Annotated in this window: 54 protein-coding genes and 1 pseudogene (1 of these 55 running past the window's edge); 23 read left to right on the forward strand and 32 right to left on the reverse strand. The window is 59.5% G+C overall.

Going from position 1 to position 57,671, the window contains the following annotated elements; all coding sequences use genetic code 11:
• Both GBC55_RS09805 and GBC55_RS09810 read right to left on the reverse strand, forming a co-directional pair.
• A pseudogene (locus tag GBC55_RS09805) lies at positions 1–621 on the reverse strand (two-component sensor histidine kinase); the annotation flags it as partial.
• Positions 618–1,328, reverse strand: coding sequence for a response regulator transcription factor (locus GBC55_RS09810; RefSeq protein WP_162437372.1), 711 nt, complete (start codon positions 1,326–1,328; stop codon positions 618–620). The pseudogene GBC55_RS09805 and the gene GBC55_RS09810, both read right to left, overlap by 4 nt.
• A gap of 166 nt (positions 1,329–1,494) precedes the next feature.
• On the opposite strand from GBC55_RS09810, the gene GBC55_RS09815 reads away from it, so the two are divergent.
• From GBC55_RS09815 to GBC55_RS09835, 5 genes are all read left to right on the forward strand, one after another.
• The gene (locus tag GBC55_RS09815; RefSeq protein ID WP_162437371.1) at positions 1,495–2,286 is read left to right on the forward strand and encodes a VacJ family lipoprotein; all 792 of its coding nucleotides are present in this window, start codon (positions 1,495–1,497) and stop codon (positions 2,284–2,286) included.
• Positions 2,276–2,530 (forward strand): hypothetical protein, encoded by a 255-nt coding sequence (locus tag GBC55_RS09820; RefSeq protein WP_162437370.1) that lies wholly within the window; start codon positions 2,276–2,278, stop codon positions 2,528–2,530. Before GBC55_RS09815 ends, GBC55_RS09820 begins: the two co-directional genes overlap by 11 nt.
• 78 nt (positions 2,531–2,608) lie before the next feature.
• Positions 2,609–4,546 carry an alkaline phosphatase D family protein gene (locus GBC55_RS09825; protein WP_162437369.1) on the forward strand — a complete coding sequence of 646 codons (1,938 nt, stop codon included), beginning with the start codon at positions 2,609–2,611 and terminating at the stop codon, positions 4,544–4,546.
• An 18-nt stretch (positions 4,547–4,564) separates the two neighbouring features.
• On the forward strand, positions 4,565–4,987 hold the full coding sequence (locus tag GBC55_RS09830; protein WP_162437368.1) for a VOC family protein: 423 nt from the start codon (positions 4,565–4,567) through the stop codon (positions 4,985–4,987).
• A 119-nt stretch (positions 4,988–5,106) separates the two neighbouring features.
• Entirely contained in the window at positions 5,107–5,355 is a 249-nt protein-coding gene (locus tag GBC55_RS09835) for a type II toxin-antitoxin system prevent-host-death family antitoxin (protein ID WP_162437367.1), read from the forward strand.
• Positions 5,356–5,444: 89 nt separating this feature from the next.
• Here the strand turns inward: GBC55_RS09835 and GBC55_RS09840 are convergent, their stop codons facing one another.
• Complete coding sequence (locus GBC55_RS09840; RefSeq protein ID WP_162437366.1) at positions 5,445–6,626, reverse strand: aspartate aminotransferase family protein; 1,182 nt, start codon at positions 6,624–6,626, stop codon at positions 5,445–5,447.
• A 102-nt stretch (positions 6,627–6,728) separates the two neighbouring features.
• Here GBC55_RS09840 and GBC55_RS09845 point away from each other — a divergent pair, with 102 nt between their 5' ends.
• Both GBC55_RS09845 and GBC55_RS09850 read left to right on the forward strand, forming a co-directional pair.
• Positions 6,729–7,634: a LysR family transcriptional regulator gene (locus GBC55_RS09845; RefSeq protein ID WP_162437365.1), complete on the forward strand. Its 906-nt coding sequence runs from the start codon at positions 6,729–6,731 to the stop codon at positions 7,632–7,634.
• A 115-nt stretch (positions 7,635–7,749) separates the two neighbouring features.
• The gene (locus tag GBC55_RS09850) at positions 7,750–8,241 is read left to right on the forward strand and encodes a GNAT family N-acetyltransferase (protein WP_162437364.1); all 492 of its coding nucleotides are present in this window, start codon (positions 7,750–7,752) and stop codon (positions 8,239–8,241) included.
• A gap of 8 nt (positions 8,242–8,249) precedes the next feature.
• On the opposite strand, the gene msrA is transcribed toward GBC55_RS09850, so the two are convergent.
• Together msrA and msrB are read right to left on the reverse strand one after the other, a co-directional pair.
• Positions 8,250–8,954 (reverse strand): peptide-methionine (S)-S-oxide reductase MsrA, encoded by a 705-nt coding sequence (gene msrA / locus GBC55_RS09855; protein WP_162437363.1) that lies wholly within the window; start codon positions 8,952–8,954, stop codon positions 8,250–8,252.
• Positions 8,955–9,003: 49 nt separating this feature from the next.
• A complete protein-coding gene (gene msrB, locus GBC55_RS09860; RefSeq protein ID WP_162437362.1) occupies positions 9,004–9,522 on the reverse strand; it encodes a peptide-methionine (R)-S-oxide reductase MsrB in 519 nt (172 codons plus the stop codon).
• A 184-nt stretch (positions 9,523–9,706) separates the two neighbouring features.
• Here msrB and GBC55_RS09865 point away from each other — a divergent pair, with 184 nt between their 5' ends.
• Together GBC55_RS09865 and GBC55_RS09870 are read left to right on the forward strand one after the other, a co-directional pair.
• Positions 9,707–10,423, forward strand: coding sequence for a response regulator transcription factor (locus tag GBC55_RS09865; RefSeq protein ID WP_162437361.1), 717 nt, complete (start codon positions 9,707–9,709; stop codon positions 10,421–10,423).
• On the forward strand, positions 10,420–11,940 hold the full coding sequence (locus GBC55_RS09870) for a HAMP domain-containing sensor histidine kinase (protein ID WP_162437360.1): 1,521 nt from the start codon (positions 10,420–10,422) through the stop codon (positions 11,938–11,940). The genes GBC55_RS09865 and GBC55_RS09870 overlap by 4 nt, the downstream gene beginning before the upstream one ends.
• Positions 11,941–12,186: 246 nt before the next feature.
• On the opposite strand, the gene GBC55_RS09875 is transcribed toward GBC55_RS09870, so the two are convergent.
• The 4 genes from GBC55_RS09875 to GBC55_RS09890 form a co-directional block, all read right to left on the reverse strand.
• Entirely contained in the window at positions 12,187–12,942 is a 756-nt protein-coding gene (locus GBC55_RS09875) for a class II aldolase/adducin family protein (protein WP_162437359.1), read from the reverse strand.
• Positions 12,939–13,889 (reverse strand): GTP-binding protein, encoded by a 951-nt coding sequence (locus GBC55_RS09880; RefSeq protein ID WP_162437358.1) that lies wholly within the window; start codon positions 13,887–13,889, stop codon positions 12,939–12,941. The genes GBC55_RS09875 and GBC55_RS09880 overlap by 4 nt, the downstream gene beginning before the upstream one ends.
• A complete protein-coding gene (locus tag GBC55_RS09885) occupies positions 13,889–15,634 on the reverse strand; it encodes an amidohydrolase (RefSeq protein WP_162437357.1) in 1,746 nt (581 codons plus the stop codon). Before GBC55_RS09885 ends, GBC55_RS09880 begins: the two co-directional genes overlap by 1 nt.
• A gap of 97 nt (positions 15,635–15,731) precedes the next feature.
• Positions 15,732–17,336, reverse strand: coding sequence for a 5-guanidino-2-oxopentanoate decarboxylase (locus GBC55_RS09890; protein ID WP_162437356.1), 1,605 nt, complete (start codon positions 17,334–17,336; stop codon positions 15,732–15,734).
• A gap of 355 nt (positions 17,337–17,691) precedes the next feature.
• Between GBC55_RS09890 and GBC55_RS09895 the strand changes: the two genes are divergently transcribed.
• The 8 genes from GBC55_RS09895 (at position 17,692) to GBC55_RS09930 (ending at position 26,145) form a co-directional block, all read left to right on the forward strand.
• The gene (locus GBC55_RS09895; protein ID WP_162437355.1) at positions 17,692–18,597 is read left to right on the forward strand and encodes a LysR substrate-binding domain-containing protein; all 906 of its coding nucleotides are present in this window, start codon (positions 17,692–17,694) and stop codon (positions 18,595–18,597) included.
• A 309-nt stretch (positions 18,598–18,906) separates the two neighbouring features.
• On the forward strand, positions 18,907–19,998 hold the full coding sequence (locus tag GBC55_RS09900; protein ID WP_162437354.1) for an ABC transporter ATP-binding protein: 1,092 nt from the start codon (positions 18,907–18,909) through the stop codon (positions 19,996–19,998).
• A gap of 92 nt (positions 19,999–20,090) precedes the next feature.
• Entirely contained in the window at positions 20,091–21,203 is a 1,113-nt protein-coding gene (locus GBC55_RS09905; RefSeq protein WP_162437353.1) for an ABC transporter substrate-binding protein, read from the forward strand.
• Between the two features lie 10 nt (positions 21,204–21,213).
• The gene (locus tag GBC55_RS09910) at positions 21,214–22,086 is read left to right on the forward strand and encodes an ABC transporter permease (RefSeq protein ID WP_162437352.1); all 873 of its coding nucleotides are present in this window, start codon (positions 21,214–21,216) and stop codon (positions 22,084–22,086) included.
• Positions 22,087–22,093: 7 nt separating this feature from the next.
• Positions 22,094–22,921: an ABC transporter permease gene (locus tag GBC55_RS09915; protein ID WP_162437351.1), complete on the forward strand. Its 828-nt coding sequence runs from the start codon at positions 22,094–22,096 to the stop codon at positions 22,919–22,921.
• Between the two features lie 79 nt (positions 22,922–23,000).
• On the forward strand, positions 23,001–23,501 hold the full coding sequence (locus GBC55_RS09920) for a hypothetical protein (protein WP_162437350.1): 501 nt from the start codon (positions 23,001–23,003) through the stop codon (positions 23,499–23,501).
• A 135-nt stretch (positions 23,502–23,636) separates the two neighbouring features.
• Positions 23,637–24,341: a hypothetical protein gene (locus GBC55_RS09925; protein WP_162437349.1), complete on the forward strand. Its 705-nt coding sequence runs from the start codon at positions 23,637–23,639 to the stop codon at positions 24,339–24,341.
• Between the two features lie 382 nt (positions 24,342–24,723).
• Positions 24,724–26,145: a PLP-dependent aminotransferase family protein gene (locus GBC55_RS09930; protein ID WP_162437348.1), complete on the forward strand. Its 1,422-nt coding sequence runs from the start codon at positions 24,724–24,726 to the stop codon at positions 26,143–26,145.
• 188 nt (positions 26,146–26,333) lie between these two features.
• Here the strand turns inward: GBC55_RS09930 and GBC55_RS09935 are convergent, their stop codons facing one another.
• The 10 genes from GBC55_RS09935 to GBC55_RS09980 form a co-directional block, all read right to left on the reverse strand.
• Positions 26,334–27,143, reverse strand: a complete 810-nt coding sequence (locus GBC55_RS09935; protein ID WP_162437347.1) for an N-acyl homoserine lactonase family protein — start codon at positions 27,141–27,143, stop codon at positions 26,334–26,336.
• A gap of 14 nt (positions 27,144–27,157) precedes the next feature.
• Complete coding sequence (locus GBC55_RS09940) at positions 27,158–28,117, reverse strand: diiron oxygenase (protein ID WP_162437346.1); 960 nt, start codon at positions 28,115–28,117, stop codon at positions 27,158–27,160.
• 67 nt (positions 28,118–28,184) lie between these two features.
• Positions 28,185–28,943, reverse strand: coding sequence for a TauD/TfdA family dioxygenase (locus GBC55_RS09945; RefSeq protein WP_162437345.1), 759 nt, complete (start codon positions 28,941–28,943; stop codon positions 28,185–28,187).
• 21 nt (positions 28,944–28,964) lie between these two features.
• Positions 28,965–29,837 (reverse strand): branched-chain amino acid aminotransferase, encoded by an 873-nt coding sequence (locus GBC55_RS09950; RefSeq protein ID WP_162437344.1) that lies wholly within the window; start codon positions 29,835–29,837, stop codon positions 28,965–28,967.
• A 24-nt stretch (positions 29,838–29,861) separates the two neighbouring features.
• Complete coding sequence (locus tag GBC55_RS09955; protein ID WP_162437343.1) at positions 29,862–31,202, reverse strand: lysine 2,3-aminomutase; 1,341 nt, start codon at positions 31,200–31,202, stop codon at positions 29,862–29,864.
• Positions 31,203–31,232: 30 nt separating this feature from the next.
• Positions 31,233–31,877: a glutathione transferase gene (yfcF, locus tag GBC55_RS09960; RefSeq protein WP_162437342.1), complete on the reverse strand. Its 645-nt coding sequence runs from the start codon at positions 31,875–31,877 to the stop codon at positions 31,233–31,235.
• A gap of 173 nt (positions 31,878–32,050) precedes the next feature.
• A complete protein-coding gene (locus GBC55_RS09965; protein ID WP_162437341.1) occupies positions 32,051–32,536 on the reverse strand; it encodes a cupin domain-containing protein in 486 nt (161 codons plus the stop codon).
• 83 nt (positions 32,537–32,619) lie between these two features.
• Entirely contained in the window at positions 32,620–33,114 is a 495-nt protein-coding gene (locus GBC55_RS09970; protein WP_162437340.1) for a RidA family protein, read from the reverse strand.
• A 37-nt stretch (positions 33,115–33,151) separates the two neighbouring features.
• Complete coding sequence (locus tag GBC55_RS09975; protein WP_162437339.1) at positions 33,152–34,432, reverse strand: biotin carboxylase; 1,281 nt, start codon at positions 34,430–34,432, stop codon at positions 33,152–33,154.
• A gap of 42 nt (positions 34,433–34,474) precedes the next feature.
• Positions 34,475–35,575, reverse strand: a complete 1,101-nt coding sequence (locus GBC55_RS09980; RefSeq protein WP_162437338.1) for a hypothetical protein — start codon at positions 35,573–35,575, stop codon at positions 34,475–34,477.
• A gap of 149 nt (positions 35,576–35,724) precedes the next feature.
• Between GBC55_RS09980 and GBC55_RS09985 the strand changes: the two genes are divergently transcribed.
• Positions 35,725–37,134 (forward strand): PLP-dependent aminotransferase family protein, encoded by a 1,410-nt coding sequence (locus tag GBC55_RS09985; RefSeq protein WP_162437337.1) that lies wholly within the window; start codon positions 35,725–35,727, stop codon positions 37,132–37,134.
• A gap of 1 nt (position 37,135) precedes the next feature.
• Here the strand turns inward: GBC55_RS09985 and GBC55_RS09990 are convergent, their stop codons facing one another.
• The 13 genes from GBC55_RS09990 to GBC55_RS10050 form a co-directional block, all read right to left on the reverse strand.
• Entirely contained in the window at positions 37,136–38,284 is a 1,149-nt protein-coding gene (locus tag GBC55_RS09990) for a hypothetical protein (protein ID WP_162437336.1), read from the reverse strand.
• 271 nt (positions 38,285–38,555) lie between these two features.
• Positions 38,556–39,443, reverse strand: a complete 888-nt coding sequence (gene cyoE, locus GBC55_RS09995; RefSeq protein WP_162437335.1) for a heme o synthase — start codon at positions 39,441–39,443, stop codon at positions 38,556–38,558.
• A gap of 11 nt (positions 39,444–39,454) precedes the next feature.
• Positions 39,455–39,790: a cytochrome o ubiquinol oxidase subunit IV gene (gene cyoD, locus GBC55_RS10000; RefSeq protein ID WP_162437334.1), complete on the reverse strand. Its 336-nt coding sequence runs from the start codon at positions 39,788–39,790 to the stop codon at positions 39,455–39,457.
• Complete coding sequence (locus GBC55_RS10005) at positions 39,791–40,417, reverse strand: cytochrome o ubiquinol oxidase subunit III (RefSeq protein ID WP_045062707.1); 627 nt, start codon at positions 40,415–40,417, stop codon at positions 39,791–39,793.
• Between the two features lie 3 nt (positions 40,418–40,420).
• On the reverse strand, positions 40,421–42,451 hold the full coding sequence (cyoB, locus tag GBC55_RS10010; RefSeq protein ID WP_162437333.1) for a cytochrome o ubiquinol oxidase subunit I: 2,031 nt from the start codon (positions 42,449–42,451) through the stop codon (positions 40,421–40,423).
• A 3-nt stretch (positions 42,452–42,454) separates the two neighbouring features.
• Complete coding sequence (gene cyoA / locus GBC55_RS10015) at positions 42,455–43,399, reverse strand: ubiquinol oxidase subunit II (RefSeq protein WP_162437332.1); 945 nt, start codon at positions 43,397–43,399, stop codon at positions 42,455–42,457.
• 828 nt (positions 43,400–44,227) lie between these two features.
• Positions 44,228–44,737, reverse strand: coding sequence for a disulfide bond formation protein B (locus tag GBC55_RS10020; RefSeq protein WP_162437331.1), 510 nt, complete (start codon positions 44,735–44,737; stop codon positions 44,228–44,230).
• Between the two features lie 305 nt (positions 44,738–45,042).
• Complete coding sequence (locus GBC55_RS10025; RefSeq protein ID WP_162437330.1) at positions 45,043–45,819, reverse strand: ABC transporter substrate-binding protein; 777 nt, start codon at positions 45,817–45,819, stop codon at positions 45,043–45,045.
• Positions 45,820–46,130: 311 nt separating this feature from the next.
• Positions 46,131–46,583, reverse strand: coding sequence for a molybdopterin synthase catalytic subunit MoaE (gene moaE / locus GBC55_RS10030; protein ID WP_162437329.1), 453 nt, complete (start codon positions 46,581–46,583; stop codon positions 46,131–46,133).
• 2 nt (positions 46,584–46,585) lie between these two features.
• Positions 46,586–46,828 carry a molybdopterin converting factor subunit 1 gene (gene moaD / locus GBC55_RS10035; protein ID WP_162437328.1) on the reverse strand — a complete coding sequence of 81 codons (243 nt, stop codon included), beginning with the start codon at positions 46,826–46,828 and terminating at the stop codon, positions 46,586–46,588.
• On the reverse strand, positions 46,825–47,298 hold the full coding sequence (gene moaC / locus GBC55_RS10040; RefSeq protein ID WP_162437327.1) for a cyclic pyranopterin monophosphate synthase MoaC: 474 nt from the start codon (positions 47,296–47,298) through the stop codon (positions 46,825–46,827). Before moaC ends, moaD begins: the two co-directional genes overlap by 4 nt.
• A 233-nt stretch (positions 47,299–47,531) precedes the next feature.
• Positions 47,532–48,926 (reverse strand): PhoH family protein, encoded by a 1,395-nt coding sequence (locus GBC55_RS10045; protein WP_162437326.1) that lies wholly within the window; start codon positions 48,924–48,926, stop codon positions 47,532–47,534.
• Positions 48,927–49,264: 338 nt separating this feature from the next.
• Positions 49,265–50,389 carry a polysaccharide deacetylase family protein gene (locus GBC55_RS10050; protein ID WP_247266887.1) on the reverse strand — a complete coding sequence of 375 codons (1,125 nt, stop codon included), beginning with the start codon at positions 50,387–50,389 and terminating at the stop codon, positions 49,265–49,267.
• 255 nt (positions 50,390–50,644) lie between these two features.
• Here GBC55_RS10050 and yaaA point away from each other — a divergent pair, with 255 nt between their 5' ends.
• The 5 genes from yaaA to algK all read left to right on the forward strand — a co-directional run.
• Positions 50,645–51,424 carry a peroxide stress protein YaaA gene (yaaA, locus tag GBC55_RS10055; protein WP_162437325.1) on the forward strand — a complete coding sequence of 260 codons (780 nt, stop codon included), beginning with the start codon at positions 50,645–50,647 and terminating at the stop codon, positions 51,422–51,424.
• A gap of 814 nt (positions 51,425–52,238) precedes the next feature.
• Entirely contained in the window at positions 52,239–53,555 is a 1,317-nt protein-coding gene (locus GBC55_RS10060) for a nucleotide sugar dehydrogenase (protein ID WP_162437324.1), read from the forward strand.
• Between the two features lie 129 nt (positions 53,556–53,684).
• Complete coding sequence (alg8, locus tag GBC55_RS10065; RefSeq protein ID WP_178114292.1) at positions 53,685–55,169, forward strand: mannuronan synthase; 1,485 nt, start codon at positions 53,685–53,687, stop codon at positions 55,167–55,169.
• 37 nt (positions 55,170–55,206) lie between these two features.
• Positions 55,207–56,376 carry an alginate biosynthesis protein Alg44 gene (locus tag GBC55_RS10070; protein WP_162437322.1) on the forward strand — a complete coding sequence of 390 codons (1,170 nt, stop codon included), beginning with the start codon at positions 55,207–55,209 and terminating at the stop codon, positions 56,374–56,376.
• Positions 56,377–56,391: 15 nt separating this feature from the next.
• A protein-coding gene (algK, locus tag GBC55_RS10075; RefSeq protein WP_162437321.1) for an alginate biosynthesis TPR repeat lipoprotein AlgK crosses the window boundary here: on the forward strand, positions 56,392–57,671 show its 5' portion. 223 nt of this gene lie beyond the right edge of the window; only the first 1,280 of its 1,503 coding nucleotides appear in the window; the start codon lies at positions 56,392–56,394; the stop codon falls past the right edge of the window.

Genomic DNA, 57,671 nt, shown 5'->3' on the forward strand with positions numbered 1-57,671 from the left:
GAAGTCGACGCCAAAGCGCCGGGCGCCCTCGGCGAAGCGCTGCAAGGGTGTGGCGAGGCGGCGGGTGGCGATCAAGGCGACCAGCGCCGTGGAGATCAGCACCAGCAGGATGACGATCAGGTAACGCGGCGCTTCGTCGAGCCCCCAACTGCGTGAAGGCGCCGAGAACATCAGCCAGGTCGAATCCGACAGCTCGATCAGCAGCGCGTAATGCGCATTGGCCGGGTGCTCGGTCCAGTCAGACGGCTCATAGGCTTCGATGCGTCGATCAGGGGAGTTGAGCAATGGCCGCAAAATGCTCATGCCGATTTCAGAATCCGGGTCTTCCGGCGGCGGCAGATCGAGCTCGCGTCGATCGGGGTGCCAACTGGCGGTGAAGCCCTTTTCGCTGGCGGCTTGCGCCAATTGACTGCGCAACGGTGCCGGGGCGGAATCAATGACCCGGGTGATGGCGGCGGCCTTTTCCAGCAGGCCGATTTCGGTCAGCGGCGGGCGCGCCCAGACGCCGGCCAACTGAATGAACAGCCCGTTGAGCGCCAATGAAATGAGCATGGCCAGGATGATGGTCAAGGCGATCCAGCCCGCCACGGTGTCCCGGCGCAGTCGCCTCAGCCAGTTCATCGCCGCGTCACGCTGGGGGTGAACAGGTAACCGCCATTGCGCACGGTGCGAATCATCGCCGGGCGCTTGGTATCCGACTCGAGTTTGCGCCGCAGTCGGCTGACCTGCACGTCGATGCTGCGGTCGAACGCGTCATGACAATGCCCCCGCGCGAGGTCGAGCAATTGTTCGCGGGTGAGGATGCGTTGCGGGTGTTCGATGAAGACCAGCAACAGGTCGAACTCGCCCGCCGACAGCGGGATCATCACGTTGTCCGGGGAACGTAATTCACGGCGCGTGACGTCGAGGTGCCAGTCGGCGAAGTCGATCAGCGGCCTTGCGCGCTCCTGAATCACTGGACGGCGTTCGTCCACCCGACGCAGCACCGCACGCACCCGGGCCAGCAATTCACGGGCGTCGAACGGCTTGGTCAGGTAATCGTCGGCGCCCAGCTCCAGGCCGACCACCCGGTCGCTGAGCTCGCCCATGGCGGTCAGCATGATCACGGGACTCGTGTGGCGAATGCGCAGTTGCTGGCACAGGATCAGCCCGCTGTCGCCGGGCAACATAACGTCAAGAATGATCAGGTCCGGCGGCTGTCGCTCGATGGCGGCCCACAACGACGCGCCGTCGGTGGCGACCTGGACGCTGTAGCCGTGCTGCACGAAGAATTTTTTCAGCAGATCGAGGACTTCGAGGTCGTCGTCGACAATTAAAAGGCTGTTCACCGAAGGTCACTTAAGGGCCGAATAGAACCGCCATCTAAAACCATTCACGGCAGCGCGTCATTTATTTCAATCCTGCAATAAAGCGTCAACGGCGCAATAAACCGGACATCTTTGCGCAAGGCTCGGGGGCCAGCATCGCAGCGAATTCCTCACGAGACTTGCGTTCATGTTGCCTTTGAGATGTACCCCCTGGCTGGTCCGCACTACCTCGATTGCCATGCTCACCGCCGGGCTGGCGGGTTGCAGCAGCCAGCCATCACCCCCCGCTGATGTCGGTTGCGCCGACACTGCCTACACCGTTTACGACCCGGCGGAGCCGTTCAATCGCGGGGTCTTCGCGTTCAACCGGGTGGTGGACGATTATGCGTTGGCGCCGGTCGCTCGCGGCTACCGCTACATGCCGGATTTTTTCCAGACGGGTGTGCATAACTTTGTGGCGAACTTTGGCGAGCCCAAGGTCTTCATCAACGACCTGTTGCAAGGCAATCCGATGCGTTCGGTCAATACCCTGGGGCGTTTCGCGTTGAACACCACCGTCGGTGTAGTCGGGCTGATCGATGTTTCCGGCAAAGTCGGCATTGCGCGGCACAAAGCGGACTTTGGCCAGACCTTTGGCGTGTGGGGCATCGCCAACGGGCCGATCGTCGAACTGCCTTTGCTCGGCACCTCCAACAGCCGCGACGCGGCCGGACGTGTGTTGAGCTTTGTGGTCGATCCGTTCGGCAGCAACAGCGACACTGTTGAGACACTGTCCACCGTCAACCTAGTCGGCGGCACCATCGATGGACGCGCAGAAGCCTTGCCGCTGACCGACAGCCTGCAAAAACTGCCGGACTACTACAGCGCGCTGCGTAACGTGGTCGCCGAGCATCGCGCCGATTTCGTCGTCGATGGCCAACGAGGTTCCCCGGACAAAACCACCTCCCAGTGCACAGGAGCGCCCGCCGATGGCTTCTGAAAGCGTGGTGCTGCAACAGCGGGTGACGCGGCAGGACCCGTCCACCCTGCACTGTCGGGAAATCACCCTGCGCCTGTCAGACGACTGTCGACACCTGGTGCTCAGCCGCTACACCGAGCATTACGGCCCGGCGCTGGTGCGCTGGATTGAACGCAGTCATACAGTGTCGGTGAGTGATTTGTTTCGCTGGTTAGTGGCGAATGGCGAAGTAGACGTGGTGAAAGCGGACAATTCGCCACGATGACGGTTGCCGTGCAGGTGTTTGCAATTCATTGACATCACCTGCGCTATTATCCTGCGCCTCTGTGTACGACGAATCCGGATGTCCATGTCTTTGCCCCTGCTCGACGCTGATCAATTACTGCCACCGGTTCTGGCCGGACCGCTGTTGCGGCGGCTGGAGCCTGCGCGGCTGGTGCTGTGGCTCGTAGGAACCCGGGCGTTGGGGCTGACGTTGCGTCTGCAGGATGTCGGCGATATTCGCCTCGACGCCGGACAATGCACAATCATTCCTGTCGGTCGTCATGCCTTCGTTCATTTGATCGATGTGCCGCTGGACACCGCCCTGCCCTGGGACACGTTGATCGAGTACGACCTGCTGATCGACGACGCCGCCACCGGGATCGCCGAGTGGGCACCGCATCTGCTGTATGGCGACGCACGCTGTCCGAATTTCGTGCTGCGTTCGCGGATCGATCAGTTGCTGCATGGCTCTTGTCGCAAACCCCATCACCCCGCCACCGACGGCTTGCTCTGCGTCGATCAATTGCTGGCATCAACCCATGAAGCCACGGAACGCCCGGCCCTGTTGATGATGAGCGGCGACCAGGTGTACGCCGACGACGTCGCCGGGCCCATGTTGCGCGCCATCCATGCACTGATCGAGCGGCTGGGGTTGTTTGGCGAGCACCTTGAAGGAGCGGTGGTCAGCGACAGCGCCAAGCTCTATGAGCACTCGGCCAGTTATTACCACCGTGCGGATTTGTTACCGGCGCTTGAGAGCAACGAGACGTTGCGCGAGCGATTTTTCGGCGGTGCGCGCAAGCCGATTTTCACCAGCAGCAGTGCCGACAACCACCTGGTGACCTTCGCCGAAGTCATGGCGATGTACCTGCTGGTGTGGTCGCCGACACCCTGGACGCTGATCGCACCCACACCACCGCAACTCAACCCCGAACGACAGAAACGTTATGCGCTGGAACAGACGCGCATCGACGGTTTCAAGGCCGGTCTTGGCGGTGTCGCGCGGGCGTTCGCGCACTTGCCTTGCCTGATGATTTTCGACGATCACGACATTACCGATGACTGGAATCTTTCTGCGCAATGGGAGGAAACGGCCTACGGCCATCCGTTCTCCAAACGCATCATCGGTAACGCGCTGATTGCTTACATGCTGTGCCAGGGCTGGGGCAACAATCCCGATGCGTTCGCCACGCTGCTGGAAAAGACCGATGGCTTCAGTACGACCGGCCACGACGGCTATCTCGACAGCCCGGTGCAGGATGCTTTGATCGATGAGTTGCTGAAGTTTCAGCACTGGCACTACGTACTGCCGACGAATCCTGCGCTGGTGGTCATCGACACCCGCACCCGACGCTGGCGCAGCGAGATGAACCTCAAGCAACCCTCGGGCCTGCTGGACTGGGAAGCCCTCAGCGAATTGCAGCAGGAACTGCTGGACCATCCCTCGGCGATCATCGTTTCGCCCGCGCCCATCTTCGGCGTCAAGTTGATCGAAACCGTGCAGAAAGTCTTCAGCTGGTGCGGGTATCCGCTGTTGGTGGATGCGGAAAACTGGATGGCCCATCGCGGCGCCGCTCAGGTGATCCTGAACATTTTCCGCCACTCGCGCACGCCAGGTAACTACGTGGTGCTGTCGGGGGATGTGCATTATTCCTTCGTCTACGAAGTCTTCATCCGCCACCGCAAGGCCGGCCCACGTATCTGGCAGATCACCAGCAGTGGCATCAAGAATGAATTTCCGCCGACGCTGCTGGAGTGGTTCGACCGTCTTAACCGCTGGCTCTATTCCCCGCGCTCGCCGCTGAACTGGCTGACCAAGCGCCGGCGCATGCGCATTGTTCCGCATGTGCCGGAGCATGCCGAAGCGGGTGAGCGGTTGTGGAACTCGGCGGGGATCGGCCAGGTGTTTTTTAATGAAAAGGGCCAGCCGCAGGGCATCTATCAGCACAACTCAAACGGTCTGCCGAAGACCCGGATGGTTGCGCCGGTGGACGAACAGGCCGAGTCGCCTCTTTAGTTTCAAACAAGGATACGTATGTTCGCACGGAGCAAGTTGGTACCTGAACTGATGGTGACCGACATCAGAAAAAGCCTGCATTTCTGGACGTCTTTGATCGGTATTCCGATCGCCTACGAACGCCCGGAAGTCGGGTTTGCCTACCTGGATCTCAACGGTGTGCAACTCATGCTGGAGCAGTACGATCCCGCTGAAGGGCAATGGCTTAGCGGTACGCTGCAGACGCCGTTTGGGCGCGGTATTAACTTTCAGATCACCGTTGATTCAGTTAAACCGATTCTTCATCGACTGGCCGAAGTGGAATGGCCGTTGTTCCGCGCCTGTGCCGACACCTGGTATCGCGCCGACAGGGTGGAAGTCGGCCAACGCGAGTTCCTGGTGCAAGACCCGGATGGCTATCTGGTACGGTTAGTGGAAAGCCTTGGGGAGCGCCCTTGTTAGATGGCGTAATTATCGGAACGGGCCTACATCGGTTACGGAAACGTCTCGACGGCCACTCGGCGATACTTCAGTCCCTGCATAACACCACCGTTATGTAACGACCATTCAGAGGTATTACCTTGCAAACCATCAACTACACAAGCGCTCGGGCGCACCTGGCCAAAACCATGGATCGAGTGAGTGAAGACCGCGCCCCGCTGTTGATCACTCGCCAAAAAGGTGAGCCGGTGGTGATGATGTCCCTGGCGGAGTACAACGCATTGGAAGAGACCGCGTATCTGCTGCGCTCTCCCGCCAACGCCGAGCGTCTGATCAAATCAATCGCGAATTCACGCGCGGAGAAAACCAGAACCAGGCAACTCATTTAAGAAGGAATATTGAGTTCACACCTGAAGGTTGGGACGACTATCTGTGGTTCCAGCAAAATAACGTGATGTGCCGATATCACTACTGAAATTCAACCTTGGGCTGACAACACCGCCCGACACACCCCTCTGACAATCATCTCCACCTCCCGCTCATCAATCGTCAGCGGCGGCAGCAGGCGTATGGTCTTGCCCCGTGTCACGTTGATCAGCAAGCCGTGATCCCGAGCGGCGATCAGGGTCAGGTCGCGGATCGGCTGCTTGAGTTCGATACCGATCATCAAGCCTTGTCCGCGAATCGCCAGGACGTTCGGGTCGTCCGCCAACTCGATGCGCAGTCTGGCGATTAACCATTCGCCCTGCACCTTGGCGTTTTCCAACAGGCCTTGCTCCTCGATGATCTCCAGCACCGTGCACCCGACACGGCAGGCCAACGGATTGCCACCGAAAGTGCTGCCGTGACTGCCCGGCGTGAACAGGTCGGCAGCTTTACCCCGTGCCAGGCAGGCACCAATGGGGATGCCGTTACCAAGCCCCTTGGCCAGGGACATCACGTCCGGCACAATGCCTTCATGCTGGAACGCAAACCACTGCCCGGTACGGCCGATCCCGGTCTGAATCTCGTCGAGCATCAACAGCCATGCGCGCCGGTCGCAGAGTTCACGCACGGCTTTCAGATAGCCAGGGGGGGCCAGTTGCACGCCGCTTTCGCCCTGGATCGGTTCCATCAGAACCGCCACGATGCGCGAACCGTACCGTTGCTGCACCTTATCCAGCGCGTTGAGGTCACCGAACGGCACTTTGACGAAATCACCCGGCAGCTCGCTGAATCCAAGGCGCACGGCCGGGCCATCGCTGGCGGATAAGGTTCCGAGGGTTCGACCGTGGAACGCGTTTTCCATGACCACCACCATCGGCTGTTCGATACCTTTGCGCCAGCCGTGCAACCGCGCCAGCTTCAATGCGGTTTCGTTGGCTTCGGCGCCGGAGTTGTTGAAGAACGCCCGTTCCATCCCCGCCAACCGGGTCAGTTTTTGCGCCAGCCGCTGCTGCCAGTCGATGCTGTACAGATTGGAGGTGTGCAGCAGCAGGCCTGCCTGCTCGCTGATCGCCGAGACGATTTTCGGATGAGAGTGGCCGACGTTGGTCACCGCCACGCCGGCCACCGCATCGAGGTACTCGCGGCCCGCCTGATCCCACAGGCGTGTACCCAAGCCTTTGCAAAAGCTCAAGGCCAGTGGTTGGTAAGTGGTCATCAGGCAGGCGGCGGTCATGGCATCAAGCTCCATCAATGGTCGGTGTATTTGCAGTATCGTTAGCCACCTGAATTGGATAAACGCTGCAATACTTCAATCATTTTAAAGCTGGGCTTGATAATGGATTTGTTCCAGGCAATGACCGTTTACGTGCGCGTCGTGGAATCCGGCAGCATGACCGCCGCCGCATTCCAGTGCGAAATGTCCACCACCATGGTGGGAAATCACCTACGCGCCCTTGAGAAACGACTGGGCGTGCGCCTGCTCAATCGCACGACCCGACGCCAGCGACTGACCGAGTTCGGCACGGCCTACTATCAGCGTTGCCTCGAAGTATTGGGCCTGGTGGCCGATTCCGAGCGTCTGGCCGAACAAAGCCAGGACACGCCCGTGGGCACGTTGCGCATCACGGCTCCGCTGACCTTTGGCACTGAAAAGCTCGCACCGGCGCTGAGCGAATTTGCCCTGCGTTACCCACAAGTCAAACTCGACGTGATGCTCTCCAACGGGCGACCCGAGCTGCTCGAAAACAACCTCGACGTGGCATTTCGCCTGGGTGCCATCGAGTCGTCAAACGTGATCGCGCGTCCGCTGATCGACTACACCCTGACGATGTGCGCCTCCCCCGACTACCTGGCCCGCCGAGGCGTGCCGAAAACCCCTGAAGACCTCCAGCACCACGACTGCCTGTCCTTTGCCTATCCCGCCGGGGATGACTGGCATTCCGTGTCTAAAAACTGGCGCCTGAGCGGGCCGGAAGGTGAAGTCATGGTGGCCGTCAGTGGCACCCTGCTGATCAATAGCTCGGCAGGTTTGCACCAAGCGGCTCGCACCGGCATGGGCATCGTGATGCTGCCGGATGCGCTGGTAGAACAAGACCTGCTCGACGGCAAACTGGTCGCGCTGATGCCCGCCTACCAACTGCCGAGCCGCCCAATGAGCCTGATCTATGTTCAGGATCGCTACCGCCTTCCCAAGCTGCGCCACTTTGTCGAATTCGCGATGCAGGTATGGGGCAAGCAGTAGGCAGGTCAGCCTTGCAATGAATGGGTCTTGCTGAAGCCTGAATCGACAGGGGTAACATCCATGTTGAATACTGGAAAGTGTGAGCAACACCCAATGTAACCGCCAAGGACAGCCAATGACTTCACCTACCTTCTATCGTCGAGCGACCTCGCAAGACCTACTCGCCATCTGTGAACTGGGCCAACAACTCAACAGCCTTCACCATGAGCACCGGCCGGATATTTACGCGCCATCAACGGGCGACTTCGCCCGCGACGGCGACTTCTGGCGACCGAGCATCGAGGGGGAAAATCATGCCGTCTTCCTCGCCGAACAATCAGGTGTAGCCATCGGGTTCATCACCGTACAAGTCACCGAGTCAAAAGGACCGTTAATGCAACCGCAACGGGTGGGCAGAATCGGTTCGGTCTGTGTTGACCAACGAGGCAGGGGCCAGGGCATTGGTCGAGCATTGATGCAGCAAGCTCAAACATGGGCCCTCGAACAGGGCGCTGCGGATCTGCGTTTGACCGTCTGGGGATTCAACGACCCCGCCCGGCGCCTGTACGAAGCGTTGGGGTATGAAATGCGAGCGTTTGAGATGGGCAAACGCCTGAACGACCGGTAACAAACGCTTTACGACCCGCCCTTCACCAACACCGGCTTATCCTGATACCGCTCCGGATAGAGCTGCTTCAACTGCGCCACCTTCGGCAGATCATTGATCACGATGTAGGGATAGGAGGGGTGCTCGGTCAGGAAGTCCTGGTGCTCCTCCTCCGCCGGGTAGAAACCGTTGTAGCTCTCCAGCTTGGTCACTATCGGTTTGCTGAAGGAATGCGCAGCGTCCAGCTGGGCGATATAGGCCTGCGCCACCCGTTGCTGCTCGCTGCTTTGGGTAAAGATCGCCGACCGGTACTGCGTACCGCTGTCAGGTCCCTGACGATTGAGTTCGGTGGGGTTATGGGCCACCGAGAAGTAGATCTGCAACAAAGTGCCGTAGCTTACCTGTGACGGATCGAAGGTCACCTCCACCGATTCCGCATGACCTGTATCGCCTGCGCTGACCCGCTCATACTGCGCGGTATTGGCGGCACCGCCTGCGTAACCGGAGACCGCTTTTTTCACGCCTTTGACGTGCTGGAACACGCCCTGAACGCCCCAGAAACAGCCACCGGCGAATACTACGGTCTCGCTGTGAGCCTGGGTGGTTTCGTCGAGCGCGGGTGGGGGGATGATCACCGCGTCTTCGGCCCCGAAAGAGAATGCCGAGCATTGGCCGATGACACTGGCAGCCGCCAGGCCGAGCAGTGTGCGACGCCAGGTAAAGGTAGCTTTCATGGGACTGACTCCTGAATAAGAGAACGGCACATCAACTACACGCAATCGCCTAGGCAGCCTTGGGTTGAAATTTCATCGCCAGACCGTTCATGCAGTAGCGCAATCCGGTCGGTGTTGGCCCGTCGTCGAAGACATGGCCCAGATGCCCGCCACACCGCCTGCAGTGCACTTCTTCGCGCAGCACCCCGAAGGAGCGGTCCTGACGGGTGGCCACGGCCTTGTCCAGCGGAGCCCAGAAGCTTGGCCAACCGGTACGGCTGTCGAACTTGGTCGCAGAAGAAAACAGCGCCAGATCACAACCGGCACAGGTGAACGTACCGTCGCGATGTTCGTTGTTGAGCGCGCTGCTGTAGGCCCGTTCGGTGCCTTCCTCGCGGAGGATGTCGTACTGCTCGTCGCTGAGCAGAGCATGCCATTCGCTGTCACTGTGGGTCACTTCGAAGGCCTCTGCGGCACTGGCCTCGCTGATCAGCGCGGAACCTGCGGTAAATTTTGGCAATACGCCGATGGCCAGGGCTGCAATCCCCAGCCCGCCGCTTGCCACAAGAAACTGCCGCCGTGAAAACATGGTCGTCTCCAAAATCCAGCCTGTCCGAAAATGCCAGCCGGTCCAAAAATGAGGGTGCCTTTGATGGAACACAGCCTAGGCTTGGGTTGATCGCCAAATCCTCACGCGGAGTTAAACAATTCGTGATAACTCGGCCATGGAAAAACCCGCACACTGTGTGCATTGCGCTGAAGGATTGAGCTTGATGGAACAGACCAAACGCGTCCTCGTGGTCGAGGACGACCTGCATATCGCCGACCTTATCTGCCTGCATCTTCGCGATGAGCAGTTCGAGGTGGTGCACTGCGCCGACGGCGACGAAGGCATGCGCCTGTTGCAGCAAGGCAACTGGGACGCACTGGTCCTGGACCTGATGTTGCCGGGGGTCGACGGTCTGGAAATCTGCCGTCGCGCCCGGGCCATGGCCCGCTATACGCCGATCATCATCACCAGCGCCCGTTCGAGCGAAATGCACCGGATCCTGGGGCTCGAACTGGGCGCCGACGACTACCTGGCCAAGCCGTTTTCCATGCTCGAACTGGTGGCTCGGGTCAAAGCCCTGTTGCGACGGGTCGATGCCATGGCCCGCAACCTGAAAATGGATGCCGGCAGCCTGACCCTCGACGGTCTCACCATTGATCCGATCACTCGCGACGTGTCCCTCGAGGGTCGCCGCCTCGACCTCACGCCAAGGGAGTTCGACTTGCTGTACTTCTTCGCCCGCCAGCCGGGCAAGGTGTTCTCGCGCATGGACTTGCTCAACGCCGTCTGGGGCTACAGCCACGAAGGCTACGAGCACACCGTCAATACCCACATCAACCGCCTGCGGGCGAAGATCGAAACCGATCCGACGCAACCGGCGCGCATCCTCACGGTGTGGGGCCGCGGCTATAAATTCGCGGCCAGGGAGGAACGCTCGTGAGGCTGACCCTGACACAACGGTTGTCACTGGTGTTCGCGGTGCTGTTGCTGGTGTGCTGTGGTACGTCGGCGTGGATGCAGGTGCGCTCCAACCAGATGCATGAACAGGAAGTGGTGCAAGGGCTTTCCCGGGATCTGGCACAACACATCGCCAACGACACGGTACTGATGGACACCCAGGGCCTGATGCCAGACGCCGTGCGCAGCCTCTTCAGCCAGTTGATGCTGGTCAACCCGAGCGTCGAGGTGTACTTGCTGGATACCCAGGGGCGGATTGTCGGAAGTGCTGCGCCCGAGGGACGGATTCGCCGCGAGCAGGTGGATCTGGCGCCGATTCAACGCCTGCTCAAAGGGGATGCGCTGCCCATTCTCGGCGACGACCCACGCAGTACCGAAGCACGCAAAGTGTTCAGCGCCGCGCCGTTGAAGGTCAACGGCAAACCGGCGGGTTATCTGTACGTGGTCTTGCTTGGCGAGGAGCACGACCGCTTCGCCGAACGGGGCGCCACCAGCGCTGCGCTCAATACCGCACTGCTGTCCATCGGATTGGTCGCGTTGCTGTGCCTGATCGCCGGCCTCACGGCGTTTGCCCTGATCACCCGGCCTTTGCGTCGCCTGACCGAAACCGTCAGCCAGTTCGACATCGACGGCGTCCCGGTCATACCCACTGAACCCATCCCTGTGGAAAAAGCGGCGAGCCACGATGAAATTGCCGTACTCGACGCAGCCTTCCGCCAGATGCAGGCACGTCTGAGTGAACAATGGCGCTCGCTGACCCGTCAGGATCAGGAACGTCGGGAGCTGGTGGCGAACATTTCCCACGATCTGCGCACGCCTCTGGCCTCGCTGCACGGTTACCTGGAAACCCTTTCCCTCAAGGACGCCACCTTGTCCGCCGCCGATCGCCGTCGTTACCTGGGGATTGCGCTGGATCAAAGCCGCAAGGTCGGCGGGCTGGCGCAGTCACTGCTGGAACTGGTGCGGCTCGAACATGGGTTTGTGCAGCCGGTGCTGGAGCGCTTCTCACTGACCGATCTGGTGCAGGACATTTTCCAGAAATTCGAACTGACGGCCGAAGCCCGGCAAGTGCAACTCAAGGCGAGCTTCGCACCCACTGTGTCTGGCGTGTTCGCCGACCTGGGGCTGATCGAGCGTGTGCTCACCAACCTGTTCGACAACGCCCTGCGTCACACCCCCCTCGGCGGAACCATCGGCATCAGCCTGGTCCCCCAAGGCAGGTTCGTTGAAATCACCATCAGCGACAGCGGGCCGGGCATCCCGGCGGAACTGCGCGAAGGCTTGTTTCTGCGGCCGTTCAATATTGGTGGCGCACGGCGTGATGGAGGATTGGGGTTGCGCATCGTGCAGCGGATCCTGCAGTTGCATGGCCGGGAAGTTCGTTTGGTGGATGTCGTGGGGCAAGGCGCTACGTTCGTCTTTTCATTGCCTATCGATGAAGAAACCGCGATGGCGCTGGCGGTGCGGTCGATGAACCTGAATACACCGGGGCAGGCCTGAGAGACCGTGGCGCCTGCATCGCGGGCAAGCCACGCTCCCACAGGGATTATCAGTGCACTCAGTATTTGGAGATGGCCAGATAAAGTGTGGGAGCTGGCTTGCCGGCGATGGCGGAGGGTCAGTCAGATTGTTATGGCTGGAAGACCATCGCTAGCAGGCTAGCTCCTACAGGAAGACATGCGTGCGGCCCCCTGTGGGAGCTGGCTTGCCAGCGATAGCGCCAGCCCGATCACAGAAAAACCCGGATCAGTCCCGATACCCCGGAGCCACGCGATCCAGCATTCGGATCAACGCTGCCCACGCCAACTGCATTGCATCCGGGTCGTTCAACTGACCCTCCTCCAGCGGCCGCCCTGGATCATTGAACTGACGTTCGGTATGCGCGCACACCTCTGGCGACGGCATAATTACCTCGCCGGCAGCCTGGGCCGCCAGCTGGATTTCACAGGCTTTTTCCAGGTAATACATGCGCAAGAACGCCTGGCTCACGGTTTCGCCTACTGTCAGCAAACCATGGTTGCGCAACATCAACACCGTCTTGTCACCCAGGTCCTGCACCAGGCGCTGTTGCTCGCTCATGTCCAGCGCCACGCCTTCATAGTCGTGGTAAGCCACCCGACCGTAAAACTCCATGGAGATCTGGTTCACCGGCAAAAGCCCGCACTTCAGCGCCGCGACCGCGCACCCCGCCTTGGTATGCGTGTGCAGCACGCACTGGGCGTCTTCACGGGCACCGTGAATGGCGCTGTGAATGACAAAGCCCGCCGGATTGACCGGATAAGGACTGGCCTCGACCGCACGACCTTCGAGGTCGATCTTGACCAGGTTCGACGCGGTAATCTCATCGAACATCAAACCATAGGGATTAATCAGAAAATGATGTTCAGGCCCCGGCAGGCGCACCGAGATGTGCGTGAAGATCAGATCGCTCATGCGAAAATGCGCGATCAACCGATAACAGGCTGCCAACTCTTCACGTAAACGTTGTTCCATCGGGTTCATGTCAGCGCTTCCTCCGTCACTTTGCAAGCCTCCAGTCCTTGCCCCAACGCTTCCCAGCCGTCAAAGCCACGACGAGCAATAAACACCAATCGGGAACCGCTGGCCAGTGCCTCGTCGGTAGCCGGCAAGAACTGACTGCGGGTGCCAACGTGCTGCAGCCAGTGCGCCTTGCCGCCCTGCGCCAGCAACAACAGCCCCTTTACGCGGAAGACATCGCCCGGCAAGGCGTGCAGCCAACCGCGCAAACGTTCGACATCAAGCCCGGTGGAATCCTGCCACAGCCAGCTGCTGAACATTTCGCCGTGATCGTCCGCCGACACCCGTGTCATCGGTTTTTGCGCACGGGGTTCAAGATCCAGATCGGTGTCCAGCCACAGCGCATCCGGCAGCTCAGCCTGAACACATTCGTGCACCCGTGTGCGGACGCCAAGCGCATCGCGCAGTGCCTGCAACTGCGTGTCGTCCACCAGATCGGTCTTGTTCAACAGCAGCAGGTCGGCGGCAGCGACTTGTGCCCTGGCCAGTCGTGCGTACTCGCCTTCGAGTTGCAGGTGGCGGGTCGCGTCAACGACGGTGATCACCATGTCCAGTTGCATCTGGCTGCGCAGTTGCGGGTACGCCAGGGTTTGCACGATGCGCTGCGGATCGGACACGCCGCTGCACTCGATGACAATGCGCTCAAGCCGAGGCTGCAGTTGCGCCAGGCTCGCCAGTTGCGCCAGAAGATCCTCCTGAACCGTGCAGCAAATGCAGCCGTTTTGCAGGCTGTACACCGCGTCGGTGACTTCGGAAACAATGGCTGCATCGATGTTCAGCTCGCCGAAATCGTTGACGATCACCGCCAGCCGACTGCCTTCCGCACGGCGCACCATGCGGTTGAGCAAGGTGGTTTTACCCGCGCCGAGGAAACCCGAAACCACCGTGACTGCAATGCGTGGAACGTCCATCACGCCTTACCCTCCAGCACGGGCGGCTCACCCTGCCAGACCGCTTTCAGCCCAGCCGGTGCCAGTGTCGAATGACGGTCGTAGACCAACTGCCCTTCCACAAAGGTCAGCAGCACGTTGGTGCGGTGGATGTAGTTGCGCGCAGGTTCGGCGAACAGGTCGCGGTCGATCACGATCAGGTCTGCGGACTTGCCGACTTGCAGACTGCCCGTCATGTGCTCCAGGCCCATGGCCACGGCGCCGTTGGAGGTGATCACGTTCAAGGCCTGCTCGAGGCTGATGGGCTCGCCGAAGCACGCCGGATCATCGTTCCATGGGTTCTGGCGGGTGACCATGGTTTCCAGCGCCAGCCACGGGTCGATGGACGCCACCGGCCAATCGGTGCCCATCACCGCGGTGCCGCCCGCCTCGAGGACGCCTTTGAAATCGTAGATGCGCTTGAGCCGCTCCTGACCGTAGCCCGAACGTGCACCGCTGGCGAACGGCGTCGGGTACCAGGCGGCCGGGGAAAACTCGGCAATGACGTTCAGTTCCTTGAAGCGCGGCAGGTTGCCCGGGTGCAGCAACGTGCTGTGTGCGCATTGATGACGCACGCCGCTGAAACCATTGCGACGGCGGGCCTCGGCGACTGCATCGAGGAACACATCGGACGCGCCGTCGCCGGTGCAGTGGGCAATCACCCGGATGCCCTTGCTGTCCATGTCCACCACCATGTCGGTGATGTGTTCAGGGGTCAGGTTGAGCTTGCCGCGCCAGCTCTTCTCTTGTGGCCAGGGTGTCAGCAGGTAGGACGATTTCGGCTCCACCGTGCCGTCGAAATGGAACTTCACTGCGTTCGCACTCAGGCGCGCGCTGCGGTAGTAGTGACGTTCACCACTGAGCAATTCCCAGCGACGACGCACGGGGAAAATATCGTCCTGCCAACTGATTGCCGCCTCGATGCGAACCGTCAGTTCACCGCTGTCGTCGAGCTCTTTCAGCGCTTGCAAACGCTGCTCGCATACGTGCACGTACTTGCTCGCCGTCACCCCGCGCGAACTCTGGAAATGCACGCCGTCGCGGTAGGCGCGACGCAGCACGCTGACCGGCGTAGGCGGCATGGCGGCATGGATCATTGCGTAGGCACCGTCGATCATCAGGCCGGTGGGTTCGCCGCTCAGTTCGTCACGCTCCAGATAGCCGTTGCGCGGGTCGGCGGTATGACGATCGATGCCGGCCAGTTCCAGGGCCTTGGAGTTCACCATCATGGTGCCCCACATCCGGTCGAGCAGCGCGACCGGACGGTCCGGCATGACGCTGTCGAGCCACGCCCGGCCCGGAGTCAACCCGGCTTCGCGGAAGGTGTAGCGCACCCAGTACTGCCCATAGATCCAGCCATCGCCCGGATGGCTGTCGGCATAGGCCAGGATGCTTTCGCGCAGCTGTTCGGGCGTCGGGTCTTCGATGCCCACGTCCAGGTCATCGCTGTAGCGCGGGGCCAGTGCGAGGTCCGGGTGGGTGTGCATGTCGTGCAGGCCCGGCATGCAAAAGGCGCCCTGCAGGTCATGCAGGACGGTGTTCGGGCCCTTGAACGTTTCCAGTTCCCCAAGGCTGGCGACACCGATCAACTTGCCGTCGCGAATGGCCACGGCCTCGGCCCACGGGTTCGCCGGATCCTGGGTATAGATGCGACCGTTACCGAGGATCAGATCGGCGTATGTCCCTTGTGCGGAATGGGTCGAGGTAAAGTTGTCGGACTCAGCCACGTAAGCCACCTTTCAGTTCAGTGCGATAGAAAAGTCCCGCGCGCTCGGCGCTTCGAGGACCTGGAAATTCTTGTTTTTGTCGCCAGTAACGCGCGGCCTACTCCGCCAGAAACGCCGCAGCGTCCAGCTCGACCATCACCGGTTCATCGCAGTGCCCGAGCTGACCCAGCAACTCGCGAAGGGCGTGCAGATTGGTCACCCGGTGATGGGCCACATGGCAGCTGCGTGCCAGGGCTTCGAAGTCCGGCGTGAGAATGTCCACGCCCACCAGCGGCACGTCTTTGGCGTTCATGTAGTCGCGGATTTCGGCGTAGCTGGCATTGTTCCAGAGCAACAGGATCACCCCGGCGCCCGCCTCTTTTGCTGCGATCAGTTCGGCGCTGGAAAACTGCAGTCCACCGTCACCCACCAATGCCACGACCGGGCGCGAGGGTTGCGCCAGCTTCGCGCCAATGGCGGCCGGCAACGCGTAACCCAGGGTTCCGTAACCGGTGCCGGCGTTGAACCAACTGTTGGGTGTCGGGGCTCGATAACCCAACGCGCCCTGATACACCGGCTGAGTCGAATCGCCGACAATCAACGGCTGCGGCAGGTGATCACGCACCGTGTCCAGCACCGTCTGCAGACAGCGTTGTTTCGGACTCCAGCCAGCGTGTTCCAGCGCATTGACCTGGGCCACACGATTACCGGCCCACGCCTGATCAGCCTCTCTCTGCGAGAGTCGCGCCAACAGTGCACGCAACCCTTCCCCGGCATCCCCCAACAAGCCCACCTGCGCCGGTTGCACGCCCAGGATCTGCATCGGATCGATGTCCAGCCGAATCAGCGGCGCCTTGAACGCCAAGGGTCCAAGGCCGAAAAAGTCGTAATCGGTTTCCCCCAGTTCAGTGCCGATCGCCAGCACCACATCCGCCTCGGCGAACAGCTCGCGACCGTGTGCGGAGGACTGCACACCGTCGAGCAGCAAGGGATGCTCGGGCGCCAGCAAGCCACGGGCATTGGTGGTCAGCGCGACCGGGGCTTGCAACCGTTCAGCCAGCGAGGTCAGGGCAGCACTCGTTCGACGGGCGCCGCCACCCGCCAGAATCAATGGCCTGCGGGCGTGGTTGATCAGTTCGATCGCGGCGTCGATAGCCGAAGTGGCGGGCGCAGGCGCCGGGGGCAAGGCACGAGGACGCAGGTCCAGGCCATCGGCCGACATCTCCAGTACATCCAGAGGTATCTCGATGTGCACAGGACGTGGCCGCGTACAGCCAAACAGCGCAAAGGCACGGGCCAGGACTTCCGGCAGTTGATCCGGATGCTGCACGGTATGACTGAATGCACACACCCCGGCGACCATGGCGCGCTGATCGGGCAATTCATGCAGATGCCCATGACCCAGGCGCAAATGTTCGCGGCGATTGCAGGTGGAGATCACCAGCATCGGCACCGAGTCCGCATAGGCCTGACCCATGGCGGTCAGGATATTGGTCATGCCCGGGCCGGTAATGATGAAGCACACACCGGGTTTGCCACTGGCACGGGCATAACCGTCCGCCATGAACCCGGCCCCTTGCTCATGACGCGGGCTGACGTGCTTCACGCGACTGCCGTCCAGGCCACGATAAAGCTCGACGGTGTGCACGCCGGGGATGCCGAAGACAGTGTCAACGCCATAGCCTTCCAGCAACTGAACGAGCGCCTCGGCACAACGGGTCATGCAGCACCTCTTTGATAAGGGCCAGCGCGGCCCGATGACGAATGGGGCTAGTATTGTTGAACCAACCGATACAACAATCGATTTTTTTTGGCCTGACTGTTCAATTTCCGTCACCATAAGTACAGTCACTGGCGGAATGCGACCTCAGGCAAACACAACCCCCGTGGCGAGGGAGCTTGCTCCCGCTCGGCTGCGCAGCAGTCGCATAATGGGCTGTCCGAGGCGTGCCTGGCTCAACGCGGTGACTTTTTTGGGGCCGCTGCGCGCCCCAGCGGGAGTGAACTCCCTCGCCACAGGGGACCGTGCTCAAATCATGAATGTCGGCCTGTTTCTTCAACTTTCAGCAGGATGATTTATGCGTTTTCCATCGATGACAGCCCTTCGCGCCCTGGATGCGGTCGCCCGTCTCGGCAGCGTGTCGGTCGCCGCTCGCGAACTGAACCTGACGCGCAGCGCCATCAGTCACCAGATCAGCAAGCTTGAGGAATGTGTCGGCTTCGCCCTCACCGAGCGGATTGGCCGGGGGATTGGCCTCACCTATCAGGGCGAACGCTATGCGCGTGAAGTCCACGGGATTTTGTTGAACCTGCTGGACGCTGGTCAGCTCGTCGACGACCAGGAGATTTCCGGGCGGTTGTGCGTCAGTTGCGCACCAGGTTTCGCCACTTATTGGCTGTGCCACCACATCGGCGCGTTCCTGCGGCAATACCCGCAAGTGCAATTGCAGTTGATCTCTCCCAGGACGCCGGACGACATCAGTAACCCGAATGCCGACCTGTTCATCGCCTATGGCATCGGTGACTGGCCGGAAATGGTCGTGGAAGAAATCGTCGCCCTGCGCTTCTTCCCCGTGTGCAGCCCGCGCTTGATCAATGCGTTGAGCGGCCTGAAAAACCCGCAGGAACTCAGCGGCTACCCACTGCTGCACATGACGGACTATTCGGACTGGCGCGTCTGGCTGACCGCCGCTGGCGCTTCCGGGGTGAACGCGGTCAGCGGGATCCTGTTCTCCGATGCGCATTGCGCGCAGTCGGCGTGCATTGCCGGTCAGGGCATCGCTATCGGCGACAACCTGATCAGTGGCGATGCCCTGTCCAAAGGCCTGTTGGTGCGCCCCTTCGACATCACCATCGACTTGCACCGGGGCTACTACCTCGCCGCCGACCCGCAAAAAGCCGAGCGCGCGGTGGTCCAGGCGTTCAGCAATTGGGTCAAGACGCAGTTGCAGTCGTCCCATCAAACCTGGCAAGACACTTTGTAACGCTGATCCCTGTAGCAGCTGGCGAAGCCTGCGTTCGGCTGCGAAGCAGTCGTAAATCCTGAGCGCGCGGTCCGACAGAAGGAATGCATCGCCAGAATTCACGACTGCTGCGCAGCCGGACGCAGGCTTCGCCAGCTGCTACAGGTGATGGTTAACCGCGCCAGAGAAATGAGTAAAAAAACTAACCAATACCTGCAAAATAATTCCATTGATGTAGCGATATTTTTAACAATAATGAGCCCAAAGCCCTGGCCGGATTGACATCCGTCCTCGCACGCCCTGGGGCAAATAAAAAGAGGAACTCTCATCGTGTCCAGCCGTTCAACGGTTCAGCTCAGTGCACAAGGCATCAGCCAGTATTACGGTCGTTTTGCGGCGCTGGATAACGTCGATCTGGACGTACGCCAAGGCGAATTCCTGACCCTGTTGGGCCCGTCCGGTTCGGGCAAGACCACGTTGCTGATGATCCTGGCCGGCTTTCTCAGCCCGACGTCGGGCAAGCTGATGGAGCAAGGCGTGGACATCATCAAGCGCCCTGCCGAGAAGCGAAACTACGGCATGGTGTTCCAGGGCTACGCACTGTTCCCGCACATGAGCGTCGCCGATAACGTGGCCTATCCGCTGCGCATCCGCAAAGTCGCCGCCGAGGAACGCCAGCGTCGGGTCAAGCACATTCTGGAAGTGGTTGGCCTGGGCGCGCACATGCACAAGAAGCCGTCGGAGCTGTCCGGCGGTCAGCAACAGCGCGTGGCGATTGCCCGGGCACTGGTGTTCGAGCCGGAACTGCTGTTGCTCGATGAGCCGCTGTCGGCCCTCGACAAAAACCTGCGCGAACAATTGCAGACCGAGCTGCAGCGCATCCATCGCCAGGTCGGCACCAGCTTCGTGTTCGTGACCCACGACCAAGGCGAAGCCCTGGCGCTCTCGTCGCGCATCGCGATTTTCAACCACGGCAAATTGACCCAGGTCGACACGCCGGAAAATATCTACAACCGGCCCGAGAGCCGGTTCGTCGCCGAATTCCTCGGCAAGATGAATCTCTTTCCCCTGGCGGACTTGACCCGCAATGGCCCGACCGCCACCGGTCGCTGCGGCAACAGCGTGCTGCACGCCCTCGCCCCCAGCCCGTTGAGCGCTCAACCGACCGTGTTGGCGGTGCGCCCCGAACACATGGAATTGCACAGCGACTGCCCGACCCGGGACGGTTACAACGTCATGCCCGCGCAACTCACCGACAAGGTTTACCAGGGCTCCAGCACCCACCTGGCCCTCAAGGTCGGCAACGATGCCTTGCCCGTCAACCTGTCCGTCCCCGGCAATCATCCGGGCGCGCTGATGCCCAGTGGTGCGCCGGTGTGGCTGAGTTGGCCGGTGCAGCAAAGCTTTCTGCTACAGGCCTGAAGCCGGTAACACATGCGTCAAAAAGCTCTCTCTCTCCTAACGACAACAAAAAGGCCACTGTCCGAAGGACACCCGCCGACTGAGGACTTGCAATGAGCCAGGATCATCAACGCGACTGTATTGAAGTGCTTATCGAAAAGGCCCGTGGCGGGCAGATCAACCGTCGTACTTTCATGCAGGCCATGGGGTTGCTGGCCGCCGTGCCGCTGGCGCTGCGCAGTGGCATCAGCTGGTCGGCCGACAAGCCGTTGGTGGTGGTCAACTGGGGCGGTGACGCACTGAACGCCTTCCGTTCGGCATGGACCGACACCTTCACCAAAAACACCGGCATCCAGGTGCGCATCGACGGCGCGGGTCCGACCGAAGGGGCGATTCGCTCACAGCTGGCCAGCGGTCAGCCGAGCTGGGACGTGGTCGACGTCGAGAGTTACAGCGCTATCGTCCTGGGAAAGGAAAAGATCCTGCAACCGCTGGATTACAACGTGATCAAGCGCGACCTGGTGGCCCCGGCGCTCTCCTCCGATCACGGTATCGCCAGCTACCAGTTCAGCTACGTGATGGCCTGGGACAGTGAAAAATTTGGCGATAACGGTCCCAAGACCTGGGCCGATTTCTGGGACGTGAAGAAATTCCCCGGCAAGCGCACCTTGTACAAATGGATGAACGGGATGCTGGAGGCGGCGTTGCTGGCCGACGGTGTGCCGGCTGATCAGTTGTACCCACTGGACGTCGCCCGCGCGATGGCCAAGATCGATGAAATCAAGCCCCACGTGCTGTCCTTCTGGAGTTCGGGTGCCGAAAGCCAGCAACTGATGGTGGATGGCGAAGTGTCGGTGGGTGCGATCTGGCATACCCGCGCCAAGCTGCTCGCCGAAGACACCGACAACCGCGTGCGCTGGAGCTTTGACAACGGCTTCATCAACTCCAGCAGTTGGGCGGTGTTGCAGGGCAACCCGGCGGGTACGCAACCGGCCATGCAATTCATCCAGCAGGCGCTGCAACCCGAAGGTCAGCTCAAGTTGTTCGAATTGCTGGGCAACGGTCCGTCGAACAGCGCTACCGAGAAATTGATGTCGGCCGAGCAACTGCAAGCCAACTGCGCGTCGGCCGAGAACCTGAAAAAGCAGATCGCCCTGAACGCCCAGTGGTACGCCGACAACTACTCGAAAACCTTGGAAACGTACCTGACACGGCTGTCCAAGTGAGCCATCGACCATGACGACGACCCTGACCTCAACCTTGACTGCCCCCAAGCCCCGATTCAGTTCACCGGGCCTGGAACGCGGTTTACTGCTGTTTCCGCTGCCGGTGTTGCTGCTGGTGTTCTACGTGCTGCCGTTTCTGGGTGTGGTGGGCTGGAGTTTCTCCTTGCCGACACCGGGCATCGAGCAATACGAGCGCATCGCCACGGACCCGGCGATCCACGACATGCTGTGGCGCACCCTGCGCCTGTGCATGACGGTGAGTTGCCTGGCGTTGCTGATCGGCTATCTGCTGGCCTACTGCTGGGTGTTCAGCCCGCCGTTCTGGCAGCGTGTAGTGGAGATCTGCATCTTCATTCCGTTCTGGATTTCCGTGCTGGTGCGCGCCTTCGGCTGGCTGATCGCGCTACGCAGCAACGGTGTGCTCAACAATGGCCTGATGGGCATGGGGCTGATCGACCAACCGTTACAGCTGAGTCGCAATGAAATCGGCGTGGTCATCGGCATGCTCCACGTGATGATCCCGTATGCGGTGTTCCCGCTGCTGTCGAGCATGCGCCAGCTGGATCAACGCATCCTCATGGCTTCCCGCGGCCTGGGTGCCGGCCCGCTGCGCACCTTCTGGCAAGTGCTGTTGCCACAGACCCTGCCGGGCATGCTGGGCGCGTTCATCATGGTCTTTGTGTTCTGCCTGGGCTTCTTCATCACGCCCGTGCTGTTGGGCGGCGGGCAAACGGTGATGATTGCCGAATACGTGTTCCTGCAAATGTTCCAGACCAGCAACTGGGGCCTGGGGGCTGCGCTTAGCGTGGTGCTGCTGGCGCTGGTCAGTGCGCTGATCTGGGTGCTGCTGAAAATCACCCGCGTGAATCGACTGGTCGGCTGAGGTCATTATGAATACCCATCGCACAAGCCTGAGTACGCGGCTGCTGGCCGTGATCGCCATGGCTTTCATGCTGTTCCCGTTGCTGACGGTCATCCCGGTGTCCTTCACCAGCAAGCGCTTCCTGTCGATGCCGGAAGGCAACTGGTCGCTGCGGCATTACGAAGCACTGGTCAGCAACCCCGACTGGTTCCACGCCATCAGCCAGAGCCTGACCATCGCCTTCGCCACCAGTGTGATCGCCACATTGCTAGCGGCCAGCTTCAGCCTCGGCATCTGGTACCTGCGCTCAAAATGGGCCACGGCGCTGATCGGCCTGGTGCTGTTGCCCATGGCCATTCCCCCGGTGATTTCGGCACTGGTGCTGTACTTCATGGAAACCAAGCTCGGGCGCTTCGCCCCGGGAATGGGCTACGACACCCTGACGGGCGTGGTGATCGCCCACGTCATCATGGTGGTGCCTTACGGCGTCGTCACCATGATGGTGGCGCTCAGCCAGATTGACCGACGTATCGAACTGGCCTCGCGCAACCTCGGCGCCAGCCTGATGCAAACCACGTTCATGGTGATCCTGCCGAACCTGAAACTGGGCATCGCGTCCACTGCGCTGCTGGCCTTTGCCTTGTCGTGGGAAGAAGTCGCGGTGACGCTGTTCATCACCAGCGTCAACGTGGACACGCTGCCGAAACGGATCTGGAGCGGTCTGCGCGATAACGTTGATCCAAGCGTGGCCGCCATCTCCGTGCTGCTGATCTCGCTGACCTTGCTGGTGCTCATCGGACGCCTGGTGCTGCAACATCTAGCCGACAAGCGCGCGCAGAAATTGCTGCATCCGTGAAGGTGTCGGGGAAATAGTCGGTCGTTTCGTCGAAGCACGACTATTATCCCCGCACATTTTTCGACATGGACGCGTCACGATGTTCAACGCCCTGCAAAACACCCCGCTGTGGGTTTACGCGACCTTTGCCCTGCTGTGCTTTTTTGGCATCAAGGCCCTCTCACCGACGCGCGAAAGCAAAACCTCCTTGTTGATCACCCCGCCGATTTTGCTCGGCTGGTCCTTTTATTCGCTGAACCTTTCGCTGCATCCCGCATTAGCGACAGGTTTCTGGCTGATCGCCGTGCTGGTAGGCAGCGCCGCCGCCCTGCTGATTTTTTCAAGCAAAAACGTCGCGCTGGATGACACGGGAACCGGATTGATCCTGCCAGGCACGATCAAGACGCTGGTGCTCTACCTGCTGTTCTTTGCGGTTAACTACTATTTTGGCTACGAGGCCGAGGTTCACCCGGCGTACTCGGCGACACTCCCCATCGTGTTGCTCAAGGCTTGTGCGTCAGGCGTGGCCAGCGGTTTGTTCTGCGGGCGGTCGATCAGGTTCTATCAGGTGTTCCACTCCCTCAAGACTGCGCCGTTGTAGGAGGGTCGGGCCAATCTTTCGTCCGCCCGCCTGTTCAACCGTGACAACTGCGTCGCTGTCCAATAGATTAGGCGGCCTGAAAAGGCCCTGTGCTTTCTCGCCTCATCCCAAGTTAAAAGAAGTAGTGAAATTTCAATGTCCGATTCCAACACCGCTGAATCCGTAGTCACCTTGTCGTCCAAAGCGGAATACGAAAACTCCATCAATCTTTCACAGCATGTGCCCCAGGCCAAGACCATCGCCGAGATGGTCCTGGATTCGTTCCAGTCCACCCGTGAAAGCGACCAGATCCGCGAGCTGCGCGCCGCGATTCGTCAGGCTCATGACAGCTTCGACGACGACAAGGCCTACGAGCTGATGGGCGAACTCAAGCAACTCAAGGATGCCGAAGCGGCCGACATCGCGGCCCTCGAAGACCTGAGCAGCAAGTTCCCGATCAGCCGCATCCTGTCCAGCTTCAAGGACGATCCCGCGTTCCAGGAAATCGTCTACGGCCTGGCGCTTAAAGTGCTGAACCAGACCCATCAGGCCATCAGCAACCCGAGCAGCGGCAAGAGCAAGACAGCGCGGGCAAAGAAAGACGTCGAAATCTTTACCATCAGCAAGGACGGCGTTAGCGTCACCCTGCCGATGCGCACACCGCGTTCGCGAATGAATGTCGATCGCGAAGCCCTGGAATTCCTGGGACTGACCTTCGTCGGTGAAGGTGATGAAGCCGAGCTGGAAAGCGAGACCTTCCTGGACAATGCCGGGACTGAGCACGCCAGCAACCGCAAGAACATCATCACTGCGCTGCAGCAACAGACAGCGTTCGATGGCTACAGCATCGCTGCGCAGTAACTCGGACACACTGTATTTTGTGGCGAGGGAGCTCGCTCCCGCCGGGCTGCGAAGCGGCCCCAAAAAATCTGAACATCTTCAACTATTTTGTGAGTGCTACGCACTCAAGCGCGAGCAAGCTCACTCGCCACAGGACCTGACTAGCCACAGGTGTCTGACTAACCAGTAATTTCTGACAAACGTTAACTTCAGTACCCCTTCAGCCCCGCCCTCGTGCGGGGCTTTTTATTGCCTGCGATTCCGGCAAGACCGCGATTCCTGTTCCAGTATCGACAGCAGGACCAACACTTCCCATAACCCTTGAGCGCCACAGGTCCGCCTGCGGGGAGCGTCATCTCACTTTCCAGCCCAAGACCTCAGTGGTGCGATTGCTGAGGTCGTCATGAACACAACGCCCCTTTACCGTCAGTTAGCCCACCACTACCTCGACGCGATCCGTAGCGGCACCTTGAAAACGGGAGAACGCTTTCCCTCCATTCGACTGATGATGGAAAAACACGCCGTCAGCCTGTCGACCGCCGTGCAGGTGTGCCGCGAGCTTGAGGACTACGGGGTGCTTGAAGCGCGTCCGCGCTCCGGCAACTACATCCGTCAACCGGACAACGTGCCCAAGCCCGTGCCTCCTGCACCGCTGGACACCGGGGTGTATGTGGGCATTCACGAGCAGGTGTCGTCGGTGCTCAAGGCTGGCCAGCGGGCGAACATCAAGGTCAACTTCGCCAGCGCCTACTGCGCACCGGAACTCTATCCCCTGAAGATTCTGCAGGACCACATGATCAAGGCGCTGCGCCAGGATCAGCAATTGCTCGGCAAACCCGGTTCGACCTGCGGCAACCTTGCGCTGCGCAATACCCTGGCCCGGCGCGCGCTGACTGCCAAGACCAACGTGAGCGCCGAGAAAATCGTGATCACCCACGGTGCGACCGAGGCGATCAACCTCGCCTTGCGCGCCGTCACCCAACCCGGCGACACCGTGGCCGTTGAATCGCCGACCTTCTATGGTTTGCTGCAGATTCTCGAAAGCCTGAGCCTGCGCGTGCTGGAAGTTCCGGCGACCGCGCACTCGGGGATCAACCTGTTTGCGCTGGAAAAACTGCTACTGGGTCCCGAACCAATTCGTGCGCTGATCGTCATTCCCAATCTGCAAAATCCGTTGGGCAGCATCATGCCCGACGCCAACAAAGCACGCCTGGTGCAACTGTGCGCCGAGTACCGCACGGTGCTGATCGAAGACGACACCTATGGCGACCTGGTGGACACCGATCAGCCCTTGTCCACGCTCAAACACTGGGACCGCACTGACAACCTGATCTATTGCGCATCGCTGAACAAAACCCTCGCTCCGGGCATGCGACTGGGCTGGATCAGTGCAGGTCGATGGCACGAGCGCGTGGAAATGCTCAAGCACACCCAGTCCAGAGGCTGCGAAACGTTGTCGCAACTGGCGGTCAGTGCGTTCATGAAAACGCCGTCCTATGAACGTTACCTGCGCCGGCTCAGGAAAACCCTGACGCAGCAACGCCAGCAGATGAGTGCGGCCATCCTGCGCTATTTCCCCTCGGGCACCTGCGTGAGCAACCCGCGAGGCGGCACCTTGTTATGGGTGGAGCTGCCGCCCCGGTATTCGTCGATGATGCTTTTCCAGGAGGCGTTGAAGGTAGGTATCCAGATTTCACCGGGGGACATCTTTTCCAACGCCCAGCGTTTCGATCATTTCGTTCGCATCGGTTGCGGCGCGCCGTATTCGCCCCGGATAGATGAGGCGCTGGCGACCCTCGGCCAGATCCTCAAAAACCAATGCTAACCCTGTAGCAGCTGCCGAGCCCGCCCTTGTGGCGAGGGGATTCATCCCCGTTCGTCGACGCAGTCGTCGCAAAACCTGCGCACTCGGTATGACTGATTCATCCAGGTCGCCTGATTTGGGGTCGCTTCGCAACCCAACGGGGATGAATCCCCTCACCACAAGGGCGGGCTCGGCAGCTGCTACAGGGTTCACTGGGTATTCAGGGGTGGGTTGTGCAGGCAGATGATGTGCGGGTCGTCGTTCCAATGGGGGAAGCGTTCGGCGATCAGCGGGTCGTGGCCGGGGATAACGTGGTCTTCACTGTCCGCCAGGCTGTCGATCAGGCTGAAGGCTTCCAGCGTCTGGGCCAGGTCATCGAGGATCGGAAACGGACTGCGTTGGCGAATGTTCGCCCACAGATGCGCAGCGTCCGAAGCCAGCACGATCCACCCGCGCGCGGTGTTCACTCGCACCACCTGGCTGCCCGGCGTATGCCCGCCGACCGGGTGCAGGGTCACGCCCGCCACCACCTCGACACTGCCCGAGTGCAAGCGCATCCGCCCTTCGAACAACGGCGGCAGGGCCGACATCACGTCGTCCACTTCGTAGGTTTTGTTCACCGTGCGATGGGTCATTTTCGGTCCGGTGCAGAAACGCAATTCCGCTTCCTGCAGGTGCACCGTGGCCTTGGGGAACAACCCGATATTGCCGGCGTGATCCCAGTGCAGATGCGTCAGGATCAAGGTGTCGACCTGCGCCGGATCGATGTCCAGTTGTCGCAGCGAATCTTCAGGCAAGCGGTACATCTGCCGGTTGCGCCGATCCGCCGTGGCCGGTTGAAAACAGGTGTCGACCACGATGATCTGCCGGGCGTTTCGAATGACCCAGAAGTAATAGTCCAGGGGCATCGACGCATTCGGGTCACCACAGCAGCCGTCGTACAGAAAATTTTCTCGAGCGGTGCGCTGGTCATTGGCGCCCACACGAATGGCGAACACTTCGTACTCAGGAACGGACATGCACACCTCCCGATTCAGGCCACAGCGGCCGCGTTGAGGGTCGGACGGAAGTCGAAATCGATCTCCTCGGTAATGCCCAGGTCCTGCGCAAGACGCAGCAGACCGCTGTAGTCGCGCATGATCGTGGCGTTCTTGTTGCTCTCGCGAGTGTCGGCGATGATCTGACTGGCGGCCTCGACCCCGAGCTGCGTCAGAATCGCCTCCCACATCGAGTAGTCCTGGGCGACAAAGGCACTCAGCGCTACCGACAACGTACGTGCGAAAAATAACCGCTGCGGTGGCTGCATATTCGTGTACATGACCTTGGCCACTTCGGCGAGCACCTTGCTGTGGGCATATTCATCGCGGTTATGCAGTTCGGCCACGCGACGGTTTTGCGGCTGGATACTGTGATCGTCCGCCAGCAGATCCAGGTAGGCGTTGACGCTGATTTCGGCCACGACCGCAAAGGTGATGGCCGCCAGATCCCGCTGCCACTGCTCGGGCAATTCTTCACGCAATGCGACTAGACGCAGGTAGGTCACTGACGGCGGCAAGTCCAGGTCATGGTCCAGCGCCCTGTCCAGCCGGGTGCGCTCGATGGCACGCAGGTGCATCAGCGTGTGGTAATGCTCGTCGATCAATGTCTGCTGCATCGCCTCGCGAAAATGCCAGTCGTCCTTGCCCAGATACTGATTGGCGATGACGCTAAGCGCCGGGTTCACCACATGTTCTTCAGCGGTGACCGTGCGCAGGTTGTAGCCGATCCAGCCCCAGGTCACGACGTTGCTCTTGAGCTCCTCGCTCAGGGCCTGGAATGCCGGGTGGTGGAAAAACGGCACCATGGACTCCGGATAATCCGGACGCGCCGGATCGAACGGCTCGCTGACCAGCGTCTTGTCCGGCGCACACACCGTGGCCCGTTTGGTCCACGCCTGATTGAGCCGCACGATCAGTTGATGATCGACCTTGGCGATCTCGATGGCTGTTTGCATAACGCGATACCTGTAGGACGCGCACCCTGTTGGGGGTACGCCGATGGAGTGATGGGCGACGGAAAAATCAGGCCAGCCAATAGCGGGTCAGGTTGCGCGCCGGGTCAGTGTAACGACTGCGGGCGTGGATCATTCGCCAGTTGTCCCAAATCAGCAGGCAACCGTCGGGAATCAACACCGGCGTGTTGTGCTCCACGAAATAGGCTTCACCCAGTACGGCAAACCTGGCCAACGGTGTCGTGCTGTTTGTGACCAGTGATTGCTGCAGATGCTCCTTGGAGGGATTCACATCGCCGTAGTGAAACTGGTTGTAGCTGAAGCGGAAAATGTCCCCTTCTTCTGTCGGCGTCAGGATGTATTCCTTGACCCGGCGTTGTGCCGGTTCACCGGGTTTGGCGGTGGCAACGAACTCCACCGGCGTGTCATCGATCCACTCACGCAGCTCGGGGTCCGTGTGTTCGAGAAATGCCAGAAACTCGATGCCGTCCACCAGACCGGTATGCCCACCGCCACACGTTGCCTGTTGATGACAATGCAACGCCAGGTAACGTGGCGGTGGTCCGTACACCGGCGCTTCGGTGTGCGGGCCAATGCCGTTCATGCTCTGGGAATACGGCAGGTCTTCGTAACCGGGTTTGCGGGTGATCGCAAACGCCGTCTGCCCGTTGAATTGCGGAATGATCGGACCGAATTCCTGCAAGGTGCCAACAACATCATCGGCGAACTCGTCCGGGGCCAGCACGGTCCAGCCGCGGGCTGACAATTCCTCGTGGCGGTGCCCCAACGAAACGTAAGGTTTAGACGCAACAATCCCTTGATCTGACATGGTGAGATTCCCGGCTGTTTATCAGGTGTTGACGGTTGAGGTGTATGCGGCAATCAATTCGCTGCACGCGCGGCCCGGTCGGTACCGATGCTCATCGATGCTTTGCACCGGTGTGATTTCGGCCGCCGTACCCGTGAGAAAACATTCATCGAAGTCGCCAAGCTCCGTAGGAAGAATGACCCGCTCGAGCACCTGGTAATCCAGCGCCCTGGCCAGTTCGATCACGGTCTGGCGAGTGATGCCATTGAGGAAGCAATCCGCCAACGGCGTGTGCAGGGTCCGGTCTTTGACGAAGAACACATTGGCGCTGGTGGCTTCGGCCACGTGACCACGCCAGTCGAGCATCAGCGCGTCGTGGTAGCCACTGTTTTCCGCGTCGTGTTTGCTCAGCGTCGCGATCTGATAATGCCCCGATGCCTTGGCTTCAAAAGGGCTACAGTCAGGTGGCGGTCGGCGCCACTCGGCGGTCTTCAAACGGATGCCCGCCATGCGCGCCGCCGGGTCGAAATAGCTCGGCCACTGCCAACAGGCGATCGCCACATGAACGCTGTTGAAGCGCGCCGAGGTGGAAATCATTTCGCTGCCGCGCCAGGCCACGGGTCGCAGATATCCGTCGACGATCCCGTTGCGGCGCAGCAATTCATGACTGGCCGCTTCCAGCGCTGCAAGCTCATACGGAATCACGAAATCCATCAGCGCCGCCGAGCGGTACAACCGTTCGCTGTGTTCGCGCAGTTTGAAAATCCTGCCGTTGTAGACACGCTCGCCCTCGTACACGGTGCTCGCATAATGCAGACCGTGGGAGAGCACATGCAGACGCGCCTGGGACCATTCGACAAACTCGCCGTCGAGCCAGATAAATCCTTCTCGCTGATCAAACCCACCACTGCTCATAACCCTGTCTCCTTGAGAATCGCCCTACGCCGTTTCCAGCAGGACCTGTATCAATTCCGGCGCTGCCACGGGCTCGGTCTGAAAGAAAAACAAGCGCTCGCCAAACGCGGGGCGCAAGTCATCGAACCAGGTCACATGGGGATCGAACCGCGCATAAAAGACGCGCAATACCCATTGCGGATCGCGGGCCTGCAGAAACTGCAGGACGAAAACTTTTTCCCCGGCGACGGTCTCGATGCCGTTGATCAGAACCTTGCCGTAGAAGGTACTCATGGACGGCCCGCGGACCGTGCGCGCCAGCCCGGAGACCGTGCGATACGCCGCCTGAAAAATCTCGAACGCCCGAGCCAATGGCATGGCGAAGTAATGACTGGGGCCGGTATCACGCTCGACGAACAGGTAATAAGGCACCGCCCCCAGCCGCACGCCTTCAGTCCAGAGCTCGGCCCAATCGGCGGGGTTCTCGTTGATGTGGCGAATCACCGGTGCCTGCATGCGCAAGGTGGCACCGGTGGAGCGAATACGCTCGATGGCCTGGCGGGCGATGTCCTGGCGGATCTCGACCGGGTGGTTGTAGTGCCCCATCACCGACAGGTTTTTCCCCGCCGCGACAATGCGTTTGAACAGTTCCAGCAGTTCCGGCGCGTCCTTGTCGCTGACAAAGCGCTGCGGCCAGTACGCCACCGACTTGGTACCGATGCGGATACTCTTCAGGTGCGGCAGATGCAGCAGCGGCTCGATGTAGCCGGCCAGCGAGCGGGTGTTCATGATCATTGGATCACCGCCAGTGATCAGCACATCGGTGACCTCGGTGTGCACCCGCAAATAGCTCACCAGTTCCTGGGACTCACGGGCGTTGAACTTCAGCTCTTCTTCGCCGATGAACTGCGCCCAGCGGAAACAGAAGGTGCAATAGGCGTGACACGTCTGACCGGCGCCGGGAAAAAACAGTACGGTCTCGCGGTACTTGTGCTGAATGCCCGGTAGGACTTTTCCGTCCAGCGTCACGCCGTTGTGCGTCAACTGCCCGGCCGGGTGCGGGTTCATGCGCAACCAGATCGCTTCGATTCGACGCTTGATGGCGACGCTGTCATCCAGTTCGATGAGGTGCTTGAGCGAGGCGTACTCGTCCGGCAGCAGCATGTCCTTGTGGGGAAAGGTCATGCGGAAAATCGGATCGTCCGGGATGTTGTCCCAATCGATCAGCGTCCCCAGTACGTATTCGTTAGTGCGAAACGGCATGACCCGCGCGACTACGTTCATGGCTTCTTGCAGCGCTGGCGTGAGCCTGTGCCAGTACGCCGTGTCGCGAATGGTGCGTGAGTTATAGGGTTTGTATCTTGGCGATTCCGACATTCCCTGCATGGCAGCGCTCCCGATGTCTTCCTGGCGGTGTTAGTGGACTGAGGGCGCCGTGCGCTCAATGTCCATCCATGCCCGAACGCTGTCGCGGTCCCACTGGCGCCGGACATAGGCGGCGAGTCTCGCGGGAACGTGATCGCCATTGGCGAGCAGACGGTTGAGCATGATTGCCAGGTCGGTATCAGCGATGCTCCAGTCACCAAACAGATGATCGGCGCCGCCCTTGAGCAACCGGTCAGCCACAAAGAACAGCCGGTCGACGGCCGCCAACGCGTCGTCGCTCAAGGGCGTGTCTTTTTTGCCGAAGTAAATGAGATCGGCCGGACGCTCCTTGCGAATGACCAACAGATCGCTGCGCAGCCAGGCTTGAAGCTGGCGGGCCCGCGCGCGTTGCCGGGTATCCTGGGGGAACAGCTTTCGCGGCTGCGGGGCGATCTCGTCGAGGTATTCGGCGATGGCTGAAGACTCCGACAGGGCGAAACCTTGGTGAACCATCGTGGGTATTTTGCAGGTTAACGACAGATCACGATAACCCGGTTGATAGTTCTCCCGGGCTTTAAGATCGAGTGTCACGAGTTCAAATGAAAGTTGCTTTTCTTTTAACGCCACAAACGTGGACATCGCAAAAGCGCTGACAAAATCCGCACCGACATACAACTTTATTTTTGCACTTTCCATAGAGCACTTCCCCTGCTTAACGAAACTAAATCCGTTGCCATGGAAGTGATCCTAGTTAGTTGATCTGATGCTGAACAGATACAGAAATTATCTGATTCTATCGATACAGAAAGTTCGCAGGCACAAAAAAAGGGAGTTCGGCAAATGCTGACTCCCTTCAGTGAAACGGTGCTTCAGGATCGGCTGGTGATCAGCCCGTGACTGTCCGCAAAATTCGACAATAGCGCCATCTGCGGCATGTTGCTCAGGTTCAGCATCGCCAACGCTTCATCGGTACTCGTGTTGATGAAGCCGTGCCGGGTCCAGGCCGGCACCAGCAACACATCACCTGCGCTGACGTCCACTTCGTCGGCATCGCCCAACGTCAGCGCGCCGCGGCCGGATTGAATGATGAACAGGTGCCACCAGGAATGAGCGTGACCGTTAAGCACAGCGCCGGGTTTTAGCCATTGCATGGCCATCGCCACGCCGGGCATCACCTCGCATCCGTTGAGGCTGTTGTCGTGGGCCAGCGCCACGATGTCGACCTCGCTGGCCTCCAGGGTCTGACGCATGTCTGTCAGCTCGGCTTCCCTCCATACCCGCGGGCCGACCGATTGATGGTGCAAACTTTCACGAAAATCCTTATATGAAAAAAACGCGCCTTTAACGTTATTCATCACCACGTTCCAACTTAGGCTGCCCACTGAGTAACAGCACCTTAGGTTACCCACTCCACCCTGTAAAGCCGAGCAACTAACACTTATAAAGACGTTGGTCTCAGCGCAGCGATCAAATCAACTTCTACCGCCGCATTTTTCGGTAGTTGATAAACGCCGACGGTCGTACGGGTATGTTTTCCCGCATCCCCCAATACGTGAGTGAAGACATCCGACGCACCGTTTGCAACTTCACTGAGGTCGACAAAATCTGCTGTGGACTTCACATAAACGGTGACGCGAACCAGCGACTTGATCTTGTCCAGCGAACCGATGGCGTCCACGATCAATGCCAGCGCGCGCATGGCGCTGATGCTGGCAGCGGCCTGAGCATCACTGAGGCTGAGTTCCAGCCCGACACGGCCGGGGTACTGGATCGCGCCGTTCATGCGAGGCACCAGACCGCTGATGTACAGCTCGTCGTGATGACGAATCAGCGGGGCGTAATGGCCGCCGGCGGTGTTCTCGCCATAGATGTCATAGCCAAGCTCCTTGGCCAGGTCGATGAAACGCTCATCACAGGTCTTGTGCTCAATCATTACCAAACCCTCTAAATCAATAAGACAACAACGTGAATCAGCCGACGGCCCTGACTGGCGACGCCAGGCAGTTGACCCCGACTCGGGACTCGATGGCTTCGGCCAGGCGCAGCAAGTCATTGCTGAGTTGGTCGTAGTGCTCGCTGAACAACACGATGTGGCCAATGAACGCGGTGTTGTCCTTCACCTGGGCCATGACCGTGTCGCCGACACGCTTTTCGTAGGCGGCCTCGACCAACTCGATGTTCAGTTCCCGGGCCAGGGATTCGATGTCCGGCAGGTCTCGCAAAAGGCCAGCGGCGGGCGCTCTGAGGAGGCGAATGCCGCAATAGCCGCGTGCAACCGGGTCCTGCTGAGCGGTCTTGCCCTCCACCGCCCACCTGACCCAGTGTTCCCATGGGTTGAAGTCGACAAAGGCCAGACGTGCCAGGTCCCAGATGTGCATGCCGCCGGGTCGCATGTTGGTTTCCACCGCCGAAGTCAGCCCGTCGCTGCGCAGGAAAATCTCGTTGTGATAAGCGCCGTTATCCGGTGAAACCAACCCGGACATGTGCCGACCGGCAGCGCCCAGTCGCGCCTGTACACCCTGCGTCAAAGGCGCGGGCACCACTTGCTGGATTTCTGCGCGAAAGGCGCCTTCGGTAGTGGTTTTTTCGGTCACCCAGGTGCTGCCGGCGACGTAATCCCAGCTGTATTCGCGAGCGTCACGGACCAGTTCTTCAAGGACGATGCCACCTTCCCGGTATGGCTTGAGCGCCTGCCATGCCTCGTCGCATTCGGACGGATGATGAATGACCCGGCAACCCCGGCTCGCGCCTTCACAGGCCGGTTTGATGAAGGCTTTGCCCCCCAGCTCGACGACCCGTTGACGCAGTTCGCCAAGGCTTTCGACCCGCGTGGAGAACACCGGACGGTAGTCGTCAGGCGCCGTCTCGCAAGCGGCTTCGAGCTTGCGGAATATCTGTTTGTCCAGGCCGGCCCGGGCCTCGCCCGGCGTGATGCCGGGCAGGCCGTAATAGGTTGCCAGCGCCGCACCGAGCAACACGCCTCGATCGGAAAACGGCAACACGCCAATCAGCTTCCAGCGGTCGACATCCAGGCACCCGGCCACCAGTTCCAGTGACTCGGCAACGTCCTGCGGCGCCAGCGAAGCGCTGCAGACGTGGTCCGCGACCTGGTCATCCTCGGGTGCAATTCGCTCAACCACCAGGATGAGCCGGGCGTTGTAGAGCGTCTTGCAGAGATCGCGCAACTTCTGGATATCCTGTACCCGATTGCCGTTGTAACCGACCACTACTACGCATGACGTCGTCTTCATGAAACCTCCGACCTGTGATGCAAAAAACGCTACCGCGATGACTCAGTCGTGCAGTGATGCGTTGGATTTACGGTTGAACCAGTACCAGGCGAGAATCCCGCCCGCACCAATGGCTGCCAGCACCAGGGCGTTATAGGGGGCGGGCACGACACGCATGATCAGCACCGTCAGCCCCGCGCCGACGCCCAGGGACACTTCCTTGACGAACATGTTGTTCTGCTTGACCGAGAAGTAATCGAGGTAGCTGAACGCGCACTCGGCGACCGACAGCAGGGCCACCCAGATCAGTGCACCGATCAGTGTTTCGACATGGAATGCGCCCGGAGACGAGAGCACGGCAAAACCGCCAATGATGATCCCGATCACCGCGACCACTTTGAAACGCCCGGTGCGTTCTATGAGTTTCATTACCGGCATCTGTGCGAACACCACCACGGCGCTGTTGAGGATCAGCATCAGGCCGTACCAGGCCGGCAGCTCACCGGTCTTCAGCAGGATGGCCTGGGGCAGGATCGAGAACACGCCGAACAACTTGATCCCCATGATCAGGCCGGCGATGACCCACGGCAGTTTGTTGCGCCAGCCACTGCCCGCCTGGCTGGCCGCGCGGGCAGTAGCGGGTTGCGTGGTGAAGGTCGCGCCCATGGCGATGGGCAGGCACAGCAGCACGAAAGCGGCAGCGCCGAGGAAAAACATCGTCGGGGTCAGTAGCGGTGACAGCAGGATCAGCCCGGCGACCAGGCTGCCCATGTTCATGGCGACCCGGTTGTAGGCGGCGCCCTCCTTGGTTTGCGCCGCTTCGCTCTTGATCAGGTAACCGGCGATGGCGATGCCGTAGGCGAACAGTGCCGCCGCAAACATCACCATGCCCTGGTTGCGGGTGACCGCCAGCAACACCAGTCCAAGGCCGGCGCACAGCAGCGTGACACTCAGGGAGCGACGTCCCAGCACCAGCAAAGTCAGGGGCAGAAGAAGCAACAAGGCTCGATAGCCGAGGGCGAGAATGCTGTTGGTGGCCGTGTCGAGCCAGACGTTGGCCTTGCCCAACACCGCAAACAGCGACACCGCCGTGATGATGCGTATCGTGAACAGGCGAATATTAATCACCGGTTTGGCCACGGCGGCCGTTGTTTGAACACTCATGCAGCACCTCTGATACCAAGCATTTGCGGGGCCATAAGGCACCCACCATCAAAAACGTCACTAAAGCGATAGTAGGGAGAGAGGGTTGTTTGCAGCAGAGCAAGTTCGTATAGAATCGAACGAACTTTACTGCCGGAGAGACCAGTAAAATGCAGGTTCAGCGAGCAGTGATCGCCGCCGTCGTGTTCCAGCCCGGAGTACCGCTGGTTCAGCAGATCGTCGATCAGTTGTCGGTAGCGATCAGCCAGGGCGGCTTGCCTCACGGGGCAAAGTTGCCACCGATTCGCGAACTCTCCGACTTGATGAGCGTGGGCAAGTCCACGGTGGTCGATGCCCTGGATCGCTTGCGCGCCAAGGGTCTGGTGGTGTCACGCCAGGGTTCCGGGCACTACGTGCACCGCACCAGCACCACGTTGAACACCGACACCGGCCCCGATCTGCAACCTCAGGACACCCTCAGCGTGGTCCGCCGCGCGTTGCTGCTGGACAACGGCGCCCTGCGCCCCGGCTGCGGTTTCCTGCCAACTTCATGGCTGCCAGCCGATGAACTGCTAAAAGCGGTGCGCGGCACCTTGCGCGCGACGAGTCTGCGCATGGGCGAGTACGGTGTAGCCGGCGGGTATTTGCCGCTGCGCCAGGCCCTGCGGGTCAAGCTGTCGACCTTCGGCATCGAAGTGCCGGTGGACCAGATCATCACCACCGCCAACACCATGCAGGCTATCGACCTGCTGATGCGCCTGCTGATCAAGCCGGGCGACACCGTGCTGCTGGATGATCCGTGCTACTTCAACATGCACGCCAACCTGGCGCTGCACGGGGCGAAGGTCATCACCATCGCTCGCGATTGCGATGGCATGGACCTGGAGGCCTTCGAGCAACTGCTGATCGCCCACAAACCCGTGCTCTACATGACCAACAGCACCCTGCATAACCCGACCGGGCATTCCTTTTCCCCCGCTCAGGTGTATCGGTTGCTGGAGCTGAGCCACCGGTACGGTTTCCATATTCTCGAAGACGACCTTTACTGCGACATTCAACAGCGCCGCACCCCGCGACTGGCCGCCAGCGGGCTGGACAACGTCACGTACATTTCCGGTTTCTCCAAGACCCTGACGGCGAACAGCCGCGTCAGCTACGCGGTGCTGTCACCGCAACTGGCGGCACGCCTGGTCGCCCTGAAAATGGCCTGTGGCGGGGTCACCTCGGAACTGGCGGAACACATCACCTGCACAATGCTCAGCGACGGCAGCTACACCAAACACACGCGCCGTACGGTGGACCGGCTGTATGAATCCAACAGCCGGGTGACGAGCTGGCTGGCCGAAGCCGGTTGCTCGCTGTCGTCGTTGCCGGGAGAGGGTTTGTTCATCTGGACGCGCTTGCCGGACGGCCTGCACGCCGAAACCCTCGCCCGCAGAGGCCTGGAAAACAACCTGGTCCTCGCCCCCGGCACCCTGCTCAGCAAGGGCTCGGAAGCCAGCCATTACATGCGCTTCAACGTGGCCCACAGCGATCACACTCAAGTGCGTGAGCGGTTTTTCAGGTTGCTGGATAGCTGACTCAAACCTTCGAAACATCCATCCTGTACCCCGCCCCGGGTGCCCCCTCATGCAACGCGGATTGAATATCCGCGTACAAGGCATTCGCCTCAGCCGTCGTGATCGATCGCGAACAATCTCGCAGCACCACCCGAAGCAGCACATTTTCCTGACCCGGCAACAGCCCGAGGCGTTCGATGGCCTGCACCGGCAAATCAGCGAATCCCCAACGGCCCTTGACCTGCATTTCCTCAATCCAATCAGCGCAGTCACCCGCGGCCAGCAACATTTTCTCGGTCAGCACCTCCTCGCTTAACCCCGGGGTAACTGCCAATGAAATATCGCGAGCAATCGACGGCAAACGCGAAACCGCACGCCATGGATTCAAATCATGCATCTGCGCCTGGACCCGTACATTCTGATCCCGCAGCAAACGGATATCCGGGATGCCTTTGCGCAGCATCGTCAGGCGATCCAGCCCCATCCCGAGCGCCAAGCCGCCATGGCGCAATGGATCGATCTGCAAACGCTCCAATAACGATTGCGCAATACGACCGCACTCCAGGACCTCGACGGGAGCGCCGTCATTCAACACATTCACTTCGATGCCACCTTCGGTGTAGTGATGCGGGCTATCGCTGTAGACCCATGGTCTGTCAGGCACGGCCGCTTGAAGAATATCGCCGACCAGGCGCAGCAAATGTTCGTGGGTCGACAGCTGCGGATCACCGAGTACCCAGATGTCCATCTGATGCGGCTCCGCGCAATGCCAGCGGTCACGACTGTCCCGGCGAAACGTGATACCGGGCGCTGCCAGCAATATCGTTTCCCCCGGCTGCCGATCACGAGCCGCACGCTGCAGCGCCGATGGAATCTGACTGGTGGTTTGCGTGCGGAGCAGAGAGTGCTCATCGACCCAGCGGGTGTGTTCACTGCCCAGCGTGATTTCGGTGGGATCGTAACCAAGCAGCCCGTAGTTTTCCTCGGCAGACACAACGCGCGGGCCTGTCTGTAGTTGAGCTTCGGGCCAGCCGCTTTCAGCCAGTCGCTGAAGGATTTCATTCAGCAATAACCGGACAGCGTGCTCGGGTGTGCTTTTTTCGGTGAGATCAACCAGTAACAGAGCCTGCTGGACAGCCGCATCGGTCAGGTATTTTTTTGATGCATTCACGCAACAGCCCTCTAACGCCAGTTGACTTAAGGGCTCTTGAAAACCACCCGACAAATCAATCTAACGACAGAAGCTGATCACTCACAACCATACGAACACCGCATTTCGGATTTTCAGAACACGCCTTCAGAGGCTTCCTACAATCTCACCGCGCATCCGCCGCCTCGCCATGTCCGCCGCCCTATAAAGACCTGTTTCGAAGAGTCTGACCACCCAACAAAAAACCCCGCGCTTCTCTCGAAGGCGGGGTTTTCTTTACAGCATCCGACGCTTAAGGCGCGTACGTCAGCAACAGCTCGGCGGGCACTTTGAAGTCCAGGGACATCATGACGCTCAACGCGGTAATGGTGAAGATCGAGAACACGAACAGCTTGCGTGCCCAGACCGTGTCATCCACTGCCTTGTAACCGGTCCAGGCCATGTACAACCAGTACATGCCCATGGCCGCGGCGACGGCGAGGTAGCTCATGCCGGCATAGCCGCTGAAGGTCAGCATCAAGGTCGCCACGAGGAAGGCCAGGATATAGAGCAGGATGTGCTTCTTCGCCACTTGAATCCCGCGCTTCACTGGCAGCACCGGAATCGATGCGGCCAGGTAATCGTTGAAGCGGAAGATCGCGATGGCGTAGGAATGCGGCATCTGCCACAGGCTGAACATCACCAGCAGCGTCAGTGCAGCCATGTCGAAACTGTTGCTGACGGCGACGTAACCGATCACCGGCGGCATCGCGCCCGACAGACTGCCCACCAGCGTGCCGTGAACCGACTTGCGCTTGAGGTACAGGCTGTAGAAGCCGACATAGATGACAAACCCGATCACCGCAAACAACGCGGCCAGCGGGTTGGCCACTGTGTACAACAGGGCAATGCCGGCGACACCCAGGACGGTCGCATAGATCAGGGCCAGTTTCAGGGAGATCAAGCCCTGCACCAGCACCCGGTTCTTGGTGCGTTCCATCTTCAGGTCGATGTCGCGGTCGATGCAGTTGTTGAACACGCAACCGGAAGCGACGACCAGGGACGTGCCGATCATGGCGGCCAGGAAGATGGCCAGATCGACATGCCCTTTCGAGGCCAGGAAAAATCCGCCTGCCACTGAAAGCACGTTACCGAAAATGATCCCCGGTTTGGTGATTTGGATAAAGTGCTTCAAGGACATCCGGATTTACCTCAGTGCGCCATCATGTTGGTGTGGATGCTGAACATGATCCACAGCGACAGGCCGACCAGCAGGACAATGACCAGCGCAGCGAAGACAAACGCGATCACGTTGTTACGCTGGGCGGCAGAGCGGTCCAGGTGGAGGAAGTACACCAGGTGCACCAGCACCTGGACGACTGCGAAGATCAGTACGATCCACAGGGTCATGGCTTTCGGCAGCGACGGGTACATCACCAGGCCGAAAGGAATGACGGTCAGGATCACCGACAGGATGAAACCGATAGCGTAAGACTTGACGCTGCCGTGGCCGGCGTCGTGGCTATCGTGGGAATGAGCGTTAGCCATTTACATAGTCCCCATCAGATAAACAACGGTGAATACGCAGATCCACACCACGTCCAGGAAGTGCCAGAACAGGCTCAGGCAGCTCAGACGGGTCTTGTTGGTCGCCGTCAGGCCGTTTTTCTGGACCTGGTACATCATGATCGCCATCCAGATCAGACCGCTGGTCACGTGCAGACCGTGGGTGCCGACCAGGGTGAAGAACCCGGACAGGAAGCCGCTGCGGCTAGGGCCGTAGCCTTCGGAGATCAGCAGGTGGAACTCGTTGATCTCCATGGCGATAAAGCCGGCGCCCAGCAGGAAGGTCATGGCCAGCCAGCCCAGGACCTGTGTCTTCTTGCCTTTGAACAACGCCAGCATGGCGAAGCCGTAGGTGATCGAGCTGAACAGCAGCAGAGCGGTTTCGCCCAGTACGTACGGCAGCTCGAAAATGTCGGCGCCCGACGGGCCGCCCGCTACGTTGTTAACCAGTACCGCGTACACCGCGAAGATCGACGCAAACAGAATGCAGTCGGTCATCAGGTAGAGCCAGAAACCGAATACGGTCATCTCGCCCGAGTCGTGGTGATGGTCATCGTGCCCATGTCCATCGACATGGGTGTGTCCAGCATTGGTCACTAAGTTCGACATGGTTTAAGCCTGTTCCAACGAGGTTTCAACACGGGTGGCGTTGGCTGGGATTTTCCCGGCCGCTACCAGACGTTTGTGCTGCTCGGCTTCGATGCGCTCGATGACATCCACCGGCACCATGTAGCCCTGATCGTCACGGGCGGCATGGATAGTGAAATACACCACGGTGCCAACCAGACCAACGATTGCCAGCCACCAGATGTGCCAGATCATCGCGAAACCGAACACGGTCAACAGCGCGCCCATGACCACACCCGTAGCGGTGTTGTTTGGCATGTGGATCGGCTCGTACTTGGCTGGAGCCTGGTACGCGGTACCGTTTTCCTTGGCCTCGGTGAACGGGTCGATGCTTTCTGCTTTTGGCAGCACAGCGAAGTTGTAGAACGGTGGTGGCGACGAGGTCGACCATTCCAGGGTATGGGCATTCCACGGGTCACCGTGATCGCACATGTTTTCTGGCTTGTTGCGGTCACGCACGCTGACGTACAGCTGGATCAGCTGGCAGGCGATGCCCACAGCGATCATCACCGCGCCGAACATCGCGACGTACAGGTACGGCACCCACTCAGGGTTGGTGGTGGCGTTCAGACGACGGGTCATACCCATGAAGCCCAGTACATAGAGCGGCATGAACGCGACGAAGAAGCCGGTGATCCAGAACCAGAATGCTGCCTTGCCCCAACCTTCGTGCAGCTTGAAGCCGAACGCTTTAGGGAAGTAGAACGCGAAGCCTGCGATGTAACCGAATACCGCGCCGCCGATGATCACGTTATGGAAGTGAGCGATCACGAACAGGCTGTTGTGCAGTACGAAGTCAGCACCCGGAATGGCCAGCAGTACGCCGGTCATGCCGCCGATGGCGAAGGTCACCATGAAGCCCAGGGTCCACAGAACCTGGCTGGTGAAACGCAGACGGCCCTGATAGATGGTGAACAGCCAGTTGAATAGCTTCACCCCCGTCGGGATCGAAATCAGCATCGTCGCCAGACCGAAGAAGGCGTTGACGCTGGCACCCGAACCCATGGTGAAGAAGTGGTGCAGCCAGACCATGAAGCCCAGGATCGAGATCGCGCCGGAAGCGTAGATCATCGAGTGGTGGCCGAACAGACGCTTGCCGGTGAAGGTGGAGATGACTTCGGAGAAGATCCCGAACGCCGGCAGAATCAGGATGTAAACCTCGGGGTGACCCCAGGCCCAGAACAGGTTGACGTACATCATTGGATTGCCACCAAGTTCATTGGTGAAAATGTGGAAATCCATGTAACGGTCAAGGGTCAGCAGTGCCAGGGTAGCGGTCAGGATCGGGAACGAAGCCACGATCAGGACGTTAGCCCAGGTGCAGGTCCAGGTGAAGATCGGCATGTCCATCAGCTTCATGCCAGGGGTACGCATTTTCAGCACGGTGGCCAGGAAGTTGACCCCCGTTAGCGTCGTACCTAACCCGGATAGCTGTAGCGCCCAGATGTAGTAATCCATCCCCACGCCAGGACTGTATTGCAGGCCCGACAGCGGCGGATAGGCAACCCAACCGGTCTTGGCGAATTCGCCGACGCCCAGGGACAGGTTGATCAGCACAACGCCGGACACCAGCAGCCAGAAGCTCAGGGAGTTCAGGAACGGGTAGGCAACGTCACGGGCACCGATCTGCAGCGGCACTGCAAGGTTCATCAGGCCGGTGAAGAATGGCATCGCCATGAAGATGATCATGATCACACCGTGAGCGGTGAAGATCTGGTCATAGTGTTCAGGCGGCAGGTAGCCAGGCGAACCCTCGGTGGCCATGGCCAGCTGTGTACGCATCATGATGGCGTCGGCAAAACCACGCAGCAGCATGACCATGGCGACGATGATGTACATCACGCCGATTTTCTTGTGGTCGACCGAGGTCAACCACTCGGTCCACAAATAGGTCCACTTCTTGAAGTAGGTGATTGCAGCGAACAGTGCCAGACCACCGAGCGCGATCATGGCGATGGTAATCATCACGATCGGTTCGTGGAACGGGACCGCTTCCCAACTTAATTTACCAAACATCGTTTACTCCTCTGCCCCGGCAGCTGAATGCGAACTCATGTCCATCCCTTCCATATGGGCCACTTCTTTCTCTTTCTTCTCGTGGTGCATCGGCTTGCCCGGTTTCATGCCCTCGTACTTGTCGACGATGAACTGGAACAGGTTCGGCGTAACCGAGGAGTAGAGCTCGACTGGGTTGTTCTGGCTTGGTTTGGTAAGGGCTTCGTATTCAGCTTTTTCCAGCTGTTTAGGTGCCTTTTTGACTTCACTTACCCAGGCGTCGAAATTTTCCTGGGAAGTCGAGATCGCTTTGAATTTCATGCCGGTGAAACCTGCGCCGCTGTAGTTGGCAGAGATGCCTTCCATTTCAGCGTCACGGTTGGCAATCAGGTGCAACTTGGTCTGCATGCCGGCCATCGCGTAGATCTGGCCGCCCAGGCCTGGAATGAAGAACGAGTTCATCACCGAGTCCGACGTCACCTTGAAATTGACCGGGGTATTCGTCGGGAACACGATCTTGTTGACCGTGGCGATGCCCTGTTCCGGATAGATGAACACCCACTTCCAGTCCAGCGCGACCACTTCAATGGTGATCGGCTTGACGTCGGATTCCAGCGGCTTGTAAGGGTCCAGAGCGTGGGTCGACACGTAGGTGACGTAACCCAGAGCAATGATGATCAGCACTGGAACAGCCCACACCGCGATTTCGATCTTGGTGGAGTGCGACCACTTCGGCGTGTACACGGCGTCAGTGTTGGTCGCGCGGTATTTCCAGGCGAACAGGAAGGTCATGACGATGACCGGAACCACGACCAACAGCATCAGCAACGTTGCGGTGATGATCAGGTTTCGCTGCTCCAGGCCAACCTGACCGGTTGGATTGAGCAAGGTCATGTTGCAGCCTGACAGCAGCAACGCGCCGATCAGCGGCAATAAGCCTAGTAGTCTGGGGTACCTGTTTTTACTCATCTCACGACCTCTAAAGCAGCTTGCGCAATGCAGTTGGGTTTTGATCGCCAACACTTCACCCTGCCAAGGGTTGGCATTTTTCTTGGATTGAATAAGGGCTGCCCGTCGCGCGTCAGACGCTGCTCGACAAATCCTGGGCCAGCGGTGAGTTCTTATTCGAATTCGTGGTCAAAGGCCTTGTTACAGACCAATTCCATTTGGTGCGGATAATTGGAAGGCACCGACACCTGGGCGTCGTACAAAGCCAACCGGCCTCTCGACACCCTATTTCTGCTCAGGGATGAGCAGTGCCGGGAATTCAGTGCGGGCGATTGTAGATATGTAACGTTTTATAAACCATGTCTCATCCCGAAATAATTTTTATCCATTCCAGCAACAATCATTAACGGTTTGTGCAAAAGTGCGCCATGGTATCGAAATTGATTCTCAACAAAAACACCAAAAATAGTAGGTGTTCCTTGCTCAGTTCAGACAGCATCGCAGGCGTTGCACCTAACCGACACCCGGGCGAAGGCCCCATATGACAAGGGCTCTGGCAATTCGCCAGGCCCTGTTAAAACTGCCTGTTACGGGTTTTAAGGGTTACTGGAGTTCTGCTTGAAACCAGGCCAATTCACTGCCATGGATGTGAACCAATCTGCCCTTTTGAAATGCCTTGCGACACTCGCTCTGTGACAACATGTCGCACACCTGTCGCACCGTTCGCTGTCGCACATCACGCTCTTTTTATCTGAGCCCTGAAACGTGCTTTGGCGCACAAAAAATGCCCCGGCCCTCTCAACGAGGACCGGGGCATTTTTGCAGGGCACTTTGAGGTCGCTGAAGAACTCAGCGCAGCGCTTTGCGATTACGCATCGTCAGCACCGGCACCAGAATGACGATCAGCACGAAGGCGACCAGCGCCCATTGCGCCAGCGACAGACCGAGGATCGGCGGATACGGCGTGGAGCAGAAGCCATCAACCTGGAAGCCCAGCGGGAAGATTTTCGCCAGTGGCAAACCATCGACAATCGGCTGCAGGACGTCGATGCCGCAGCTGACGGTGGGGTAGAACTGCGTGTAGACGTGATGGCCGGCCACAGCGACGCCGGCCAACGCACAGATCACCACCAGGGTTTCAAGGATCGTGATGCTGCGGCGAGTGCTCATCGCCGCGCCGATAAAGGCGAAGATCGCGATCAGCAACAAAGCATAGCGCTGCAGGATGCACAGCGGACATGGCGCCTCACCCAAGACAATTTGCATGTACAGCGCGCCGCCGATCAGCCCCAGGCAGATGATGCCCAGCAACACCAGGTAGCGTCGCTCACGGCCCAACCGCATCGTTTCCTCGCACATTGCGTTTCCCTTCTGAATATCGATTGACCGGAAGTCTACACGCTGGCCCCGAGCTTGAGAGCCCGGGGGGCGTGGATAGATTCGGGGAATAAACGACAGGGCGGTTAAGAAGGGATTAACTTTCGACAGTTTCCTGTATTTGCCAGCGGAATCCTTGTAGGAGCGAGCTTGCTCGCGAAAAACGCCGGGACAACGACTTTCATACAGACAGCCCGTGTTTGAGTTGACGTCCATCGCGAGCAAGCTCGCTCCTACAGTTGGATGGATTCAACTGTGGGAGCCAGCCTGCTGGCGATGCTTTTTGATCAGTCGCCGTAGATATCCGACTTGAAGTACTTCTCGGAAATCTTCAGGTATTCGCCGTTGGCGCGAATGCCGTCGATGGCGGTGTTCAACTCGCTGACCAGCTCGGTGTTGCCCTTGCGCACCGCAATCCCGGCGCCCTCGCCCACGTATTTCGGGTCCTTGAGTTCCGGGCCGACAAAGGCATAACCCTTGCCCCGAGGCATCGAGAGGAAGTCGTTCAGCGGGATGGTGTCGGCGAAGATGGCGTCGAGACGGCCGGCCGCCAGGTCCATGTAGATCTCTTCGTTGTTGCTGTAGCGCTTGACGTTAACGCCCTTGGGCTCGAACACCTCGGTGGCGAAACGATCCGTAGTGGTCGCCCGTTGCACGCCAACATTTTTGCCCTTGAGGCTGGCGTACTGGTCATCCACCACCGCACCGTCCTTCATGACCAGGCGCGATGAGGTGAAATAGTACTTGTGGGTGAAGTCCACGGACTTCTTGCGGTCTTCGTTGATCGTCATAGAGGAAAGCGCCATGTCGATTTTCTTCACTTTAAGAGAAGGAATCAGACCGTCAAACTCGCCTTCGACCCACACACACTTGACCTTCATCTGCGCGCACAGGGCATTGCCGATGTCGTAGTCGAAACCGACGATCTCACCTTTATCGGTTTTGGAGGCGAACGGCGGATAGGCCGCCTCGATACCGATGCGCAAGGTTTTCTCGGCGGCGAACACAGAGCTGCACGCCAACAGACTAAGGGCCAGACCGGTGATGAGGGGGAATTTCTTCATATTCGTTCTCTCGCAAAGTTGTTGTTGGTTTGGCAAGACAGAATGAAAAATCAAACGGGAAGGAAAAGTCTTTTTTGTACTTGGAATTCCATACTGGACTTTTGTGTACTGATCGTCAATCGGGGGGTATGAGGAAGTACCGGCCGATGGTCGGGAGGTGAGTCAGGGAGATTTTTGGTGTTGCAGATGGCGTTATCGCGAGCAGGCTCACTCCTACAGTTGAACTTCATGAACACAAATTTTGCGTACGACGAAGATCAACTGTAGGAGTGAGCCTGCTCGCGATGACTGACTTGAATGCGCCGCGGGAATCACAGTTTCCAGCGCCCCGCCGCCGCATGATCACTGTCACGCCCTTCCACCCATCGCGGCCCGTCACTGGTGTTTTCTTTCTTCCAGAACGGTGCGCGGGTTTTCAGGTAGTCCATGACGAACGCGCAGGCGTCGAACGCCGCCTGGCGATGGGCACTCGCAGCGCCCACAAAAACAATCGGTTCGCCTGGCTCGAGGGCGCCGATGCGGTGCAACACTTCAAGCTTGAGCAGTGGCCAGCGCTGCCCGGCTTCCAGGGCAATCTTGCCCAGGGCTTTTTCGGTCATGCCCGGGTAGTGCTCGAGAAACATCCCGGCCACATCCAGCCCGTCATTGAAGTCGCGAACATAGCCGACAAAACTCACCACCGCGCCTACGCCAACGTTGGCGGCGTGCATGGCATTGACTTCAGCGCCCGGATCGAACGCCGTGGACTGCACGCGAATCGCCATGCTCAGCCCCCGGTCACGGTCGGGAAAAACGCCACTTCATCGCCATCGCTGACGGGTTCGTCGAGCTGGCAGAGGTCTTCGTTGCGAGCGCACATCAGGTTCTGCTCGCTCAACACCTCAGCGCCATCTCTTTTAGCCAGCAGCGCACGCACGTCGTCGACGGTAGCGAAATCGCCTTCCACCTTCACCGCGTCGACGCCCAGTGCTTCTCTATAACGAGCGAAAAACTTCACAGTGACGTTCATGGCTGATCCGCCTGGAAATGCCCGCTCTTGCCGCCGACTTTTTCCAGCAGCCGCACGCTTTCAATGGTCATGCCACGGTCAACGGCCTTGCACATGTCATAGATCGTCAGCGCCGCGACACTGGCTGCCGTCAGCGCTTCCATCTCGACGCCGGTCTGCCCGGACAGCTTGCAGCGCGCCACGATGCGAACGGTGTCGTCGCCCTCGGCACTGAGTTCGACTTTTACGCCAGTGAGCATCAGCGGATGGCACAGAGGAATGAGATCACTGGTTTTCTTCGCGGCCTGGATACCCGCAATACGCGCCACAGCGAACACATCACCTTTGGGGTGACCGCCGCTGACGATCATCTGCAGGGTGTCGGGCAGCATGCGCACCAGGGCTTGGGCCGTCGCTTCACGGAAAGTCACGGCTTTTTCGGTGACGTCGACCATGTTGGCGCGACCTTGGGAATCGAGATGAGTCAGCACAGGGTTACTCCTGATCAGGAGTATCGATTGTAAACCTGCGGGTCAATTTTTCGCACGCAAGATTATCCGATCACCGCAGTCCCTGTGTGGGAGCGAGCTTGCTCGCGATGGAGTGTCAGACGCATTGGTGTCGACTGACACACCATCGCGAGCAAGCTCGCTCCTACAAGGGATTTGTGTGGGGCACAAAAAAACCGGGCAGCTTTTGGGGCCGCCCGGTTCTGGTGACGCGGTTACAGATGCGTTTCGGCGTATTCAGCCAGAATCGAGCGTGGGACCCCTTGCAAGGTGATGTGCACCCCGTTCGGGAAATCCTTGAAGCGTTCAGTCAGGTACGTCAGCCCAGAGCTGGTCGCGGACAGGTAAGGGGTGTCGATCTGCGCCAGGTTGCCCAGGCACACCACTTTGGAACCGGCGCCGGCACGGGTGATGATGGTTTTCATCTGGTGCGGCGTGAGGTTCTGGCATTCATCGATCAAAATCAGGCTTTGCTGGAAGCTGCGGCCCCTGATGTAGTTGAGGGATTTGAACTGCAACGGCACTTTGCTGAGGATGTAGTCGACGCTGCCATGGGTGTTTTCGTCATCCATGTGCAGGGCTTCAAGGTTGTCGGTGATGGCGCCCAGCCATGGCTCCATTTTTTCCGCTTCGGTGCCGGGCAGGAAACCGATCTCCTGGTCCAGGCCTTGCACGCTGCGAGTCGCGATGATGCGGCGATAGCGCTTGCTGACCATGGTCTGCTCGATCGCAGCCGCCAGCGCCAGAATGGTTTTACCGGACCCGGCCGCGCCAGAGAGGTTGACCAGGTGGATATCCGGATCGAGCAAGGCATACAGCGCCAGGCTTTGATAGATGTCTCGCGGTTTCAGGCCCCAGGCTTCCTGGTGCAACAGGGGTTCCTGATGCAGGTCGAGAATCAGTAGCTTGTCTTCATCGATCTCTTTGATCCAGCCGACAAAGCCCTGTTCGTCGATGATGAATTCATTGATATGCACCGCCGGCAAGTTGTCGATCAACTGCACCTGGTGCCAGGTGCGGCCATGATCCTGACGGGTATCGACATTTCTCACACGGTCCCAGAAGGAGCCGTCCATATTGTGATAGCCATTGGGCAGCAACGACACGTCGTCGACCAACTGGTCGGTGCTGTAGTCCTCGGCCGCAATCCCGCACGCCCGGGCCTTGAGGCGCATGTTGATGTCTTTGGTCACCAGCACCACGGGCAATTTCGGCTCGCGCGCGTGCAAGTCGATCAACTGGTTGATGATGATGTTGTCGTTCAGGTGTTCGGGAAGAATGATGTTCGGCTCAGCGCGCTTGCTCATCAGAATTGACAGCAAACCCTTGGGCCCACTTTTACCGCGCTGGATCGGTACGCCAAGCTCGACGTCTTCAGGACTGGCATCGCCCAGCGTCTTGTCGATCAGGCGAATGGCCTGACGGCATTCAGCAGCCACGCTGTGATGCCCGCTCTTGAGCTTGTCCAGCTCCTCAAGCACGGTCATCGGGATGGCGACGTGGTGTTCTTCGAAGTTAAGCAGGGCGTTTGGATCGTGAATCAATACGTTGGTATCGAGTACATAAAGGATTGGCTGGTTGGAGGAAGAACTACGTCCGTGATCATCCATACTCGGTCACCTTTGTGGGAGCCATTCGACGCAATACCTCGGCGGTGCTGCGCCTCGAAGTGACTACCGAATTCACCTGCGAGGGATCAAGTGAACTGCGCACACAAACTGGGTCTTGGGAGACGCCACCTGTGTTGCAGGTTTCGGCGGTCTGTCTTCGTAATACTCCAAAACCCATGACAGAAAAAAGCACTTTGACGCTTTTTTGAAGTTTATTTTTCAGAGTGACGAATAGCCCTTGGCGTGCAGGCAATGTGCCGTTAAAGTCGGAAGTCCGCCTGCATCGAATTTCACCAGAAATTCACCCCTCGTCCAATGTTTACGGGCTTTTGTCCTGTTCAACGAAAACCGTCCTGACAGTCTTCCCAACCGATCCCGCTGGGCGCCGTTTGCGTGATCAGCCAGGGCAGCGCCGTTTTCACGCCGTCCTGCTTCACATTGAAATTAATCACCCCGTGCCGCCACAGCAGCATCAAGGTCAGCACCCGCTGGGCGCTTTGACTGGCCTTCAGCTTGCCTGCTCCGTCCTGGGCATCGATATCCCAGAGCGCCACCCGCAAGCCCTGGGCCTCGAAGAATCCTGCCGCGTCCGAGCGTCGCTGACCATCGGGCGGGCGAAACAGCGGCACGTAATTCTCCGGCAATTTGTTTTTGACCAGATCGGCGCTGCGTCGCACCGAGTCCTGCCAGTCCTGCCAATGGCTGTGGGAGCGAAATTCCCAGCCCTGCACGCCGATGCACTGCTGTGAATAGGTTGCCTGCAAGCTGGTCTCCGGGCGGCCGGCGAGGCGCGCCTGGATGTCTTTGCCGAGGGCGAAGAACGTGCCGTTCATGTTCGACTTGCGAAGGTAGTCCGCGACCCAGTCGGTGTTGTCCGGCGCGGCATTGGCGGCGCTGTCGAAAGTCAGCAGAAACAGTCGGTCATGCATGCCGTCCCCGTTGCGCTCAAAGTCGCCAAAACGATCGACTTCGCTGCTGGTCTGGGGAAACAGCGCGGCCTTGCGCAGTTGCTCGTCCAGGTACTGCGCATGGAACAAACGGCTCGGCTCGGCCCACTTGATGTAATAGCTGTCGTCGCTGACCTGGAACTTGGCGGCTTGCTCGCGCAGGGTTGCCATGTCTTCAACGAGGAAGCAGAAGGACGCATCCTGGTCGCAGCTCTGCTGGGCGAAGTTGTAGTTGGTCAACAAACGCTGCCACAGTCGCTGACGCAGGTTGTTGATGGCATCCACATTAACGGTGCGCAGCCCCAGGCGCTGCGCCAGGCCCGCCTCATCCATTGACTCACTGGCCAGCAAGACACGCGCGAACATGAGGATCTCGGCACGCGACGCGACATCGAACAGGGTCGGGCTGCCGAGCTGTTCAGGCCAGGTGCTGCGATCCAGCGTCGCCACGTCGCCGGGCGCCGCCAGGGCACCGAAACCCAGAAGCCAGGTGAAGCAGAAAAAAACGATACGCAATGGGATGTCTCCATAACAAAACCCGCGCGGCACTATATATCGGGAAGATCAAAAGATCGCAGCCTCGCTGCGCTCGACAGCTCCTACAGATACACCTCAATCCCGTGGGAACGATCAGGCCCCCTGTAGGAGCCGTCAAGCGAAGCGAAGGCCGCGATCTTTTCCATGACGCCACTGATCACCTATCACCCTCATAGCTGGAGTCAACAGAGACAACCCCCTAGAATCGCCCCCACGATTAAAGGAGACGACTTCATGCTGATGGTGATTTCCCCCGCCAAGACCCTCGATTACGAAACACCGCCGGCGACCCAGCGCTTCACCCAACCGCAATACCTTGACCATTCCCAGGAGCTGATCCAGCAATTGCGCGACCTGACGCCCGCGCAGATCAGTGAGTTGATGCACGTCTCCGACAAGATCGGCGGGCTCAACGCCGCGCGCTTCGGCAGCTGGACGCCCGCGTTCACACCGGAAAATGCCAAGCAGGCATTGCTGGCGTTCAAGGGAGATGTGTACACCGGGCTGAACGCGCAAACCTTCAGCGAAGACGATTTCGATTACGCCCAGCAACACCTGCGCATGCTCTCCGGGCTCTATGGCCTGCTGCGCCCACTGGACCTGATGCAGCCGTATCGACTGGAAATGGGCACCAAACTGGCGAACGCTCGCGGCAAGGATCTGTATGCCTTCTGGGGCACGCGAATCAGCGAATGGCTGAACGAAGCCCTGGCAGATCAGGGGGATGACGTGCTGCTGAACCTGGCGTCCAACGAATACTTCTCGGCTGTCAAACGCAGCGCCCTGAACGCTCGCATCATTAATACCGACTTCAAGGACCTGAAAAACGGCCAGTACAAGATCATCAGTTTCTACGCGAAAAAAGCCCGCGGAATGATGAGCCGTTTCGTCATTGAAGAACGCATCAACGACCCGGCAGCCCTCAAGCAATTCGACGTTCAAGGTTATCGCTACAGCGCCGAACAGTCGAAACCGGACCACCTGGTATTCCTCCGCGATCACGCGCCCGAGTGACGCCCCGGATCGGCGCACGAACTTCGTGCGCCATCGATTGATCGTCTGACAATTCCCCGCCAGATTCGCCGAGTTATTGGCGCCAGAAATCCACCGCGCAATCTTCTAACTTTTGTTTCACTCGACTTCGGTGATTTTTTTCAGTAGTGGCACTGAAAATTTTTATCGGTAGTGGCACAAAACTATCCCCGCCGATTATCCGCCTATATATAAAGGGCGAAACCGCACGTGCTATCAATATGAGAGCAGTGCCATCTTTCTCAATATTTCAAGAAATTTCAGGTTTCACGATGGGTGGACCGGAACTATGTCCAAATGCGTCGCTCATACCACCGGTAACGATTATCCGTGAGGTTGTACGAGATAACTTACGCAGATAAGAGATTCAGATAGCGAAGTTGTCACATTAACTAGCGCTGATTAATCCCTCATTTGGACAACATCTGAAGGAAAGGAGATACGCAGCACTCATATCCCCTAAAAGGCCAAGGCTGCGCCCTTATAAACGTGCTCGCCAGAGCACCCAACCGCTTGATCTACGGGCTTATCGCCCGCCATTGAGCGCGCACGACCTTTGCACAAGCGGTCCTCCGATTCGAGGATCAGCTGCATAACAGGGCACTTCATAATAATAAAGCCTGGTTGCGCACATCTTGAGTGCACTTATTTAGTCACTCGGAACTTATATGCCTGCACGCGGCACTGTGGCGCTTAACTGCGGTACTTGCGAGTGCACTAAGACCGCTGAACACCATTAATACCGGCCATCTAATGGCCTGGTTAATACCGGCTTGAAAATAGAGAGGTAATTGCGATGCGCATCAGCATATTTGGTTTGGGTTACGTTGGCGCAGTCTGTGCCGGTTGCCTGTCTGCACGGGGCCATGACGTCGTTGGCGTCGATGTAGCCAAAGACAAGATCGATATGATCAACGCCGGTAAATCGCCGATCGTTGAACCGGGTCTGGGCGAACTTCTGCAGAAGGGTATCGAGACCGGCAAACTGCGCGGCACGACCAACTTCGCAGAAGCCATCCGCGACACTGACCTGTCGATGATCTGCGTTGGTACGCCGAGCAAGAAAAACGGCGACCTGGAACTGAACTACATCGAAGCCGTGTGCCGCGAGATCGGTTTTGTCCTGCGTGACAAGACCACCCGCCACACCATCGTGGTTCGCAGCACCGTTCTGCCGGGCACTGTCGCAAACGTTGTCATCCCGATCCTCGAAGACTGCTCCGGCAAGAAAGCAGGCGTCGACTTCGGCGTTGCAGTGAACCCTGAGTTCCTGCGTGAAAGCACCGCGATCGCCGACTACGACCAACCGCCAATGACCGTCATCGGCGAGTTCGACAAAGCCTCGGGTGACGTTCTGCAATCGCTGTACGAAGAGCTCGACGCTCCGATCATCCGCAAGGACATCGCCGTTGCCGAGATGATCAAGTACACCTGCAACGTGTGGCACGCCACCAAAGTGACCTTCGCCAACGAGATCGGCAACATCGCCAAGGCTGTCGGCGTCGATGGTCGTGAAGTGATGGAAGTGGTCTGCCAGGACAAGACACTGAATCTGTCCCAGTACTACATGCGTCCAGGTTTCGCCTTCGGCGGCTCGTGCCTGCCAAAGGACGTTCGCGCCCTGACCTTCCGTGCCGGCTCCCTGGACGTCGATGCGCCGCTGCTGAACTCGCTGATGCGCAGCAACGTGTCGCAAGTGCAGAACGCATTCGACATCGTTTCCAGCCACGACAAACGCAAAGTCGCCCTGCTGGGCCTGAGCTTCAAAGCCGGTACCGATGACCTGCGCGAAAGCCCGCTGGTGGACCTGGCTGAAATGCTGATCGGCAAAGGCTACGACCTGAGCATCTACGACAGCAACGTCGAGTACGCCCGTGTTCACGGTGCGAACAAGGATTACATCGAGTCGAAAATCCCCCACGTCTCGTCCTTGCTCAACTCGGACTTCGACGACGTGATCAACAACTCCGACGTGATCATCCTCGGCAACCGTGACGAGAAATTCCGCGCCCTGGCGCAGAACGCCCCGCACGGCAAGCAAGTGATCGACCTGGTCGGCTTCATGTCCCAAGCCACCAGCGTCGCGGGTCGCACCGAAGGCATCTGCTGGTAACACGGAATCCCGTCTCCGTTAAAACCTGTGGGAGCACGGCTTGCCGGCGATGACGGTTTTGAAATCGCCATCGCCAGCAAGCTGTGCTCCTACACGGGCAAGGAGCTTGCAACTGACTTTAGGATTCCGATTATGCACAGGCTAAAGAACGGCCTACTACAGGCCGCCGGTTGGCTGTTTTACCTCAGTATTTTGATGGGCATCGCCATGGCGTTGCCTGTGTCCACCTTCGACTCCGAATCGAAAGACTTCATCTTTCTGATCGGCATCGTCGGTATCTGGCGTTACTCGATGGGTGCCACGCACTTCCTGCGGGGCATGCTGTTCTTGTACGTGGTCTACCCGCACCTGCGACGCAAAGTGCGCAAGCTGGGCAAAGCGGCAGACCCGTCCCACGTGTTCCTGATGGTCACCAGTTTCCGTATCGACGCGCTGACCACAGCGCAGGTCTACGCCTCGGTGATCCGCGAAGCGATCGACTGCGGTCTGCCGACCACGATGGTCTGCTCCATCGTGGAAATGTCCGATGAGAAGCTGGTGAAGAGCCTCTGGTCGCGGATGAATCCGCCGGACCGGGTCAAGCTCGACTTCGTGCGCATTCCCGGCACCGGTAAACGCGACGGCCTGGCCTACGGTTTCCGCGCCATCTCCCGCCACCTGCCGGACGACCGCGCCGTGGTTGCCGTGATCGATGGCGACACCGTGCTCGGCGAAGGCACCGTGCGCAAGACCGTGCCGTGGTTCCAGCTGTTCGGCAACGTCGGCGGCCTGACCACCAACGAGTTCTGCGAAGTACGCGGCGGCTACATCATGAGCGAATGGCACAAACTGCGTTTCGCCCAGCGCCACATCAACATGTGCTCGATGGCCTTGTCCAAACGCGTGCTGACCATGACCGGCCGGATGTCGGTGTTCCGTGCCACTGTGGTGACCAACCCGGAATTCATTGCCGACGTCGAAAGCGACTCGCTACAGCACTGGCGTCTGGGCCGCTTCAAGTTCCTGACCGGTGACGACAAGTCGAGCTGGTTCAGCCTGATGCGTCTGGGCTACGACACCTTCTACGTGCCCGACGCCGCGATCAACACCGTGGAACACCCGCCGGAAAAAAGCTTCATCAAGGCCAGCCGCAAACTGATGTTCCGCTGGTACGGCAACAACCTGCGCCAGAACTCCCGTGCCCTGGGCCTGGGGATGAAACGCCTCGGTCTGTTCACCTCGGTGGTGCTGTTCGACCAGCGCGTGTCGATGTGGACTTCGCTGCTCGGCCTGACCGTCGCGATCATCGCCAGCTTCAAATACGGCACCGCGTTCATCCTCGCGTACCTGCTGTGGATCGGCATCACCCGCCTGATTCTGACCCTGCTGCTGTCCTGCTCCGGTCACAAGATCGGCCCGGCTTACCCGGCGATTCTCTATTACAACCAGATTGTCGGCGCGCTGGTGAAGATCTACGTGTTCTTCCGCCTCGATCAACAATCCTGGACTCGCCAGCCCACTTCCCTGACCCGTGATCTCGCCAGCTTTCAACGTTGGTTCAACACCTGGTCGTCTCGGACCATGACCTTCTCCGCCGGCAGCATTTTTGTCGCCGTGCTGCTGATGATGGTCTGACCGCCCCCTTATTGAATTAACCAGGAAATCGCCCCTTATGAATACCGCCGTCAACGCCAACGTAGTGCACGAATCTGAAGCCCAGCGCCAACACGCCCGAGTGAAAATCCCGGCCAAGCTGCGCTTCTTCGGTCCAGACCGGACCCCGGTTGAAGCTCGAGTGATCGACCTTTCCGCTGGCGGCCTGGCCTTCAACGCCGGTCAGCTGCCGCTGAAAATCGGCGATGTGCACAAGGCTCGCCTGCAGTTCGTCATCGATAACCTCGGCCTGGCCATGGACGTGGAGTTGCAGGTTCGCTCCTACGATCGCCAGACCGGTCGCGCCGGTTGCCAGTTCCAGAACCTGGAACAGCAGGACATCTCGACCTTGCGCCACTTGATCACCTCTCACCTGGCCGGCGACATCGTCAGCATGGGTGAAGTGCTGGCGACCTTGCAGCGCGACAACTTCACCAAGGCGCGCAAGGTCAAGGACGGCGGCCACGGCATGACGCCGTTTGGTCGTCTGCGTGCAGTGACTTTCAGCCTGGCGATTTTCCTGGTTGGCCTGACCGCGTTCGGTTTCATCTTCAAGTCGGTGTACGGCATGTACTTCGTCAGCCACGCCCAGGCCGGTCTGGTCAGCGTGCCGGGCATGAACATCACCATGCCGCGTGACGGCACCGTGCAAAGCCTGATCAAGGCAGACGGCGTTGCCGCCAAAGGCGCACCGCTGGCGACGTTCAGCACCAGCATGCTCGACGTGCTCAAAGGTCATCTGGATGAAGACCAGCTGCAACCAGCCAAGGTTGAAGAGCTGTTCGGCAAGCAAATGACCGGCACCCTGACCTCGCCGTGCGATTGCACCGTGGCGCAGCAACTCGTTGCCGACGGTCAGTACGCCAGCAAGGGCGATGTGATTTTCAACCTGGTACCGCGTAACAGCGAAGCCAACGTCGAAGCGCGCTTCTCCTATCGCCAGTTCGGCGACGTTCGTCCAGGCACCAACGTCAGCTTCCAGATTGCCGGCGAAGACAAGACCCGCACCGGCAAAATCGTCAGCAGCACCAGCCTGAAAAGCGCTGATCTGTCTTCCGACATCCGCGTGCTGATCCAGCCTGACGAACCTCTGGACAGCAAGTTCGCCGGTCACCCGGTTGAAGTGAACAGCGACCGCGGCCCGAACCTGAACTGGCTGATCGACAAAGCCATGGCTGCTGGTCTGTAACCGGAGGACATGCCCGTGACGATTCCACTTATCCTCAGAACACCGCAATCCCTGTGGGAGCGAGCCTGCTCGCGATGGGATCGCTGCGGTTTGTCTGATGCACCGAGCCGCTTGAATCGCCAGCAGGCTGGCTCCCACAGGGGTGCGATGTGTGCACTGGCATTGGCCGTCAGCCTGGCCGGTTGCGCCGGCCTGCCCGACCAGCGCCTGGCAAATGAAGCCCTCAAGCGCGGCGACACCGCGCTGGCGCAGCAGAACTACAAGCAACTGGCCGACCTCGGGTACAGCGAAGCCCAGGTGGGCCTCGCCGATATCCAGGTCGACAGCCGTGACCCGGCGCAGATCCGGCAGGCCGAAGCGACTTACCGCGCCGCCGCCGATGTCTCGCCACGAGCCCAGGCTCGCCTGGGTCGCTTGCTGGTCGCCAAACCGGGTTCGACCGAAGCCGAACAGCACGAAGCCGAAGTCCTGTTGAAGAAGGCCTCGGCCAATGGCGAAGGCAATACGCTGATCCCGCTGGCCATGCTGTACCTGCAATACCCTCACAGTTTCCCGAACATCAACGCCCAGCAGCAGATCAGCCAATGGCGCGCCGAAGGCAAGCCTGAAGCGGGTCTCGCCCAAGTGCTGCTGTATCGCACCCAGGGCACTTACGACCAGCACCTGGACGAAGTCGCAACCATCTGCAAAGCCGCGTTGAACACCACCGACATCTGCTACGTCGAGCTGGCCACGGTTTATCAGAAACAAGCCAAACCCGAGCTGCAAGCCGAGCTGATCAAGCAGATGCAAGCGGCCCACGCTCGCGGCACCGTTTCCGCTCAGCGCGTGGACAGCGTCGCTCGCGTACTCGGCGACCCGACCCTGGGCACCACCGACGAGAAAACCGCGCAGTCGCTGCTCGAAGGCATCGCCCCTGGCTACCCGGCGTCGTGGGTCAGCCTTGCACAACTGCTCTACGACTTCCCCGAACTCGGTGACGTCGACACGATGATGAAGTACCTGGACAACGGCCGCGCCGCCGATCAGCCGCGCGCCGAGCTGTTGCTGGGCAAGCTTTACTACGAAGGCAAAATGGTGCCGGCCGATGCCAAGGCTGCCGAAGAACACTTCCAGAAAGCCGTTGGCCGCGAAGTCGCCGCCGATTACTACCTCGGCCAGATCTATCGCCGTGGTTACCTGGGCAAGGTCTATTCGCAGAAAGCGCTGGACCACTTGCTGACCGCTGCGCGCAACGGCCAGAACAGCGCCGACTTCGCCATTGCCCAGCTGTTTTCCCAAGGTAAAGGCACCAA

The organism is Pseudomonas sp. TNT3 (assembly GCF_010095445.2).
Taxonomy (GTDB): Bacteria; Pseudomonadota; Gammaproteobacteria; order Pseudomonadales; family Pseudomonadaceae; genus Aquipseudomonas.

Bases quoted from the DNA above. Each gene is read 5' to 3' on its own strand.
- GBC55_RS09945 (WP_162437345.1), bottom strand. From the start codon at position 28,943: ATGTCAGATCAAGGGATTGTTGCGTCTAAACCTTACGTTTCGTTGGGG.
- GBC55_RS09850 (WP_162437364.1), top strand. From the start codon at position 7,750: ATGACTTCACCTACCTTCTATCGTCGAGCGACCTCGCAAGACCTACTC.
- GBC55_RS09965 (WP_162437341.1), bottom strand. From the start codon at position 32,536: ATGAATAACGTTAAAGGCGCGTTTTTTTCATATAAGGATTTTCGTGAA.
- GBC55_RS09815 (WP_162437371.1), top strand. From the start codon at position 1,495: ATGTTGCCTTTGAGATGTACCCCCTGGCTGGTCCGCACTACCTCGATT.
- GBC55_RS09975 (WP_162437339.1), bottom strand. From the start codon at position 34,432: ATGAAGACGACGTCATGCGTAGTAGTGGTCGGTTACAACGGCAATCGG.
- GBC55_RS09955 (WP_162437343.1), bottom strand. From the start codon at position 31,202: ATGCAGGGAATGTCGGAATCGCCAAGATACAAACCCTATAACTCACGC.
- GBC55_RS09875 (WP_162437359.1), bottom strand. From the start codon at position 12,942: ATGAACCCGATGGAACAACGTTTACGTGAAGAGTTGGCAGCCTGTTAT.
- GBC55_RS09865 (WP_162437361.1), top strand. From the start codon at position 9,707: ATGGAACAGACCAAACGCGTCCTCGTGGTCGAGGACGACCTGCATATC.
- GBC55_RS09940 (WP_162437346.1), bottom strand. From the start codon at position 28,117: ATGCAAACAGCCATCGAGATCGCCAAGGTCGATCATCAACTGATCGTG.
- moaE (WP_162437329.1), bottom strand. From the start codon at position 46,583: ATGGCGATTCGCGTGCAGTCCACGGCGTTCGATCCGGGCGCTGAAGTC.
- yfcF (WP_162437342.1), bottom strand. From the start codon at position 31,877: ATGGAAAGTGCAAAAATAAAGTTGTATGTCGGTGCGGATTTTGTCAGC.
- GBC55_RS09925 (WP_162437349.1), top strand. From the start codon at position 23,637: ATGTCCGATTCCAACACCGCTGAATCCGTAGTCACCTTGTCGTCCAAA.
- GBC55_RS09930 (WP_162437348.1), top strand. From the start codon at position 24,724: ATGAACACAACGCCCCTTTACCGTCAGTTAGCCCACCACTACCTCGAC.
- GBC55_RS09820 (WP_162437370.1), top strand. From the start codon at position 2,276: ATGGCTTCTGAAAGCGTGGTGCTGCAACAGCGGGTGACGCGGCAGGAC.
- yaaA (WP_162437325.1), top strand. From the start codon at position 50,645: ATGCTGATGGTGATTTCCCCCGCCAAGACCCTCGATTACGAAACACCG.
- cyoB (WP_162437333.1), bottom strand. From the start codon at position 42,451: ATGTTTGGTAAATTAAGTTGGGAAGCGGTCCCGTTCCACGAACCGATC.
- GBC55_RS09845 (WP_162437365.1), top strand. From the start codon at position 6,729: ATGGATTTGTTCCAGGCAATGACCGTTTACGTGCGCGTCGTGGAATCC.
- GBC55_RS10045 (WP_162437326.1), bottom strand. From the start codon at position 48,926: ATGGATGATCACGGACGTAGTTCTTCCTCCAACCAGCCAATCCTTTAT.
- GBC55_RS09950 (WP_162437344.1), bottom strand. From the start codon at position 29,837: ATGAGCAGTGGTGGGTTTGATCAGCGAGAAGGATTTATCTGGCTCGAC.
- GBC55_RS09890 (WP_162437356.1), bottom strand. From the start codon at position 17,336: ATGACCCGTTGTGCCGAGGCGCTCGTTCAGTTGCTGGAAGGCTATGGC.
- GBC55_RS09895 (WP_162437355.1), top strand. From the start codon at position 17,692: ATGCGTTTTCCATCGATGACAGCCCTTCGCGCCCTGGATGCGGTCGCC.
- GBC55_RS09825 (WP_162437369.1), top strand. From the start codon at position 2,609: ATGTCCATGTCTTTGCCCCTGCTCGACGCTGATCAATTACTGCCACCG.
- GBC55_RS10020 (WP_162437331.1), bottom strand. From the start codon at position 44,737: ATGTGCGAGGAAACGATGCGGTTGGGCCGTGAGCGACGCTACCTGGTG.
- GBC55_RS10070 (WP_162437322.1), top strand. From the start codon at position 55,207: ATGAATACCGCCGTCAACGCCAACGTAGTGCACGAATCTGAAGCCCAG.
- GBC55_RS09935 (WP_162437347.1), bottom strand. From the start codon at position 27,143: ATGTCCGTTCCTGAGTACGAAGTGTTCGCCATTCGTGTGGGCGCCAAT.
- msrA (WP_162437363.1), bottom strand. From the start codon at position 8,954: ATGAAAGCTACCTTTACCTGGCGTCGCACACTGCTCGGCCTGGCGGCT.
- msrB (WP_162437362.1), bottom strand. From the start codon at position 9,522: ATGTTTTCACGGCGGCAGTTTCTTGTGGCAAGCGGCGGGCTGGGGATT.
- GBC55_RS09970 (WP_162437340.1), bottom strand. From the start codon at position 33,114: ATGATTGAGCACAAGACCTGTGATGAGCGTTTCATCGACCTGGCCAAG.
- GBC55_RS10005 (WP_045062707.1), bottom strand. From the start codon at position 40,417: ATGTCGAACTTAGTGACCAATGCTGGACACACCCATGTCGATGGACAT.
- GBC55_RS09920 (WP_162437350.1), top strand. From the start codon at position 23,001: ATGTTCAACGCCCTGCAAAACACCCCGCTGTGGGTTTACGCGACCTTT.
- cyoD (WP_162437334.1), bottom strand. From the start codon at position 39,790: ATGGCTAACGCTCATTCCCACGATAGCCACGACGCCGGCCACGGCAGC.
- GBC55_RS10060 (WP_162437324.1), top strand. From the start codon at position 52,239: ATGCGCATCAGCATATTTGGTTTGGGTTACGTTGGCGCAGTCTGTGCC.
- GBC55_RS09985 (WP_162437337.1), top strand. From the start codon at position 35,725: ATGCAGGTTCAGCGAGCAGTGATCGCCGCCGTCGTGTTCCAGCCCGGA.
- GBC55_RS09910 (WP_162437352.1), top strand. From the start codon at position 21,214: ATGACGACGACCCTGACCTCAACCTTGACTGCCCCCAAGCCCCGATTC.
- GBC55_RS09840 (WP_162437366.1), bottom strand. From the start codon at position 6,626: ATGACCGCCGCCTGCCTGATGACCACTTACCAACCACTGGCCTTGAGC.
- GBC55_RS09830 (WP_162437368.1), top strand. From the start codon at position 4,565: ATGTTCGCACGGAGCAAGTTGGTACCTGAACTGATGGTGACCGACATC.
- GBC55_RS09880 (WP_162437358.1), bottom strand. From the start codon at position 13,889: ATGGACGTTCCACGCATTGCAGTCACGGTGGTTTCGGGTTTCCTCGGC.
- GBC55_RS09905 (WP_162437353.1), top strand. From the start codon at position 20,091: ATGAGCCAGGATCATCAACGCGACTGTATTGAAGTGCTTATCGAAAAG.
- GBC55_RS10025 (WP_162437330.1), bottom strand. From the start codon at position 45,819: ATGAAGAAATTCCCCCTCATCACCGGTCTGGCCCTTAGTCTGTTGGCG.
- cyoA (WP_162437332.1), bottom strand. From the start codon at position 43,399: ATGAGTAAAAACAGGTACCCCAGACTACTAGGCTTATTGCCGCTGATC.
- cyoE (WP_162437335.1), bottom strand. From the start codon at position 39,443: ATGTCCTTGAAGCACTTTATCCAAATCACCAAACCGGGGATCATTTTC.
- moaD (WP_162437328.1), bottom strand. From the start codon at position 46,828: ATGAACGTCACTGTGAAGTTTTTCGCTCGTTATAGAGAAGCACTGGGC.
- GBC55_RS09915 (WP_162437351.1), top strand. From the start codon at position 22,094: ATGAATACCCATCGCACAAGCCTGAGTACGCGGCTGCTGGCCGTGATC.
- GBC55_RS09980 (WP_162437338.1), bottom strand. From the start codon at position 35,575: ATGAGTGTTCAAACAACGGCCGCCGTGGCCAAACCGGTGATTAATATT.